Below are 57671 nucleotides of genomic sequence, written 5' to 3'. Positions count from 1 at the left end.
TGGTTATGTTGGGTGATGACTTGATGGCAGATGAGACGCCATTGACGAAGCAATTGATCGACCGTTACAACACAACGGGAGAGTCAACGTTGGCTGTTATGAAGGTGCCTCACGAGCAAGTTTCTGAATACGGTGTAATTGCACCTGAAAAGGAAGTTGAAGACGGTTTGCACCAAGTTAACTCATTCGTTGAGAAGCCAAAGCCAGAAGATGCACCTTCAGACTTGGCAATCATCGGACGTTACTTGTTGACGCCTGAGATCTTCGAAGAATTGGAGAACACGAAGCCTGGTAAGGGTAACGAAATCCAATTGACGGACGCCATCGATTCATTGAACAAGCGTCAACACGTATACGCCCACGAATTCAAGGGTAAGCGTTTTGACATTGGTTCAAAGATTGGTTTCTTGACGACTAACATCGAATATGGTTTGAACCACCCACAAACGGGTGAAGCTTTGAAGCAATACATCAAGGACTTGGCCGCAACGTTGGACTAAGCCAAAATAACGATTAAAAACAGGACTTTCTCCTTTTTGAGAAGGTCCTGTTTTTTTAGAATAAATTGGTTAATGGTATATACGTATTTCCATTGGAAAGGATAAATGAACCTTAAAATTTCCCGGTTTTGAGACACTGTTGTCGAGAATAGTTCACCAAAATATACACTGCGGGACTGAAAATTCCCGCTTAATAGTAAATTGCTCCGCTGACGAAAGTATAGTGTTATCATGCTCTTTGTTAATGTTAGGTATGGTTACTTCATTATTTAATGAAGACTTAACGCAAACGGTATGGTTATACAGAGGAAAGTGGGTAAAAAGAGGAATGGTTGATAAAGAAACCAATCGCCAAACAAAAGTACACTTCAAGATGTACAAGGATGGTAAGCAGTGGGTCACCCGTGGCCTGGCACTATTTGCAGTGTCATTGATGGTCGGCGGCCCCGTTGCAAACACATTAACTAATGTGAAGAATAACGTTGCATTTGCACAGACAACAGATAGTTCATCGAGCGATTCAGTTGCTTTGACAAGCACTAACAACGTTGTTTCAGCTAATCAGAAACTAAACGCTGATTATGCAGCTTGGCAGAAGCAAGAAGTTGAACTGCAAAAGGACGCAACATTCAATCAATTTATGTTTATGGATGATGTCGTTCGAAATGCGGTTTTGGATGGTCACAATGCAGCTGGTCGTGGGGATTATGCTGGTGTTGTCTCAGCCGACGCCCAGTTATTGCACTATGTATCAATTGTGCAAGAAGCATTACGTTTACTGAAAACGGTTGACCCAGCAACGAAGGGATACAATGATTTGTTCGAGGATTTGCACCTTGCAAATCAACACGATCCTAAGGCGGTTGAGGCACACGTCATTGCACTTGGTGGTGTCGTCAATGATTTGACTAATGCAAATGACTTTGATGATACAAAAGCACCTGATATGGCAGGTGATAAGACACCAGCACAAAGTAATGATTTGACGGACCTTGAAAACCGCATTCAAAATTACTATCAAAATCACGGCCGATTTGGTATTCCGGCTGCAGTGATTAAGGATGTATACAACGAGATTGTAGCAGAAGAGACGACGCCATCAAAGAGTGCTGATGCTGACGAAGTTAAGGTATTGCAAGATCTCTTTACCAAGATGCAGCAAGCAGACCTAGCTTACGTGGACAGCACTGTGCATGCAGTTGTTGCCCAGGCGGTTGATGATAATAATCAAGCAACACATGATGGTGTACCAGCTTCAGTAAAGAGTGCTGATTTTAAGGCAATTAATGATGCGGCAACGAAGATTTTGGCCGGTATGGATACCATTGAAAATGATGCACTTGATGACCATTACGATAACATCCATATTCAAGTTAACAACTTGCAACAACAAGTGGATGATTTCCAAAAGAAGATTAATGATTATAAGGCTGATCAAATTCATCAAGCTGCTCAAAAGATCGTGGATGCCAAAAGCGACGCTGCACGAATTGGTATTCATTCTTCGGATGTTGATGACTTGTTCAACCAGGGGATGGCTGAAGCAGGAAAGCCATCCTCAACTAATGTGCGCGATACAGTTAAGAAATTGAACGATATCGCTGAGCAAATGAAAACGGCAACGAAGCAGTCTTGGGACGATCAAATTGGGGCATTTATGTCTGACGTGCGATCAGTTTACGCCAAGGCAACACATGATGGTGTGCCAGCTAGTGTGAAGGAACCAGCCTACCAGGCGCTTGTTGCTGAGGCGACTAATCAAACTCACCCTGATAGCCTGGGGCTGGAGTTACAGACGTTAGGTAACTTGTTGCAAAAGATGATTGATGCAATTAACGCTTATAAGCCAATTGATTTACCAGCTGGTTCGACAGCAGCAAATCAAACGGCCGTTGTATCAGATGCTAATAGCTTCTTTGCAAGTAACTTAATGGATCAAGGACGTTCATCGTACGGATCAATGGCCCAATCTTTGGCGACGTCAGCAGCTAAGGATTCAGCGTTGAGTCAAATTAATGTCGATGCAGGTGCTAATTCGGGTAAGGTATCAGATAGCGACCTAGCAGCCGACGTGACAAATGCAACTTCAGGTATTGATAGTGCAGCTAACGTTTCTGATGTTAATAGCATTGTTAACTCGTATGAGAGCAATTTGGTAAGCCAATCTGTTGCCACGTCAAATTCAATTGCCACGTCAATTGCTAATTCAGTTGCGGCTTCAGAGTCAGCGTCGATTTCAGCATCAACATCAGCGTCAATTGCTAATTCGTTGGTTCAATCTCAAATTTCTAGTCAAGCTGAGAGTTCAGCAGCGCAATCAATGATCGATGCGGGTCGTTCAGCGGATGCGTCACAAGAGGCGTCGCTAGCATCATCAGCGGCAGCGCAATCAATGATTGATGCGGGCCGTTCAGCAGATGCATCACAAGAAGCATCATTGGCATCATCAGCGGCAGCGCAATCAATGATCGACGCCGGCCGTTCAGCAGATGCGTCACAAGAGGCATCGCTAGCATCATCAGCTGCAGCAGAATCGATGATTGAATCAGGACACTCAGCAGATGCATCACAAGAAGCATCACTGGCGACGTCAGCAGCAGAGAATTCAGCAGCGCAATCAATGATTGATGCGGGTCGTTCGGCGGATGCATCGCAAGAGGCATCGCTAGCATCATCAGCTGCAGCAGAATCGATGATTGAATCAGGACACTCAGCAGATGCATCGCAAGAGGCATCATTGGCGACGTCAGCAGCAGAGAATTCAGCAGCGCAATCAATGATTGACGCAGGACACTCAGCAGATGCATCACAGGAAGCATCATTGGCGTCATCAGCAGCAGAGAGTTCAGCAGCAGAATCGATGATTGAGTCAGGCCGTTCAGCGGATGCGTCGCAAGAGGTGTCACTAGCATCATCGGCCGCAGAGAGTTCAGCCGCACAATCAATGATTGAATCAGGCCACTCAGCAGATGCATCGCAAGAAGCATCATTGGCGTCGTCAGCAGCTGAGAGTTCAGCCGCAGAATCGATGATTGAGTCAGGCCGTTCAGCGGATGCGTCACAAGAGGTGTCACTAGCATCATCGGCCGCAGAGAGTTCAGCCGCACAATCAATGATTGAATCAGGACACTCAGCAGCTGCGTCACAGGAGTCAACGTTGGCATCATCAGCGGCCAACTCAGCGGCGCAATCGATGATTGAGTCAGGTCGTTCAGCAGATGCATCACAAGAAGCGTCACTAGCATCATCTGCTAGTGCAAAGTCAATGATCGAATCAGGACGCTCAGCGGACGCGTCACAGGAGTCAACGTTGGCATCATCAGCGGCCAACTCAGCCGCACAATCATTGATTGAAGCGGGCCGTTCAGTAGCGATGTCACAAGAAGCGTCATTAGCAGCATCTGCCTCAGCACAATCTTTGATTAACGCAGGACGTGATTCGTTGATTGCACGAGAATCACAATTGGCTTCAGAAGCAGCACACGAGAAGAGCGTGGCTGATTTCAATAAGGCAAAGAGTGATGCGGTAGCTTCAACTAAGGCTGAAGCTAAGTCAAAGGGTGTTGCGAACGACAAGGACGTCGTAAAGGCCATCGAACAAATTAGCAAGGCAACGGATCAAAAGTCATTACAAAATGCGGTTGATCAAGCAGCGATTGCGATTGCTAATGCGGTTGATCGTGCTAAGAACGCTAAGAGTGGTCAGCGCGATGGCCACACAACTAGTGGTAATAACAACACTAAGGGTGGTGCTACTAAGAACCAAAACCCAGAACAAGGTCAACAAGGCATTGTTAATGGCGGTTCAAACGGTCAGGCAAATCCAGGACAAGGTCACAACGGAACTAAGGGTGATACAAATGGTCACCAGAAGTCTGAACAAGGTCAAGGCATTGTTGCTGGTGGTTCAAATGGCGGTTCATCAAATGGTGGCGTCAATGGTAACCAAGTAGCTGGTCAAAATGGTGGCTACACAGACGGCTCAAACGTTGCTGGCGTAACGAATGGTCAAGTTGCAGGTAATAATGCAGGTGATGTTGTGTTGCCAAGTTTGAATGGGGTGTCAACGACTAACGTGGCAACGCCAACACAGTCAACAACTGGTAATGCGACGGCTGGTGCAGTGACGCCGTTGGTAAATGCGACAACAGGTACAAATACCACGGGAGCAGCAACTGCCGGTACAACGACTGGTAGTGTACCGGCACAAGCAACGGGTGCTACGTCAGGTACGACAACAACTCATAACGATAAGCCTACGAAGACTAAGACAGCAGCCAAGACAGATACTGGTACGGCCACAGTTCAAGGTGCGACGGGATCTGCAGCTGATCCGGCCACACGAGCATTGCGTGATTCGCAAATGAAGCACAATGACAATAGTGCATTGTTGACATCATTGCTATCATTGTTAATCGCTGCAGCTGCCGGATTCTGGTTCTTCCTATGGAAGCGTCGTAAGGATCAAGAAGAGAAGATGGACGCGAACTTTGCTGGCGATGATGAGGCATTGTCAAACGAAGTTAAGAACATTAAAGATTCTTGGAAGTAATTAAATAGGTAATTAAGGCCGGTAAATGGGACTTAATTGCCATGCAAAGCGACATTTTGACTGATATTTCGGTCAGAATGTCGCTTTTTCACTGAAATGATTAGAGTTATGTCATAAAACGTGCAACGACGGCGTTTTTGGCTTACTATAAGTAACGAAGAGTTTTAATCAACTTTCAATTAGGGAGCACGAATTATCGTCTCGAGAGAAAGGGGTGGATGCTTGTGTTGGAGAGAGCACAAGGTCACGGGGAAGGTACAACCCGTTTTAAGATGTACAAAGATGGCAAGCGTTGGGTAACACGAGGCTTGACTGTTGCTGGGGTAGCTCTAGTGGTAGGAGCGCCTGTGGCGACGGCAACAATGCAGTTAGCTAGTGTATCAACAACGTATGCTCAAACGGTGACGAGTCGGCAATTGACAGCAACTGAGACTGATCAAATTAGTCGATTGCAGTCGGTGATGGACTCATATAGTTTCGTGCGATCAATTGCATTGGATGGTTTGAATTGGCAAGATGATTTGACGGCAGCGTATAACAACGCAACGCAGATGATTCAAACCATTCAGTCTGGTGAATTCACGCACGCAAATGGTGTTCAAACTGAAGGCACAACTTTTTCTGATCAACAAGTGACAAACGCAGTTAACCGCGTTGAGGATTACGCGTTGGCCATTGAAGTTGCGGACATTCGCGCGCACCATGCCGGTTGGTATGCTGAAGTGGTAAATGGCCAAAAGTTTTCGGACATTCACTATGATGTTTTGACATCTTATGCACCGGGTGCACAAGATGGTTTTGTTTGGATGAAGCCATTGCTGTTGGAAATTATCAATGGTAATCGCGCTGAAACGAATAATCAGACTAATGTGGTGACGTCGTCAGCAGTTGATGCCCAACCAGCAAATGTAGCTGGTTCGGATTACTATGACAATACAGCTGCAAAGTCATCAGCAGTTGATTCAGCATTGTCAGTGCAAGAATCATCAGCAGTTGATTCAGCATTGTCAGTGCAAGAATCATCAGCGGTTGATTCAGCATTGTCAGTGCAAGAGTCATCAGCAGTTGATTCGGCGCTATCAGTGCAAGAGTCGTCAGCAGTTGATTCGGCGCTATCAGTGCAAGAGTCGTCAGCAGTTGATTCAGCGTTGTCAGTACAAGAATCGTCAGCAGTTGGTTCAGCGCTATCAGTACAAGAGTCATCAGCAGTTGGTTCAGCGTTATCAGTACAAGAGTCATCAGCAGTTGGTTCAGCGCTATCAGTACAAGAGTCATCAGCAGTTGGTTCAGCACTATCAGTACAAGAGTCATCAGCAGTTGGCGACCCTGTCGTTTCGGCCGGTGTTAGTGGTAAGTCATCGACGATTTCCAGCGCTAGCAACGCTAGTGCTGGATCGTCATCGTTAGTTGAAGGACCAACATCATCAGCAACCAGTAGCACAACTGCTACTGCCGATGTTGAGGGATCAGCGAATGCTTCACACCGTGTAACGACTAGCAACAACACATCATTCGCTAACCACGGTCAGGTAGGTGATGATGTGAGTGCGTCGACACATTTGATGACGTCTCAATCAGTTGCGCCTGTTTTAAGTGCTAAGGCGGTTACCTTGGATACATTGCCAACGGTTATGGCAAGTGATGCAGGTCAGACAACTCGTCAGGTTGCGACAGTACCAAGTTCAAGTGTTATGGTTTCTTCAGGTACGACGGATGTTGTATCAAGTGCCACAAGCTCGACAACAGTTAGTGCGACATCAAGTGCAACAAGTTCATCAGTTGTTAGTGCGACGTCAAGTTCAGCTACGACGCAAAACGTAGCAAGCAACAATGGTGGGACGCCAGCATCGACAACTGATTCGAATGTTGCCGGTAACAATGCACCTGCAGCTGCACCTGTAAAAAATGCGGCAGTAGATGATGGGGCAACAGTTCAAGCCGGTGTGAATACGGCTGGTAACGATGCCACAAGTCATTTGAATGACACGCAATTCTCGTTGAATGACAATACCCAAGTTTTGGGAACTATTTTGTCAACAATCATCGCGATTGCATCTGGAATTGCCTTTAAGATTGTTCGCAGTCGTAAGGGTGCCCATGCTTCTGAAAATGGCGAATTTGATGAAGAAGATGAGCAATTATTTGATATGGTTGCAAAATTGAAAAACTTCATAAAGTAGTAGAAGAATATTTGCTACGAACTAATAAATCTCCAGTGTTATCAGCTCTGTTTGGCTGACGAAACTGGAGATTTTTTATTAATTTGAAATTGCGAAACCAAAGCCGTGTTTTTATTTTTTGTAAGCAGTAAAATTGGAACATAAACGAGGAAATTTGGGATTTTGCCTCGTTTACGAAACTGCTGAGAGAAGTTTCGAAACAGGGAAAGGGGTGTTTTCTTATGATTAAGAAGACGCAATTAACATTAAAAAATTACGAACATAAAAACAATCGACACTGGGTAGCAAGTGGTATAACTGCGCTTGGAGTGACAGTCTTGACTATATCACCATTGGTCACAACGACAACTAGTATCTTGCAACCAACGACGGTGTTTGCGACAGATAATGCACGTAACTTAACGGTAACGGAGCAGTTACAAATCGCCCGTCTACAGGCTGCTATTACCAATTACCAAGCCGTCGCAAATGTGCAGTTGCAAAATGAAACCAGTTGGCCAGCACAATTGACGCAAGCAATTGTGGATGCCCAAAGTATGATTCAAACAATTCAAACTGCCAGTTATTTAACGGGCAATCGTGATCGTGGTGGTCAACCTTTTGGTGATGATCAGGTCACAAATGCGACCAATCGTATTATGAGTTATGCACTTGCCATTCAAGTCGCCCAAATTCGTCAAGATGATCCAACGTGGTACGCCAAGATGACCTCAGGCGTACTTGCTAGCAACGTTACGTATGATCCGCTAACGTCAATTGCTTTTGGCGCGCAGGATGGCTTCCCTTGGATGCAGGGAATGCTCCAACAAATTTTGGCAGTGTATGCAGATAATACGGCAAATGATTTAGTTAACTCAGAAGCGCCCGTTACCTCATCGGCAGCTGATGCATCAGACGCAACGTCGTCAAGTACTGTCGATGAGTCAAACGCAACGCCAGACGGGCCATCTTCAAGTGAAGTTTCAGATAGTACTGTGTCATCGAGTGTTGCTGACACGTCATCGAGCGTAGCAGCGCCATCAGTTAGCGCGACACCAGAATCATCATCTGACAGTGCTGTTGATTCGGCTTCAAGCGCGACTGCAGACAGCAGTGTTTCGTCGAGTGCGGTAGATACATCTGTCAGCGCAGTAACGCCATCGGCTAGTGTGGCGCCGGATATGTCAGATTCAGTGAGCGCTGGTATCTCATCAAATGTGACGTCAGATACAGCTGTGTCATCGAGTGTGACTGATACAGCTGTAAGTACAGCGACGTCATCGGTCAATGCGGCTTCTGAGACGTCAACAAAGACTAGCTCGGGTGTAGCCACATCAAATAAGACCGCTAGTGCCGATTCATCAAGTGCAGTTAATCCATCCGTAACAAACGTTAGTGATGTAACTGTTGCGAGTCCATCATCAGTTAGTTCGGTGTCAGAGGTGGTGGCATCAGCTAGTGTGACTGGCACAACGTCGGATGTAGCTAGTGCGACAGCAGATGGTGTAAACTCGCTAGTTGCTAATGCAGTACCTGTAACTGACCAAGTGACGACATTACAGCCAAATCAGGCGTTAGCTGCAACGATGCTACGCAATACGACTAATCTAGCTAATGGATTAACGACGGTGGTTGGGGGTGTCACGAATGTCCCTTCAGCGTCACAAACAAGTCAAGTAACACGTTTCCTAGCAGGGGCGGCATCAGCAGCGACGGCAAATAACGTGGCGCAGGCCCAAGCAGCGTATACGGCATCAGCAACGGCAAACGTGGCTGCAACAGCAGCTAACGGTAGCGTAGCTAATGGACTCGATACAGGGGCGACGGTACAAGCTGGTACGGTGAACGCCACCGATGAGGCAACAACACATTTGCGAGATACACAGTTTGATACGGCTGCAAATCAGTTACCAGTAGTGGCGTCAATCCTGTCAACGTTATTGGCAGGTTTGGGTGGCTTGTTCTTCATGCTTTGGCGACGTCGCAAGGAGTCCTCGGTTGAGGAATCAGAACGTTTGGCAGCTGAAGACGATCAATTCTTTGCCGAAATTGACAAGATGAAAGATAACTGGAAGTAATCGTAAGCGATAAAGCATGGCCCATAATAATGGGTTGTGCTTTATTTTTGTAAGTAGCCCCCCTTTTCATTTGACATCAGAACCGGTAGAATAGGTCTTGTAATCTTAAAGATTTATGAGAATCCGAACATAGCGATTCTGAACGAAGGGGGAAGTTAAAATGGCACAACATTATGACACAATTATTCTCGGGGCTGGCCCTGGTGGGATGACCGCAGCAACGTACGCATCACGGGCGAACATGTCAGTTTTGATGATTGATCGCGGCATTTACGGTGGACAAATGAATAACACCGCTGAAGTTGAAAACTATCCAGGGTTCGAGTCTATTCTTGGCCCCGAATTGGCGGAAAAAATGTACGCATCGTCAACAAAGTTTGGTGCTGAGTACGCCTTTGGATCAGTCTTGCATGTTGAGGCGCAACACGATGGGACGTGGCATGTTGTAACAGACATGGATGACTATACGGCCAACACAGTGATTGTTGCGACTGGGGCTGCCAACGTTAAGCTAGCAGTACCTGGCGAAGATCAGTACACTGGTCGTGGGGTTTCATACTGTGCCGTCTGCGATGGGGCCTTCTTCCGTGGCCAACACGTCATTGTTGTCGGTGGTGGTGATTCCGCTGTTGAAGAAGCAACATACTTAGCAGGATTGGCTGACAAGGTAACCATCGTTCACCGTCGTGACAAGTTGCGCGCTCAAAAGATTTTGCAAGACCGCGCCTTTGCAAATGAAAAAATCGACTTCATTTGGAACACGGAAGTTGAAGAAATCATTGGTGATGACAAGAAAGTCACTGGTGTCCGTGTTCGCAATAACCAAACGGATGAAGTTTCTGAAATTGCGGCTGCCGGCGTATTCATCTATGTTGGTTTGACGCCTGTTTCAGAACCGGTCCAAGCATTGGGTATCACGGATGCCAACGGCTGGATTCACACAAATGATCGTATGGAAACAGCAGCGCCTGGTATCTTTGCTATCGGTGATGTTCGTGACAAGGAATTGCGTCAAATTACCACTGCAGTTGGGGATGCCGCAATTGCCGGTCAGAATGCCTTTTCTTACAACGAAAACTTTAAGATGGCCGCATCTGAAGTAACAGAATAACAATTAAGGAACTTGTTTCTGCAAGTTCCTTTTTATTTACCTAATTCGTTACCAAAATTCAGTAACATAGCGTAAAATGAATAAGAGCATTTTTGCTGATACGAAAGAAAGGGGTCCACATATGACGCAAGGAACTAAGATTATTGCCTCAGCTCACTACGTTCCAAGTGATATTATTACGAACGATGACTTGGCGGCAATCATGGATACGAACGACGCGTGGATTCAAGCACACACTGGTATTAAGGAGCGACGCATCTCATTGCAAGGTGAGAATACGTCCGATTTGGCAACGCAAGCAGCTCGCATGGCGTTGTCACAAACCGACCTTAAGCCAGAAGATATTGAACTAATCATCGTGACGACGTTTACGCCGGACGGATTAGCACCTTCAACGGCTGCGCTCGTACAGCGTAACTTGAAAGCTGAAGGGGCGTGGGCATACGATATTTCTACTGCGTGCTCAGGATTTGTCTTTGGTATGAGTACTGCAGACAAGTTTATCCGTTCAGGTGTTTACAAGAACGCATTGGTTATTTCAGCAGAAGTTAATTCGAAGATGATGGACTTTACAGATCGTACATCAACTGTCTTCTTCGGTGATGGTGCCGCTGCAATGGTGCTGGTTGCTGATGAAGAAGGCGGTATTGTGAAGGGTGAGGAAATGCATACCATTGGGGATGCTGAAGTTGTTCACTCTGGTCGCATCCAACCTTTGACAGAAATTTCTGCAGAAAACTACCCTAAGACGGATGCCTTCCATCAAGAAGGTCGCCAAGTCTTTGAAGAAGTTGTGCGCTTGATTCCAGATCACATTGTAAAGTTCTTGGGTGATCGTGATTTGACGCCAAATGACGTTGATTACTTTATTACACACCAAGCCAACTTGCGCATTATTGAGGCGATTGCTGAGGCGATTGACCAACCAATGGACAAGTTTGCCACGAATATTACAAAGTATGGAAACACGTCATCAGCCGGAATCGGTATTGGCTTGGATGAGCTAAACAAGAAAACTGATTTGACGGGTAAGCGAGTTCTGTTAACGGGATTCGGTGCCGGATTTACATACGGAAGTCTGTTGCTTGAATTCTAAAGTCTTATGAAAAGTAATGAACGTGTGCGTTTTTGAAACAAACACGTTCTTTTTTTATTCTTTAAAAATGCACCGGTTTTCATGAAAGTTTGTTAAAATAGTAACAGTTAATTATGACAGGAGGGGTCAGCTATGGACTATGAAGAAATGCTTGAGCAATTACGATCTGGCGAATTAGAAGAGTTCGTTTTGGAAGCAAAGGACTTCAAGGAATTTTACGAAGTTTGGCGTAATTACCCTTATCAGAACGCGATTCGTGGCGTTGCCGCACGTGGCGGGGTTGTCACGTATACGGCGAAGAATAAGGCCGAGTAGAATCATCGCCGCTTCCACTTATTCACAAAAAGTTCACAAAAGCCTAATGAAAAGGTAATGTAAGCGCTTGCGCAAAAGCTTCATACCTGCTAGAATTAACGACATAGAGTTGGTTAGAAAGATTTCGAAAGCGTATCTCATTTAGCCAAGTCAAAAATTATACAAAGATAGATATTTTTTAATCTAGAGGAGATTATCACCATGGAATCACGCGAATTTCACATTGTAGCCGAAACTGGTATCCACGCACGTCCAGCAACTTTGTTGGTACAAGCAGCTTCAAAGTTCTCATCAAACGTAACGTTGTCATACCAAGGTAAGGACGTTAACTTGAAGTCAATCATGGGCGTTATGTCATTGGGTGTTGGTCAAAACGCCGATGTTAAGATTTCAGCAGAAGGTGATGACGAAGCTGAAGCATTGGCTGCAATTGCAGAGACGATGTCAGCAGAAGGCTTGACTGACTAATTTTTAGTTAAAAATTTATTTGAACATTTACTTTGAGGGATAAGACGGCGATGGCAAAAGAAATTAAGGGGATTGCAGCATCAAACGGTGTTGCAATCGCAAAAGCATATAAGCTCGTTGATCCTGATTTGTCTTTTGATACTCGTACAGTAGACGATGTTCAAGCTGAGAAGGACCGCGTAGCAGCGGCCTTTTTAGCATCTAAGACAGATTTGGAACAAATTCGAGACAAGGCAGCAACTTCAATGGGGGCTGAAGAAGCTGAAGTGTTTACAGCACACATTATGGTGCTTGAAGACCCTGAGCTTTTGGGGGGCATTTCTGCTAAAATCGACAGCGACTCAGTTAACGCTGAAGCCGCGTTGAAGGAAACGACAGACATGTACATTGGTATGTTTGAGGCAATGGCCGATGATAATCCATACATGGCTGAACGTGCCGCCGACATTCGAGATGTGACAAAGCGTGTGCTAAGTCACTTGTTGGGTAAGGAATTGCCAAACCCAGCCTTGATTAAGGAAGAAGTTGTGATTGTAGCGAAGGACATGACGCCTTCAGATACGGCTCAACTTGACCGTCAATACGTTAAGGGATTTATCACCAATGTTGGTGGACGCACAGCGCACGCAGCTATCATGGCACGTACGTTGGAAATTCCAGCGATTGTTGGTTCACAGGTTGCAACGGATGAAATTCAAGAAGGTGACATGGTCATTTTGGATGGACTTGACGGTGTTGCAATCGTTGACCCTTCAGATGAACAAGTCACAGAATACAGTGCCAAGGGTGAAAAGTACGCAGCGCAAAAGGCTGAATGGGCAACGTTGAAGAACGAAAAGTCTATTTCAGCTGATGGTAAGGAATTCTTGGTGGGTGCCAACATTGGTACGCCAAAGGACTTAACTGGTGTTGTGGATAACGGTTCAGAAGGAATTGGTTTGTACCGTACCGAGTTCTTGTACATGGATTCAAAGGAATTGCCAACTGAAGACGAGCAATTTGAAGCCTACAAGAAGGTTCTTGAGGGTATGGACGGTAAGCCTGTTACGGTCCGTACGATGGACATTGGTGGTGATAAGTATTTGCCTTACTTACCATTACCAGAAGAGGAAAACCCATTCTTGGGTTACCGTGCCATCCGTATTTCATTGGATCGTGATGACATTTTCCGTACTCAATTGCGTGCCTTGTTGCGTGCCTCTGTTTACGGTGACTTGTGGATTATGTTCCCAATGGTGGCAACGTTGCCAGAATACCGTGCAGCGCGTGATATCTTCAATGAAGAAAAGGCGAAGTTGCAAGAAGCTGGTGTACCAGTAGCCGATGATATCAAGTTGGGAATTATGATTGAAGTGCCAGCTGCAGCTGTTTTGGCTGATAAGTTTGCCCAAGAAGTTGATTTCTTCTCAATTGGAACCAACGACTTGATTGGTTACTCAATGGCGGCAGACCGTGGTAACGACAAGATTTCATACTTGTACCAACCATACAACCCATCAATTTTGCGTTTGATTAAGAACGTGATTGACTCAGCGCACAAGTACGGCAAGTTTGCTGCAATGTGCGGTGAGATGGCGGGTGATCCAATTGCCGTACCAGTGCTAGTTGGTATGGGCTTGGATGAATTCTCAATGTCAGCAACGTCTGTTTTGCAAACACGTTCATTGATGAAGCGTTTGGATACGACGAAGATGGCAGAATTGGCTGATAAGGCATTGGATGCTGAGACGAACGATGAAGTTATCGCGTTGGTTCAAGCTGCTGTACCAGCTGAATAAGAAGTAACGAGAAACCAGCTTTGTGGCGAGACTACTGATGTAGCGTCATGGAGCTGGTTTTGTGTTGTAGCTGATGTGAAGGGCTGTTTGCTATAATAAAAGCATATATGAAGGGCGGTGAAGCTGATGAGTCGACAACCAATCGTCGTTGCAAATTGGAAAATGAATAAGTTGCCAAGTGAGGCCGAGGGGTATATTCAGGAGGTTGCACCAAAGTTAGCCAAGTATCCGAACGTTGATACAGTATTGGCGGGGCAAGATGTATTATTGAACGCGATGGTATCGGCGGCCAAGGGGACATCGGTGTGCATCGGTGCTGAAAACGTGTATTGGGAAGATCGGGGTGCCTATACAGGAGAGACAAGTCCAGCTGCATTAGCTGATTTGGGGATCCAAGTGGTCATTATTGGCCACTCAGAGCGGCGGAATTATTTCCGTGAAACTGATGAAATGGTTAATCTGAAAACGTTGGCCGCGCTACGGAATGGCCTAATGCCGATTATTGCTATTGATGAGGCAGTCCAATTGGAGTCAGAAAACGATCACGCCCATTGGATTGTGAATCAAGTCGTTGAATCGCTAAAAGGGGTAGCGATAGCGGACCTAGGTCGCGTTATGCTGGCCTATGAGCCAACGGCAGCGATTGGATCTGGTCAGGCGATGGGGCCAGAAATTGCGCAAAAAAGTTTGCGGATTATTCGCCAGACAGTGGCTGATATGTTTGGTCAACCAGCCGCTGATCAGATGCGTATTTTGTACGGGGGTTCCGTTAAACCAACTAATGCCTATGAATTGTTAGCGCAACCGGACATTGACGGTGTCTTGGTGGGTGATGCGGCACTTGATGCCATGACGTTTATTGAGTTGGTTAGTCTAGCTGATCAAGCGAAGCGATCTTTGCAAAAAGAGGCGTGAAATATTCAGATTCCGTTACGGTTTGATTCACGAGTTAGCCGTACCTAAGCGATAAACTGATGTGTATAGATGAAATAATACACAATGAATCAGAAGCTTAGGGGGACATGAGTGATGTTTGAATTTATGACGAAGATTTTGTCAGATGGTAATTTTGTGAAAATCTATCTAACGTCAGGTGAGTCATTCATTTTGAATGAACTTGATGGTGAGGCAGAGGGTGTTATCTTTGGATCACGTGATGCTTCAGGGCGTAAGGTACGTTATGCAGTGACGGTTGCCGAAATTGCGGCAGTTCGCGAACACTGGTAAAAAGAAAAAAGACACCGCAGTTGCGGTGTCTTTTACTATTTAAGTGTATTTTGTTCAGGTTCAACCATCGTGACTGTGTCATCACTTGAGCTAGCCGGGTGGATACCAGCAGCAATTAACTTGTCATTAAAGTTATGTTGGTTGTCACGCGTGTTTGTCACGTGCGTATCAGCGCTTTGATAGGTGGTATGTTCAGTGGTTGGTGCTAGGCGCTCCATGGCATACGAGGCCCCAAATAGATAAAGTGGCACCGCAATTAATAATCCCATTAACCCCAAAATAGAAAATTTAATTTTTTTCATTTAAACGCAGCCTCCTTCTCGTTGGTATGCGTACTTACGTTTTAACTATGCATATAAAGTAACACGAGATTTCATGACATAGTGGACAGTAATGTAACAAATGCAACACGGAATAATTGCTACTATTTATCAGTAAGTGTTTCGTATACGGTTCGCACAATAATCGTAATAAAGGGCAATGAATTGCTACACAACGTGTGAATTATGTTACAATAAATGACAAGGGATATTCCCAGATAACTATACTTTTAAAACAAGTAAGGAGAAGACAACATGTCTGCAATTACTGATATTTACGCACGCGAAGTCTTGGACTCACGTGGTAACCCAACTGTTGAAGTTGAAGTTTACACTGAATTGGGTGGTTTCGGTCGCGGAATCGTTCCTTCAGGAGCTTCAACTGGTGTTAACGAAGCCGTTGAATTGCATGACGGTGACAAGGGTCGTTTCTTGGGTAAGGGAACATTGAAGGCCGTTGAAAACGTTAACAAGGTTATCAAGGACAAGTTGGTTGGTATGGATGTTACTGACCAAGTTTTGTTGGACCGTACGATGATCGAATTGGACGGAACTCCAAACAAGGGTAAGTTGGGTGCCAACGCTATCCTTGGTGTTTCAATTGCTGCTGCTCGTGCAGCTGCTGACGAATTGGGAACGCCTTTGTACAACTACCTTGGTGGTTTCAACTCAAAGGTTTTGCCTACGCCAATGATGAACGTTGTTAACGGTGGAGCCCACGCGGACAACTCTGTTGACTTCCAAGAGTTCATGATCATGCCAGTTGGTGCAAAGACTGTTGCTGAAGCTATCCGTATGGGTTCAGAAACTTTCCACGCATTGCAAGCATTGTTGAAGGAATCAGGTCACTCAACTGCTGTTGGTGACGAAGGTGGATTCGCTCCTAACTTCGCCTCAAACGCAGAGCCATTTGAGTTCTTGTTGAACGCTATCGAGCGTGCTGGTTACAAGCCTGGTAAGGACATCGCCATTGCCTTTGACGTTGCCTCATCAGAATTCTACGACCACGAGAAGAAGATCTACACGTTGGCAGGTGAGCCTGATAAGAAGGAATACACGACTGACGAGTTCATCGACTACTTGGAGAACTTGGTAAACAAGTACCCTGTTGTATCAATCGAAGACCCTCTAGCAGAAGCTGAGAACTTGGATGATGAAGAGCAATGGGATAACTGGGTAAAGTTGACTGACCGTTTGGGCAAGAAGGTTCAATTGGTCGGTGACGACTTCTTCGTTACGAACACGAAGTTCTTGGCTAAGGGTATCGAAAAGGGTGCCGGTAACGCCATCTTGATCAAGGTTAACCAAATTGGTACTTTGACTGAGACTATGGAAGCTATCGAAATGGCTAAGGAAGCTGGTTACACGGCTATCGTTTCACACCGTTCAGGTGAAACTGAAGACACGACGATTGCTGACTTGGTTGTTGCTACGAACGCGGGTCAAATCAAGACTGGTTCAATGTCACGTACTGACCGTATTGCTAAGTACAACCAATTGATGCGTATCGAAGACTTGTTGACTGACAAGGTTGCTGAATACAAGGGTATCAACAGCTTCTACAACATCGACAAGACTGCTCGCGAAGCTATCGTTAACTACGAGCGCTAATCACGAGTTCGATCGAATAGATTGATTTAATTAAAGACGACACTAACTCGAATGAGTCAGTGTCGTCTTTTTTACGCGCGTTTCCTTTTTTAATGTGTATAATATTAGAATACAATTAGAAAATGAAAAGAGGGGGACGAAATGGTCAAAGTGAGAGAACAGGATATTGCAACACTTTCATTGGGACTGCAACAGGGGAAGTTTAACAGTGTGGAACTAACGACGGCCTATCTTGAACGGATGGCATTTTTTAGTACGCCACCATTCAACGTTAACGCATTGGTCCTTGTTAATCCCGACGCCCTTGCTGAAGCAGAGACGCTTGATGGGGAACGGCAGCACGGTCATGTCCGTGGCCCGTTGCATGGGATACCAATTTTAGTGAAGGATAATATTGATGTTGCCGGGCTGCCGACAACCGCTGGTGCCTTGGCATTAACGAATAATGTTGCGACACAGGACGCCCAATTAGTACAAAAGTTACGCGAAGCAGGTGCCATCATTCTCGGTAAGACGAACTTATCAGAATTTGCGCATTTTAAGTCGGATATTGAACCTTCGGGCTTTTCAGTGGTGGGGGGTCAGACGATTAATGCCATCTTTCCAGACTTAACGCCAAGTGGCTCGAGCTCAGGATCTGGGGTCGCCGCTTCGCTGAGTTTGGCGGCTATTACAATTGGTACGGAAACAAATGGGTCTATTTTGGCACCTGCGCAAGCGAATAGTGTGGTAGGGCTGAAGCCAACCGTCGGGGCGTGGCCAGTAGTTGGCATTCTCCCATTGGCCCATTCACAAGATGCGCCTGGACCGATTGGTAGAACTGTGGCGGACGTTGCGACGGTCTGGCAAGCACTCGGTGGCGCAACGACTGCATCAGTCAGTGATGTGACAGTGTTACAGCCTGACGAAACCGATGTGTTGGCACAACATGTTGTCAATCAAATGATGGCCAACTTAACGAGCTTTACGTTTAAACGGTACGACGCGGTATTGCCACCGTCTGACGAGGCTGCCGAATATCAACGATTGTTATTTGAATTTAAGCACGACTTGGATGAATATTTGCGGGAACGGGGCCGTAACCAATCATTGACTGATATCATTGCATATAACAATGCTGATTTGGCGACACGTGCACCATTTGGTCAAAATTTGTTGCTGGCTGCCGAATCAACCACCGGCGACCTTAGTTCGCCCGTCTATCAAGACGTTGATCGACGGGCACGCAATTATGCCACAACGAGCCTTGAAAAATTGCTGACAGCAAGTGACGTTGTTGTCGGTGCTGACTTTAGGTTGGTTGATTTTGCTGCTGTGGCGGGGTATCCAAGTATTAGTATCCCATTCGGCCAATTTGGGGATGTTACATTTGGCGGGTTAGCAAGCATCATTGCAGTTGCCCGGCCACATGAAGAGGCTAAGCTACTGACGTTCGCTCGGGCGGCTGAAGAAATTGGTCAACGCGTTATCCCAAGTCTAGGTGAAGGATCCGAAACAATGGCTTGGCAAAGGGATTAGCTTTTGGTGAAAACAAGGATGTCATGAGTGAAATCATGACATCTTTTTTTGGTGCTTTTATTCAGACACCTATTACTTCAGGTGCTATACTAATTGGTGATAAAAAATAAGGAAGTAAGCATATCATGCAAGAGAGTCAAAGCGGTTTGAAGCTATGGTTGTCGATGACGGCGGTCGGGTTGTTCACCTTTATGAGCACCTTGGACGGCTCAATCGTCAACATTGCATTGCCAGTTATGTCTAAGGAAATGAATATTCCCATGAACCAGGCAACGTGGACAGTCTCAATTTATTTAATTGTTATTTCAGGATTGTTGGCGTTGTTTGGTAATTTGGGTGATCAACTGGGCAAGATTAAGATTTTTAGAATTGGAACGGTTGTCTTTACCCTTGGTTCTGTCTTGGCGGGAATTGATTTAGGTTTGCCATTTTTGTTATTTGCCCGTTTCGTACAAGCTGTCGGGGCTTCGATGACCATGAGTAATTCATTCGGTATTACGACAACGCTTGCGCCACAAAATTTGCGTGGCCGTGCGATGTCGTTTATCGCTGCGTGGGTGTCACTTGGTTCTATTTTGGGACCAGCCCTTGGTGGTATGTTGCTGCAAAATTTGAGTTGGTCATACATTTTCTGGATCAACGTCCTAATTGGCATTATCGCGATTGTTGCGGGTGCATTCTTGCTACCAAAGTCTTCTAAGCAAGGCGTGAAGCCAGAAATTGACTGGTGGGGTGCCATCTCACTCTTCTTGTTTGTCGCTATCTTGTTCCTAGGCTTCAATATTGCCCAAGTGCAAGGTTTCTTAGCTCCTGTACCGGTGGTGACAATTATTATCGCAATTATCTTCTTTGTTTTGTTCGTGCGTCACGAGCTACATGCAGAGAAGCCACTGCTTGATTTGACGATTTTTAAGTCAAAGTTGTTTACGATTAGTTTGATTACGGCCTTCTTGGTCTTTGTAACGAACTTCTTTATTAATGTGTTGATGCCGTTCTACCTTGAAAACTTGCGTGGGTTGAGCACGGGTACCTCGGGTATGTATATGCTCTTGTGGCCAGTTGCAATGTTGGTATTTTCAGCGGTTTCTGGTACTTTGGCTGATAAGATGGATCGTGAATATGTAACTTTATTTGGTTTGACGGTCTTAGCAGTTGTAATGTTTAGCTGGTTCTTTGCTGGTGCCAACACACCAATGCTAGTGGTTGGTCTGCTATTGGCTGGTTCAGGATTCGGAATGGCTTTCTTCCAGTCACCAAATAATGCCTTGATTATGTCAAATGCGCCACAAGATAAGCTGGGTGTGGCAGGTTCACTAAATGCCTTAGCACGTAACTTGGGAATGATTACAGGTACGACATTGGTAACTTCTGTCTTGTACGCAGTCATGAGCGCACAGCTTGGTACATCAGTTACAACGTATCCTGCTAAGCATCCGGAAGCGTTTGTAGCCGGTATGCACGTTGCATTTGCAGTCGCAGGTATTTTGCTCGTCATTGCGTTTATCATGACGTATTACCGCGTTTGGATGCGTCGCCGTGAGAAGCGCGCCTAGCTAATTATTACGATGATAAAAAGTCACGAGATGTTCGATAATCGAATGTCTCGTTTTTTGTTGAGAGACAGACGTTCGTATGTTATGCTAGACAAGTATAAAAACCCGACATGATCGGGAATGAAGAGGAGGCGCCCACAATGTACAACGTATTGTTGACAGCGATGATTGTCGTTGGCGTGTTAATTATTTTGGCAGTGTTGATGCAACCATCTAAGCAACAAGATGCTTTGTCTGCCTTGTCAGGTGGTGGCGGCGATTTGTTCGCAACGCAAAAGGCACGTGGGTTCGAGGCAGTGATGCAACGAATCACGGCTATTCTTGGAGCAATCTGGTTTATTTTGGGATTGGCACTAGTTTACCTATCTTCACACTAAACACAAACAGCGCTACTGACCTCTCGTGACTTGTTGCGAGGGGTCTTTGATTATATAGAAGAGTGAGATTTTAATGGACGCACAAAAATTACAGGACCAATTATTTGGTTTCCTAAAGGCGAATCCAACCCAAGCCTATCCAGCACAAACGTTGGTCGATGGTTTACGCTTGGATGACGCAAATGCCTTTACAAAGGTTGTTCAAGCTTTAGCAGCTTTGGAACGTGCCGGCAAAGTGAAGGTTAATGATGAAGGCGCATTCCAATATGACGCCGATAAGGAAGGTGTTATCGGAACGTTCAAGTCTAATGATAAGGGCTTTGGTTTCGTGCACTATGATGATAAGGCTGAAGATGTCTTCGTTAACCCTGACAACACAATGTTCGCCGTACAAGGTGATGAGGTTCGTGTGAAGTTGTTGAGTAAGGGTGACACTACGAGCGGTCGCGGGCCAGAAGGTAAGGTTGCCGAGATTATTACGCACGCCCGTGAGCACGTGGTTGGTGAGTTTAAGCTGGGCTCAGAATACAAGGGTTACGTTGGTAGCATCCGCTTGACGGACAAGAAGTTTGCGTCATTTGAATTCCTAGTTAAGGAAGGTGGCGTGGCAGCGACTGACGGCGAAATTGTGATGGCGACGATTGATCAATATCCATCAGCAGTTGCCCCAAAGCGTTTCACGGGTGCGATTACTGAGAAGATTGGTTACAAGGATGAGCCTGGGGTTGATATTCTACAAATCGTGTACAACCACGATGTGCCACACGTTTTCCCAGAAGCTGTCCTAGAACAAGCGAACAAGATTCCAGAAGACGTACAAGATGCTGAACGTGAAGGCCGTGAAGATATTACGGACCAACCATTGGTTACGATTGATGCGATTGAATCAAAGGACTTGGACGACGCGGTTGTTGTCTGGAAATTGCCAAATGGTAACTTCCACCTTGGTGTTCACATTGCGGACGTTTCTCACTATGTTGTTGAAGGCACACCGTTGGATGAAGAGGCCTATAACCGTGGTACGTCAGTTTACTTGACGGACCGAGTTATCCCAATGTTGCCACGCAATATCTCAAATGGTATTGCGTCATTGAACCCTGGTGTGGATCGTTTGGCGATGTCAGCTGAAATGGAATTCACCCCAGCTGGTGACTTGGTTAACCACCGTTTGCACACATCAGTGATGCGTTCGCATGCCCGTATGACTTACAAGGCAGTTAACGCTATCTTGGCTGGTGATGAGGAAACTCGTTCAGAATACAGCGACTTAGTGCCAATGTTCGAAGAAATGGAACAATTGCACAACGCCTTGGCTGCAAAGCGTACAGAACGTGGGGCAATTGAATTTGATGCGCCAGAAGCTAAGATTATTGTCGATGAGACGGGTAAGCCAACGGACATTGAATTGCGTGAACGTGGTTTGTCTGAACGTATGATTGAGTCATTCATGTTGGCAGCGAATGAAACTGTTGCCATGCACTTTGACCAAGCCAACGTGCCATTCTTGTACCGTATTCACGAAACGCCGGATGCTGATCGCGTCCAAAATTTTGTGGACTTCGTGAAGGCCCTCGGTGCACCGGTTAAGATCGATCCCGAAAACATCAAGTCAACTGATTTGCAAGCCATCCATAACTTCTTCTTGGATCGTCCAGAAGAACAAATGGTTTCAACGATGATGTTGCGTACGATGAAGCAAGCCAAGTATTCAGACCAACCATTGGGTCACTTTGGTATCGGCGCTGAGTACTACACGCACTTTACGTCACCAATTCGTCGTTACCCTGATTTGACGGTTCATCGTTTGATTAAGTGGTATGAGAAGAATGGTTTGGGTGAAGAAGCGCAAGCTAAGTACCGTGATCAGTTGGCTCAAATTGGTGAAGACACTTCTGTTCGTGAACGTCGTGCGGTTGACACAGAACGTGATACGGATGCCATGAAGAAGGCCGAATTTATGGCTGACAAGGTTGGCGATGAATTCGAGGCAGTCGTTAATGGTGTCTTGAAGTTCGGTATGTTTGTGTCATTGGAGAACACGGTTGAAGGGTTGATTCACACATCAAACTTCACGGATGATCAATATGTTTACGACGAGGCCCACATGGCCTTGATTGGTCGTCGTTTCCACCACATCTATCAAATTGGACAACCTGTTAAGGTACGTTTGGTTCGTGTGGATAAGGAACAATCAGCGTTGGACTTTGTGTTAGTTGATCCTGATGCTGCGCCAATCACGGATATTAAGGTACCTGAGGACCGTCGTGGTGCCTTTGGTGGTCGTAACCGTGGTGAACGTCGTAGCAACGACAAGAATAACCGCTCAAGCAAGGGTGGTAAGACGCACAACGGTGGAAAGCCATTTGGTGCGAACACCGACCGCAAGCCAGAATCAAAGCACCAAAACACAAACCGTAAGGGCCGACACTAAGAAGATCATAGAGTGGTGGTTTTCTCGTGAAACAAGAAAACCATCTAAACGGAGAAAAGCTTTAGGAGGTCATTATGGCCAAGAAGAAGTCAAATAACGATGGTGCACTTGCAACCAACAACAAGGCGAAGTACAACTACTTTATTGGTGAGACGTACGAAGCGGGTATTGAACTAACCGGAACGGAAATTAAGTCGGTCCGGGCAAGTAAGATTACGATTGCTGATGGGTTTATACAGGTGCGTGATGGGCAAGCTTGGCTAGATAATGTGCATATCAGTCCGTTTGAACAGGGAAACCGGTTTAACCATGAGCCATTACGTAGCCGACGTTTGTTACTCCACAAAAATGAAATTAAAGCGCTTGGTGAAGCTACGGCGCAACAAGGTAAGACAATCGTGCCGCTGCGAGTTTATTTAAAACATGGTTTCGCAAAGGTATTGATTGGGGTTGCAACGGGTAAGCATAATTACGATAAGCGTGAGACAATTAAAAAGCGTGATCAGGAACGCGATTTGCGTCGTAATCTGAAAGTTCGCTAAAAAAATGAGCCGATATTACTAATATCGGCTCATTTTTTGCATAGTTTTGATAAGTAAAGCGCTATAATGGGGGTGTTTTAGAACAATTATTTTTGGGGGAAAAGAAAATGAAGATTAATAAAGATTTAGCATATGGGGCAGATGCGTTACAAAAATTAGATATTTACGAGCCGGAAAGTGACGCAATTGCCGATATCGTCCTTGTTCATGGTGGCGGCTGGTGGCAAGGTGATAAGCGTAAGGAGGATGAACTGGCCAGTGCGCTTGTCGCGGCAAACTTTCGCGTTGCAGCGATTAATTATCGTTTAGCGAATGGTGCGACGGGCGAGAATATCTTTCCCACTCAACGGACTGATGCGGTTACAGCGGTAAAGTGGCTTGTTGCAAATGAAAATTTCCGGTTAGATAAGCTAGTTATGTGGGGTGCCTCATCTGGTGGTAATATCGCCTTAGAGGCCGCGCAATTATTAGCAACGCCAACGGTCTCATGGTCAGGATTAAATGATTTAGCCGGATTCATGGCAACGCATCCTGACGTCGTGGGTAAGCAACTAATTATTGGGGCTGATGTGAAGTCAAAAGATATCGATCAAGATGGTGAAAACCAAGCCTACTATAAGTGGTTAGTTGATAATCTAACAGCAAATGGACAAGTACCATATGAAACGGCAACCATTTATGATCGGTTAACACCCGCAACGAAACCGGTCTTTATTGCAAATTCGATGACTGAGTTAGTGCCAGTTGGCGAAGTTGCGACCTTAATGAATCGCTTAATCACATTAGGGGTCGGGGTTGAAACCTTGGTTTTGCCAGGTGGACGTCATGGTGAAGGGTATATGGTTGATGCTTTGCCGGCTTCAATCGCCTTTGTGATCCGTGTGTTGGACTTGAGGGCAGCGTCATGAGTGAGACACAAAATTCACAGTCGATTACGGTCTCATTAGGTGCTTTTTCATTTGTCACGGCTTTATCTGGGGCGAGTGTGACACTGGCTTTGCCACGCATGGCACGTGCATTTGACGTTAGTGCATCCTTAAGTACTCAGGTTGTACAAGTTGGCCTCATTACGACGGTTGTCTTCTTGGTCATGTTTGGTCACGCGGGTGACGTTTTTTCGAAAAACGCGGTCTACCGAGCTGGTGGCTGGGTGTTTATTATGGGCTCGCTCTTAACTGGTATCGCACCTAATTTTATTGGTGTGTTAGTTGGTCGCTTTGTGCAAGCGGTGGGTTCAGCGATGGTCATGGCGAATGCGATGGGTATCATTAACGAACACTTTGCTGACAAGGAACGCGCCAAGGCACTGGCTTATAATTCCATGTTTATCTCGGTTGGGTCAATTTCAGGTCCTGCCGTTGGTGGCTTAATTACATCGATTTTGTCATGGCGATGGATCTTTTTACTAAACGTACCGGTCGCCGTCGCGATTATGTTCTGGGCGAAGGGGGCCTTTCCTCGGCCGCGACTAACCTGGGCTGATATTCGTGAACAAGCGCGACGTGTTAACTGGTTAGGACAATTAATTTTTTCAGTCGGTGTCGTTTTAATGTTCAGTAGTGGTTGGATTACATTGCCAGGACTGAACCAATTCACAAATATGATGGTCTTTCTGGTCGGTGGTGGAATCGTCACGGCGTTATCATTCTTGCAGGATGATTTTGCACCGTCACCTTGGATTGACCCACAAGTCTTACGGAATATCACCTTCTTAACGTCAACCAGCGTGTTATTCTTGGCCATGTTCGTTAATTCCTTTTCTAACATCTTGTTGCCGTTCTATCTACAGGATTACTTACCGTTTTCCCCGGGCGTGAGTGGTTTGATTGTTGCCGCCCAATCTGTCGTGATGTTATTGCTATCACCGTTTGTTGGTCGATTAGCATCAACGCCTGAACGACGGCCGCAACTGGTGACAATTGGCCTAGCCATGTTGTTAGTGTCGCAAATTGGTTATGCTTTCTATGGTGGCCAGAGTGGCTTAGGCTACGTACTGTGGCCAATTATTCTAAACGGGGTGGGAATGGCATTTACCTTAACGCCTAACAATTCGATTACGATGGGGTTGGTATCACCGAACCTGGCTGGTGTTGCCGGTTCGATGAATTCATTATTCCGGACAATTGGCATGGCGGTCGGTATTAGTTTTGCGACAAACTTCCTGTATGCACAACTACCAGGCGTTAAGCACATCACGCGTGGCCTAGGCACAACCTACCTGCACGCAAGTCGGATTGTCTTTTATGTCGCAGTCGGTGCGTCGCTGATCGCACTTATCATAAATGTTTGGCGGACAGCGACCAGTAAATCGGAAATGTGAGCAAATCTGACATCACACAACATCTTTTTTCTGAATGAGAGTAAGATACTAGCATATAGAATAATATGGGTGATTTAGGAGGATTTCGTCATGCGCAAATGGCTGACCGGCCTGGTAGTGCTAGTTGCGACCGTCATGGGGATGACAGTCGGCGGGCAAACGATGCATGCAGCATCGCATTACACGATTACAACGGATACGACGTTCCCACCATTTGAGTTTCAAACCCAAGGTGGGGATTATCGTGGTATCGACATGGATATGCTGAAGGAAATTTCGAAGCGCGAACACTTTACGTATACGTTGAAGCCAATGAGTTTTAACGCGGGTGTACAAGCGGTTCAGGCAGGCCAAGTTGACGGTATCTTGGCGGGTATGTCGATTACGGATGAACGTAAGCAAACGTTTGATTTTGGTACACCATACTACAAGAGTGGTATCGTTATGGCAGTTGCTAACAAGTCTAAGGTGGATTCACTGAAAGACTTGAAGGGTAAGACCGTGGCAGCCAAGACGGGTAGTTCTGGCGCGATGTATGCGCAACGAATGGCCAAAAAGTACGATTTCAAGATTACCTACTTTAATGATTCAAACACGATGTACAATGATGTCATCATCGGTAACACCGTGGCGGCTTTTGAGGATCAGCCAGTAATGGCCTATGCGATTCAACAAGGCACAAAGATGAAAATTGTGACGGACCCAGCTGATGGTAATTGGTACGGCTTTGGGGTTAAGAAGGGCACTAATGCAGCGTTGCTAAAGGATTTCAATGCTGGTTATGCCAAGTTGGTCAAGGATGGCACTTACGATAAAATCGTTAACCGTTACCTTGGTGAAGGTGGGTACAACTACAAGGAAAATGCAGCTGCTAAGTCGGCTGCTGACCAATCTATTTGGTCGTTGATTAAAGAAAACAAGGCGGCTTTGCTTGATGGATTGATTAAGACGTTGCAATTAACAATTGTTGGTATCATCTTGGCAGCTCTTTGGGGTGTGCTACTTGGTGTGATGGGTGTTGCGCCAAGTAAGCTTATCCGAGGCTTATCATCAGTTATTATCTACATCTTCCGTGGTTTGCCAATGCTAGTTTTGGCCTTCTTTATTTATATTGGAATTCCTAATTTGACCGGCCAGAAGATTCCAGCCTTTACAGCTGGTGTCATTACGCTGATTTTGAATGAAGGTGCCTATATCGGGGCGTTCGTGCGTGGTGGCTTTAAGTCAGTTGATCCGGGTCAGCTAGAAGCTGCTCGGTCACTTGGTATGCCATATGGTAAGGCAATGCGTAAGGTTGTGATGCCACAAGGAATTCGTTTGACGATTCCTAGTTTCATTAACCAATTTATTATCACGTTGAAGGATACATCAATTTTGTCAGCAATCGGAATTATTGAACTGACACAAACGGGTACGTTGATCATTGCACGTAACCTCCAAGGGTTCAAGGTCTGGTTAATGATTGCTGTTTTGTACTTGATTGTCATCACGTTGTTGACGTGGTTATCTAACTGGGTAGAAAAGAGGATTAACTAATGGCAGCGATTGTTGAAGTGAAGGATGTTCACAAAAGCTACGGTAAAAACGAGGTCTTGAAGGGCATTAGTTTGGACGTTGCAGAAGGCGAAGTGGTTGTTATGATTGGACCATCTGGTTCAGGAAAGTCAACTTTCTTGCGTTCGCTTAATAAGTTGGAAGAAATTAATTCTGGTCAAATTAAGATTAATGGTTGGGATTTGGTTGACCCAAAGAACAACATTGATAAAACACGCGAAACGATTGGCATGGTGTTCCAACACTTTAACTTGTTTCCACATTTGACGGTGTTGGAAAACATGATGTTGGCCCCAGTTGAAGTAGGTAAGCAAAGCAAGGCTGAAGCTGAACAGACGGCCCGTAAGTTGCTTGATCGGGTTGGCCTAGCTGATAAGGCGGATGTTAAGCCGAACACTTTGTCGGGGGGACAAAAGCAACGTGTAGCGATTGCACGTGCGTTGGCCATGAATCCAAAGATTATGCTGTTTGATGAGCCAACGTCAGCCCTTGATCCCGAAATGGTTGGGGATGTATTGGCTGTTATGAAAGAACTTGCGGAAGAGGGGATGACGATGATTGTCGTGACCCACGAAATGGGCTTTGCCAAGCAAGTTGCTGATCGGGTTGTTTTCTTCGCTGATGGTTATATTCGTGAAGAAGGCACGCCTGAGGAAGTCTTTAATAACCCTCAAGATGAGCGCACACGCGACTTCTTGAATAAAGTTTTGAATGTCTAATGAAAAATCCCGCTGGTCATTGTTGTGACCGCGGGATTTTATTATTCCGTAAATTTCAAACCGACAGCGGCGGCTAAGATGATGGCGATAAATAGAATACGTTTCCAATCGCGTGATTCGCCGTAAAAAAGCATACCAACCAGGGTACCACCGACTGTACCAATGCCAGTCCAGACAGCATAGGCCGTACCCAATGGAATATCACGAATCCCCAGTGAGAGTAGTGATAGACTAAACCCGAAGCTAATGAGTAGCCCAACGATGGCCGACCAGTGCCGGCGACGGTGCCATTCATTCATCATGACGACACCACTGGTTTCGCCAAGTCCAGCTAAAATAATAAATAACCAAGCCATTATGCGTCCTCCATTAATTTCAAACCAATAACCCCGAAGAGTAGGGCCGCAATTAAGCCCAATTGCACGACACCGAGTGATTCACCATAGAACGCCCAGTTGGCAATGATGGTCGCGACGGTACCAAGACCAACAAAAATGGCGTAGACTGTGCCGACAGGTAATTCATCACTTGCCTTAAGTAGCATGAAGAAAGAGGCAATCAGGGCGAAAATGGTTAACCCAGTCATCCAAATATTGTCGGCGTGTTTCATCCCCAACACCCACATGGGTTCAAAAACCACTGCAGCGGCCACCTTTAGCCACGGATTTCGTAATAAAGTCATCATATTTCCTCCTTTGGCCGCATCAATAGAAAAGCCTGGGAGTTAGCGGCATATGTCGTTAACTCCCAGGCTTTTGTCCTTCCGTGTACGTGCGAGCACGCGGTCGCTCTTGGACCAGACCACAGTAACTGTGCGGAACCCTAGCGACGCTTTTGATGCGATTTAATTGATGTACCAAGTGTAACAAATTGGGAATGGCTTGGCAAACCGGGCTTTAATTCGCGATATGACGATCCAAGTAGCGGTTCACGACCAGTCATGAAAGTGAACCAAGGCGCCGTTCGACCACTCGCAATGAATTGCCAGCGGTCCAGAAATGCCGTGATTAAGACGAGGGCAACTTCATTATCAACATCAGCGATTTGAATGGTTAGTCGGCCATCGCCTTTTGGAAAAGAGGCTGCCAGTTGGTGGCGCATTTTGCTGATTTGAAAACGTTGTTTATCCAAATTGCCGAGGATTAACCAATTCACGCCACTCACGAAGAGAACTTCTCGAAGCTGCAATGATAAGCCAATTGACCCAACCTGGGTGTTAGCGACCCGTAATATAAAACGGGGCAAAAAGCCAAGGGAAGCTTGCTCTAATTCGGCTAAGACGTGAGCACTTTTATCAAGAATTTTTAAACGATTACCAGTTTGTCCCATTTCTCCGGTAATATAGTATGCAATAGTCCCCAATTCGTTGGTGACCAGACTCATGCCTGTTGCGGCATGGGTGACTTGTGTTAGATATAATTCACGCATGTGGGCACCCCCTTAGCCCTATTATATAGTTAAACCAAATAAAATGTGAGGCATAACCATGGCAGATTTAACCGACACCGACTGGCTGCAACCTTTGACTGAGCGATTAGGGCAGTCGTATTTTGATGCAGTCCAGCAATTTTTAAAAACAGTTTATGCGAGTGGGGCAGTTTATCCAGCTCGTGAGAATGTTTTCGCCGCTTATCGGGCAACACCACTCAGCCAAGTGAAGGTCGTTATTCTTGGGCAAGACCCATATCCGAATCCAGATCAGGCACAAGGCCTTAGCTTCTCGGTGCCTGCCGGCATGGCATTACCAAAGTCACTTGTGAATATCTACAAAGAATATGTCACCGATTTGAATCAGCCAGCACCACGGACGGGTGATTTGCACGCCTGGGCTGAGCAGGGCGTGCTTTTACTGAATACAGTCCTAACAGTGCCCGCTCATCAGGCAAATGGGCATGCTGGTAAAATTTGGGAACCATTGACCGACGCCACCATTAGTTTGGTTGCCCAGCAATCGCAACCAACCGTTTTTATTCTGTGGGGAAAACCAGCGCAAAAGAAGGTCCCGCTAATCACGGGTCCAAATAACTTGATTTTGCAGGCACCACATCCAAGCCCGTTGTCAGCCTATCGTGGGTTCTTTGGGTCACGCCCGTTCTCACAAGCGAATGCCTTTTTAGAGGCCAATCAGCAACAACCAATTCGGTGGTAATGATTTCTGTGTGAAAAAAATCACAAAAATTGTCACTTTTGACTAGTAAACAAAAGCGATATTTGTCATAATAAGGTTGTAATAAAAAACGCTATCAAGCTATAAAAAAACGGAGGTTTTCCATCATGGAACTCTTTGAGCAATTGTCATCACAAATTAAGGGCCAAGGTAAGACTTTGGTATTCCCAGAAGGTGAAGATGTACGTATTCAAGGCGCAGCAGTTCGTTTGGCTGCGGAAGAATTGGTAAAGCCAATCTTGTTGGGAAGCAAGGCAGCTATCGAAGCGACTGCGGCAGCAAACAACTTTGATTTGTCAGGTTTGCAAATCATTGATCCTGCAGAATACCCAGCAGATGCACGTGAGAAGATGGTTGATGCTTTGGTTGAACGTCGTAACGGTAAGACGGATGCGGCAACTGCTTCAAAGTGGTTGGAAGATGTTAACTACTTCGGTACGATGTTGGTTTACCTTGAAGTCGCTGATGGTATGGTTTCTGGTGCAACGCACCCAACTGGGGACACAGTTCGTCCAGCTTTGCAAATTATCAAGACGGCCCCAGGTTCATCACGTATTTCAGGTGCCTTCGTGATGCAACGTGACGACGAACGTTACATCTTTGCAGATGCAGCGATTAACATCGATATCGATGCCCAAACAATGGCTGAAATTGCTGTGCAATCAGCTAACACGGCCAAGGTCTTTGGAATTGATCCAAAGGTTGCAATGTTGAGCTTCTCAACGAAGGGATCAGCTAAGGCCCCACAAGTTGATAAGGTTGCTGAAGCAACGCAATTGGCTAAGACGGCTGCACCTGAATTGGCTATCGATGGTGAGTTGCAATTTGATGCAGCGTTTGTTGAATCAGTTGCAGCTGCTAAGGCCCCTGAATCAGAGGTTGCTGGTCACGCGAATGTCTTTGTCTTCCCAGATTTGCAATCAGGTAACATTGGTTACAAGATTGCGCAACGTTTGGGTGGCTTTGAAGCAATCGGACCTGTCTTGCAAGGTTTGGCAAAGCCAATTTCAGACTTGTCACGTGGTGCAAATGAAGAAGATGTCTACAAGGTAGCCATCATCACGGCTGCACAAGCTTTGGCATAATGATTAAATAATAACTAGAAACGCAAATTTGCCACGTGCAAGTTTGCGTTTTTTGTTGCCCTGAAACGGTCAGTTGACTCCCTTTTTCACCTGTAATATGCCTGTTAAAAATGGTATACTTGACATTATGAGATTAACAGTAAACACAGTTGAAGAAACACAAACGCTAGCGGCCCGACTAGCAAAACTGGTTCAACCGGGTGATACAATTTTGTTGAATGGTGATCTGGGTGCTGGTAAGACAACCTTTACACAAGGTTTGGCGCGGGCGCTTGGTATCCGTCGTCCTTTGAAAAGCCCAACTTTTACACTAGTACGCGAGTATCAAACTGAAAACTTTCCCCTCTATCATTTAGACGTCTATCGTTTAGGTGAAGAGGGTGGCGGTGATGAATTAGGTTTGGCAGAATACTTCGGTGGTGAAGGAGTCGCATTAATCGAGTGGTCAGAGTTTATTCAATCAGAATTGCCTCAAGATGTGCTCATCATTGATTTGGCACGCCTTGACCAGGATGAGACGGGACTATTACGGACGATATCAGTGCGAGCTACCGGGCCTCGTTCAGAAGCTATTTTAGCTGCTTTGGAGAAATAACATGGAATTAATGATTCGACCAGCTGAAGGTCGTGATGCCGAAAAGTTGCTGGCGTTGCTACATCAATTACAGACAGAATCGACAACTTTTATGGTTGCGCAAGATTTAGAAACGATTGATGGGGTTACTGAGGCGGATAATATCAGTTTTCTGCAAGCAACCACGAATAATATTATTTTAGTGGTTGCTAGTGATGAAGACGATTTGTTTGGTTTGATTTCGGCGGCTGCGATTCCAGGCAAGCCACGCGAAGTTGAAGTCGGCGTCGCCGTATTGGCAGCATACCAAGGATTTGGCCTTGCACAAGCACTGATTGATGAAATGCTGACTTGGGCTCGCGAGTACAGTACGGTTGATGTCATTCGTTTAACCGTTCAAAGTCATAATGCGCCAGCAATTCATATTTACGAAAAGGTGGGCTTTACCCGCGTACCTAATTCGGAAACGTTGGTAGAAAATAGTGTGGGCGAACAGGTGCCAGCGTTTGATATGCTGTTAAACTTGAAGTAAATAATGGGGTGCACGATTTATGAATTTTGTCGCAATGGACTTTGAAACCGCGAGTGCCCAACGCCATAGTGCTGTTTCAATGGCACTTGTTGTTGTACGTGACAACATACTCGTGGATGAATTTTATACACTAATTAAGCCGGAATCGTATTTTGATGCCCGAAATACTAAAATTCACGGCATTACGGAAGCTGATGTTGTTGATGCGCCAAAGTTTCCAGAAGTATGGGAACAGATTAAGCAGTTTTATACCGCTAATCAACTTGTCATCGCGCACAATGCACCGTTTGACAACGGGGTACTACGTGAGACATTAGGCCACTATGGCATTTCAGCCCCACATTACCTGTCATTAGACACGGTGCGGACGTCACGCAAGTTGTATCCACAGCTACCAAATCACAAGCTGAACACGGTAGCCGATGCCTTGCAAATTGATTTGAAGCACCACCACAATGCCTTAGATGATACCGTTGCAGCGGCTCGAATTTTGGTAACGCAAGCCGAACAGTTTGGGGTCGATCCTTTGAAGCAACTGGTTAAGGTAATTTAACGAGGAAAATAAGAGAGATGAACACAAATGAACTTATAACAGCCTTTCCAGGGCTAGACATTCGTCAACATGTGGCTTTATCTGCGTACACGAATACGCGTGTGGGCGGTGAAGCTGATTTGGTATTTTGGCCCCGGACGGTCGCTGAGTTACGTGAAGTGGTTGCTTATGCAACTGCACATGACGTACCGATGACGGTGTTGGGCAATGCCTCAAACTTGATTATTACAGACGATGGGTTGCGCGGCCTCACGATTTTCGTGACGAAGCTGAATGAGGTGGCCGTGTCAGGCAACCGCATTAAGGCAACCGCTGGGGCAACCATTATTGATGTTACGCAAATTGCCCGTGAGCACAGCCTGGCTGGGATTGAATGGGCCGCTGGTATTCCTGGTTCAGTCGGTGGTGCGGTCTTCATGAATGCGGGCGCATATGGTGGCCAAGTTGATGGGTGGCTTGAATCAGCTGAAGTCATCACACCAGCTGGTGAAATCAAAAGCTATAGCAATGCCGACTTGCAGTTCAGCTACCGTCATAGTTTGGTCCAAGATACAGGCGATGTTATCATTTCGGCAACGTTTAAGCTCCAACCAGATGATGGGGCAGCAATTGAAGCACGTATGGAAGACTTTAATCAAAAGCGAGCTAGCAAGCAACCATTGGAGTTTCCATCGTGCGGGTCTGTCTTCAAGCGTCCAGAAGGCTACTTCGCGGGTAAGTTAATTATGGATGCTGGCCTACAAGGCTTCCAAATTGGGGGTGCCCAAGTTTCAACTAAGCACGCTGGGTTCATTGTTAACCGCGGTAACGCAACGGGTTCAGATTACGTCAATGTGATTAAGCACGTACAAGCGGTGGTTAAAGAGAAGTTTGGGGTTGATTTGGAAACTGAAGTTCGTATTTTGGGTAACTAATGAATTGAATTAAGGGAGGAATTATGGAACTATTACAAACCATTGTGGGGCTAACCTCATTGGTGGTCATCGGTAATATTTTGTCGCATTTCCTCAAACGTGTGCCGGTCAGTTTGATCCAAATCAGTTTGGGTCTGCTGGCCGCTTTGTTTTTAAATGTACACATTGAATTAGATACAGAATGGTTTTTGCTATTATTTATTGCACCATTGCTGTATTCAGACGCCTGGCGATTTCCGAAACGAGAACTTTGGGAGTTGCGCGGTGCGATCTTTGGAAATGCTATTTTACTAGTCTTTTTAACGACCATTCTGGGGGGCTTTATTATTTATGGCCTCGTCCCAGAGTTACCGTTGCCGGTCGCATTTGCGATTGCCGCGATTTTGTCACCAACTGACCCAGTCGCTGTGGCTGCGATTGCCAAGCAAGCCAAATTGCCACCGTCAATCATGCACTTGGTGGCCGGTGAAAGTTTGATTAATGATGCCAGCGGTTTGGTCGGCTTTAACTTTGCTGTCAAGGCAGCATCCGCTGGAACCTTTTCATTATTAGCCGCCACCGGTAATTTTTTCTACATCTCATTGATGGGAACGTTGATTGGATTGGTGCTCGGGTTCTTACTGAATATTCTGGGTGATTTCTTATCATCAAAGGGTGCGACTGATGTTGTCTTGCGCGTGGTGTTGCAATTATTTAGCCCATTCTTGCTGTACTTATTGGCTGAAGAAGTGCATGCGTCAGGGGTTATTGCGGTAGTCGTTTCGGCGATTGTGCAAAACCTCCACACGAAGAATGACGCTGACTATTCAGGTGAGTTACACGTCGTCGGTATCAACACATGGAATGTGTTTGGTTATTTGTTGAATGGTTATATTTTCGTGATTTTGGGAATTGAACTACCATTGGCAACTGAATTGGGCAATGTGATTTCTGTACCAATGGCCATCTGGTATGCCTTTATTACCTGGGTTGTTATCTTTGGGATGCGTGTCATTTGGACATACATTAACCAATGGGTTCGATTAAAAAATCACCATAACGAAACAGCGTCATGGCGGGTTGCCTTGCTATCTGGTTTGTCAGGTGTGCGTGGGGCCGTGACAATGGCCGGTGTGCTATCGGTACCGTTGGTGACTGATGCGGGGATGCCATTCCCACAACGTGCCTTAATGCTCTTTATTGCAGCGGTGGTCATTATCATTTCATTGTTGGCCGCGATTATTTTCTTGCCGTTGCTGGCTGAAAAGCCAAAGACGCAGGTTCCGCCAGGTGAAAAGAGTCCGCAGGCGGTGGTCGCACAGCACATGTCCGAGCCACGTGCCCGTGTGTATGTCTTGCAGTCAGCCGTCCGTGAAATTGAGACGCGCCGTCGAGAATCAAATCAAGCCATTGCTTATGAAATTATTCTGCGTTATCAAATGCAGATTCGCCAATTGCAGATGCGATTTATGAAAATCGATAAACTTAGTCCGATTTTGAAAGCCGAAATGAACCTCCGTGAAATTGCATTGGACGCGGAACGAAGTGCATTGCGAGGGCTTTTGGTTGATGAAAAAATTACACCATTGGTATTTGCAAGTGAGAATCGCCGGATTGATCGTGTGGAAGCGGACTTGGATGATTTGATTACGCATGATAAAACCAAGCGGACATGGCGTCAATTGAAGCGTTTTGTGATTTCAACCCGTCGATCAATTCGCATTTGGTTGAGTGACGATTCATCTGATCGCTTAATTGCGGAATACAAGCTTGCACGTCATGAATCATCGAAGGCTGCGATTGCGGCAATTTCAACGTATTTGGCAAGTGAAGATGGTCAAGCGTCAAAGACTGACCAAACGGCAGCCTACAACTTAATCATTATGTATCGTTCACGCTTAGAGCATCAGAAACATAATGGTGGGCAATCGGAGGCATTGGTGCGCATGGACCTTGAAGTGGCTGGACTAAACGCACAGCGTGAAGCCACCCAGCATTTGTATGACGCGCACTTTATTTCCGCCGAGACGGGCTTACGGATTCGTCAAATGATTAATTTTGCTGAAGCTGGTCTATTAACGGATGAAGAAGAGTAGGGGGCAGTACAATGAATTTTAATATTGAAGCACTGGTGAAGAGTGTCAGTATTGTCCGCATTATTGACGTGGTCATTGTTTGGTGGCTCCTTTATCGGTTGATGATGCTGATTCGCGGTACTAAGGCGGTTACGCTGCTGCGCGGTGTTGGTATTGTGATTGTGGTGAAGGTTGTTAGTTGGTACATTGGGTTGACCACGATTTCATGGTTAACCGACCAAATTATTAATTGGGGTGTGATTGCACTAGTTGTCGTCTTCCAACCAGAAATTCGACGCGGTTTGGAACACCTGGGTCGGTCGGCCTTGTTTAAGCAACGACAGGCTTATCAAGATGAAACCAAGCTGATTAATGAATTGGATGATGCCATTCAATATATGTCAAAGCGGCATATTGGGGCGTTGATTTCAATTGAAATGGAAACCGGGCTAGAAGAATATATCGAAACCGGAATTAAGATTGATGCGGAAGTGACCAGTCAATTGTTGATTAATACTTTTATTCCAAATACGCCTTTGCACGACGGCGCGGTAATTATCAAAGATGCCCGGTTGGCAGCGGCAGCGGCTTATCTGCCATTATCAGATAATCCGACGATCCCGAAGGAACTGGGGACGCGGCACCGTGCCTCGGTTGGGATTTCAGAAGTAACGGATGCCTTGACGATTGTTGTCTCAGAGGAAACCGGGGCAGTGTCAATTACGCGTAATGCAGAATTGATGCAGTCATTGTCGCGTGAGGACTATCGCAAATATTTGACACGCCAATTAGTGCCTGAAAATGGGGCGGTCAAGCAAAACTGGTGGTCACGCTTTGTACCGACATTTAAGCGGGGTGAGAAGTAATGAAAAAAAGTTACGACAAACTGATTTATCTAGGGGCAACATTATTAGTTGCCATCTTAATGTCGGTCTATGCGGATGGCCAGTCAACGAAGACCACACGCAATTCAACAGAAAGTGGCGCAACAACCACGGGTATCTTAAAAGGGTTGGTGTCATCAAAGTCAGAAAAGGTGTCGGTTCCGTTGCAATTGAACGGCATCGATACGGATGAATACTACATTTCGGGTGCGCCTGATACAGTTGATATCACCTTGACTGGTTCGTCGGCTTTGGTAACCGCAGCTAAGAACACCAAAAACTTTCAAGTCTATGCAGACCTAACAAAACTGACTGATGGTACACACACGGTGGCGCTAAAGGTGTCAGGTTTGAACCGCGATTTGACGTATAAGCTAGCCAAGTCGAAGGTAACTGTGACGATCTATAAGCGGACGTCAGCTTATTACACCGTTCACACGGATTACAATAAGGATGCGATTGCGGACGGGTATACCGTTGGTACCGTGACGTCATCAGTTAACAACGTTCAGTTGATGGGACGTGAATCAGCAGTTAACGAAGTAGAGACTGTGGTTGCGGTGGCACAATTGAAACGCGACACGAGTAAGTCAGTCACACAGACAGTGACGTTGCAGGCCCTTGATGCTAAGGGACACCCAGTTGACGTTGGCATTTCACCACAGGTAACGACGGTGAAAATCCCAGTGACAGCTGGGACAGGTACCAAGCAGGTACCGCTAAAAATTAAGACAAAAAACGGGTCGGCTTCAAACTTTAATCTTACGGGCTCTGTAAATGAGATCACAGTTCGTGGTAAGATTGATGTATTGAATAAGTTAAAAGAGATTCCTGTGACGGTCGATTTGAACGGGGTGACGGCAGCGTCATCTCAAGATGTCACGGTGAATACGCCAGACGGAACGGATAGTGTAAATCCGACAACGGTCACGGTAACGATTACGCCCAAGGAGCAATAAAAAACATTATGGTTGAATTACATTATTTTGGAACAGATGGTGTGCGCGGGATTGCCAATAAGGAATTAACGCCAGAGTTGGCTTTCCGTCTCGGTCGCATGGGTGGTGCAGTTTTGACGCGCCACGCTGAAGGACGCCGACCACGCGTGCTAGTTGGTCGTGACACACGTATGTCAGGACAAATGTTGGAGCATGCTTTGATTGCTGGTTTGCTATCAGTTGGTATTGAAATTTTGCGTTTGAACGTCATTTCAACGCCGGGGGTTGCCTACTTAGTGCGTGCCCAACAAGCAGATGCTGGTGCGCAAATCACGGCATCACACAATCCAGCTGAAGATAACGGGATTAAGTTCTTTGGTGCGGATGGCTTCAAGCTATCAGATGAGTTGGAAGCTGAAATTGAAGCGTTGCTTGATGCACCGGAAGATACATTGCCGCGTCCAGCCGCTGAAGGCTTGGGTACAGTGTCAGACTTCCCTGAAGGGGCTGCTAAGTACCTAGAGTACTTGCAGACAACCATCCCTGATGATTTGTCAGGCATGAACATTGCCATTGATGCAGCCAACGGTGCAACGTCTGGTTTAGTCGCAAACTTGTTTGCTGACATGGGCGCTGACTTTGTCACGATGGCCACATCACCTGACGGATTGAACATTAACAAGGGCGTTGGGTCAACACACCCTGAAGCGATTGCGAAGTTTACGGTTGAAAATGGTGCCCAAGTTGGGTTGGCATTTGATGGTGACGGTGATCGCTTGATTGCTGTTGATGAAAACGGTGACGTTGTCGATGGTGATAAGGTCATGTTCATTACCGGTAAGTACTTGTCAGAACACGGTCGTTTGAAGCAAGACACGATTGTCACAACGGTCATGTCAAACATCGGTATGTACAAGGCCATGGCTGAAAACAACATGTCATCAGTTAAGACAGCTGTTGGTGATCGCTATGTGGTCGAAGAGATGTTGAAGTCTGGGTATAACTTGGGCGGTGAGCAATCAGGTCACGTGGTGTTCTTGGACTGGTCAACAACTGGTGATGGTATGTTGACAGCTTTGCAATTGCTGCATGTTATGAAGGCAACAGGCAAGAAGCTGTCAGAACTAGCTGGTGAGATGACAGTCTTCCCACAAAAGTTGGTTAATGTGAAGGTCCAAGACAAGAAGGCCGCGCTAGAGAATGAAGCGATTAAGCAAGTGATTGCTGAAGTTGAAGCCGAAATGGGTGACAATGGTCGCGTTTTGGTGCGTCCTTCAGGTACGCAAGATTTGTTACGTGTGATGGCAGAAGCTCAAACCGAAGAATTAGTTGGGGCTTATGTTGATCGCATCGTTGATGTTGTTCGTGCAGAAGTAGGAGTGGATTAAGAACATGGCTGCGGATTATCAAACGCTTGATATTATTGAGGAGATTACCCGTAACGACGGATCGACTTATAAGGAAATTGGCAATCTTTTGCACAATGGTCAAGCCGAATACGCCGCTGAACAGGGGATGATTCAATCGGTTCGTATTTTAAAAATTAACATTCCTCACTCAGGAAACGTTGAAAAATACGAAAAGTACGTTAATGAACATTTTGAAATACCTGAGATGGTTGCCATCAAAGAATACACAGAATGGACTAAGACGCCCGAAATGGATGATGTTATCCAAAAAATTCTAACTGAGAATCAAGTTAGTTAAACAATTAAACCCGGTCTGGCAGATGCGCCAGACCGGGTTTTTTGTTACTTTTGATTAGCCTTATTTGTGTGGCTCAGTGATAAGTGGGCTTGTTGAAAGGCGTTAGTAATTGTTGTTGTTTCATTAAATAACCAGTTTGATTGATTCATGATAAACTCGCTTTCTCAAGATATTGTCCTTATTATAGGATTAAAACGATGGTTATAAATAAATGGTGCTAAAAGTGAAACAAAATATACCGTTTTTTCAAAAATGTCCCGTATCCTAGTAATTAAGGAAGTTCACGATTGGGGGAAACGCGGATGACACAGACATTAGCTGAAAGAATTAATGAAATAAGGCGCAACAAACAGGTGTCGGTTCAAACAATTGTGGCGAATGGTATTTCAAAGAGTAAATATTTTGCGTACATGCGTGGTGAACGAGATTTGTCGATTCGCGATTTGCAAATTTTGATGGATTTGTTGACGGTCTCCTTTGCGGAGTTGGTGATTGATACAGATGTCATTCCAGAACCCTATAATTTAAATTTATTACGTGCTCGTAATTTGACCGTTGACCAGTTAGAAACGTTTCGGGATATGTTACAAGCTAAATATGCCCAGTCTAATTTAGTGGCACACCGACAGTATGGTCTGGCTTTTAATTACTTGGTGGCCTACAAGAGCGATGCTGATTGTAAACCGGATGTAACGGCATTATATGATGAACTTAAAAATTATCGGGTATTCACGTTCTTTGAGATGCAACTATTTTCGTTGATTGCTGAATCATTAACCCCTAAGCGTTTTTATCGGCTCTATGAAATTTTTGTGCAAAGCATCGGGTTGTTTAGCGGCTACATGCCAATGCCGATTTATCTCACTATTTTACGGATTCATTATTATGCCTTGGTTCATCTAACACGTCCTTCACTTAAGTCTTGGCCGACAATGTTATTTGTTTTAGAGGCAATTGAAAATCAACCTGCGCGCCCGTCAAATATTGAATTGTTTATGCTACGCGAATTTGCCAAGATGTTGAAAGCATACTACACAGTTGATAGTCCGGCAGCGGAACAACAATTCCGAAGTTGGCTAAATGTTGCGATTGCGCGTGGGGTGGTTGAAATTAAATTAACCTACGATACCTTATCGTTTCCTGGTTTATGGCAAGCCTTAACGATGAAGCGTTCACACATGGCTGTTAATGGTAAGTCAATGTTTACGACAGATTATGCCCATATTCAGTCGGCGGAGTTAGCAGATAACTTTGGCGATGCGCTCCAAATTTTGTTGAAAGGGAAACGAATTACCGGGAGCGAGTTAGAAGAATACGGCATCACGCGGTCAAAGTTATATCGTATTATGCATCAGGACGTGGTCATCCGCTTAAATGATTTGTTCGAAATGATGACCTACTTACGGTTGTTGCCTGCTGATTTAACGGTGTTCTTCTTTAAAAATCCAACGTCCCGAGCGCGGGAACGTTTCGCAGCATTCTTGGTGGATCCAACCGATTATCAAACAGTGGTCACAGAGGCTTTGGATCATTATGAAATCTCGCATAGTAATGCTGATTATGAAACGGCACTTGAATTTCAAGTCTATGTCAACCAACAACTATCTGATTTTGATCCGACGAGCATTGTGCAATTAGACTTAGCACGGACAATTACGGACTACTTATTAAAACTGGATGAATGGCATGAAGCGGAGCATCGGCTAGTGATGTATTCATTTATCGACATTGATGATGTTGAGATGGTGATAAAACGCCTGAGGATTGCAGATGAGTACATGCATCATCGCAATGTATTTCGAGCACCGATTAGTTCAGTTCTGAATAATGCCGAGTATTCTTTACTGAAGGCCGTCATTTTAAACCAACGAGCAGATTTTGATAAAATCATGACCGTGGTTGCTGGCGAACGGGAGCGTGATCCGCAAATTTTCCACTTTGCCACTTGGCGCTGGCGAGTCGACGTCTTTGACTACTACGAGATGATGTTTACCAATCCGGCCGCGGGGTTGGCGGCGTTCGAAACGTTTGTGACCGATTATCAAGTTTTAACGGGCAAACCGCTGTTTCCAAAAAACAGAAATTTCATTGCTGATACATTGAAGCATCACTTTGCGACAGTTTTAAAAGAGGGAGATACCTCAACAAAATGACAATTCATAAAACCATTAGCTTGACAGCCTGAACAAAACGGTGAAATTTGTATCGTTTTTGGAACTTTTTGGCTGAAATGGCAGGGGATACCTTACTCTAGGTACATAGCAAAACGAGAAACAGGATGTGCTTAGAAAAGAGAGGTAAGGGACATGAATTGGATTCCAGAGATGATGAAGCGCGCAGCCAAGTATGGTGGTGATTTAGACCATCCAGAAGTGGTTGCTTGGGCACACGAGCAATGGCAAAATGCAGCAAATGAATGGCGTTATGAAGTCGATGGTGAACACCGATTCAGGACCCAAGCTGAACTGGCCACTTACTTGCACGTTGGTAAGATGCAACTAACAAAGTTTATCTCACAAGGCGTGGAAGAATTCCAATTGCGGGGCCACCGCATCCGAGTTAATGATGATGTTTATATGGCTCGTGAACCACAAATTAGCTAATTGATAACCACTTGATAATTGATCAGGTGGTTTTTTATTTTGTAATGAAAATGTAAAGTAAAACGTAAACCGTGATAGAGCAACACGTAAAACGTTTAAATTTGTTAACTAGTAAAATTAGCCGTGTTTACCATTTTACTTGCGAGTGCTATATTAAATGCAACAACAAATAACCTTTTAAAAAGTAGTCCAGTGAGGCTATGAAGGGTTGCCGTTGGTTGGGGGAATTTAAGGGGATAACTGTATTAGTCCGCCTAAAAACTAACCAGAAGCAAAACCTCGTGAATCACTGATTCACGAGGTTTTTTTGTGCACAGAAAGGGAGTCACCATGCAAAACTTTGTTAACTTGAACGAGTTGCCGCTCACGACAATTCAAGACATGATTGCTGAAGCACTAGCCTACAAACAAGGCAAGCGTCAACCGATGCAGACGCCTAAATTAGTGGCCAACCTCTTCTTCGAAAATTCAACCCGGACGCACACCAGCTTTCAGGTTGCAGAGACAAAACTAGGCTGGCAACGGATTGCAATTGATCCACAAACGAGTTCCACGCAAAAGGGCGAAACCTTGTCGGATACGTTAAAGACATTAGGGGCTGTTGGTGTTGACGTGGTTGTTCTACGTCATCATATCAATGACTGGTATCAACCGCTGGTCGCTGAGCAATCAGAGTTGATGCCACAACTGGTCAATGCTGGTGATGGTAGTGGCCAGCATCCGTCACAAAGTTTGTTGGACTTGGTGACAATCTATGAGAATTTTGGTCACTTTGAAGGATTAAATATCCGTATTGTTGGTGACTTAGCACATTCACGCGTTGCTCGGTCAAATGCAGCGGTTCTGCAACGCCTTGGGGCAACGGTGACATTTGGTGGACCCAAGGCATGGTACCCACGTGAATTTGAAACCTATGGCACGTACACGGGGCTTGATACAGAACTAGAGAAGGTCGATGTATTGATGCTCTTACGTGTTCAGCATGAACGCTTAGATACAGATGAAAACACGAATTTTTCAGCCGCTAGCTACCATGCTTTGCATGGACTAACACGTGAACGATATGGACGGTTGAAGGAACAGGCAATTATCATGCACCCTGCGCCAGTTAACCGCGGTGTTGAAATTGCTGATGAGTTGGTTGAAGCACCGAAATCACGGATTTTTGAACAAATGACCAACGGTGTATATGCACGCATGGCAATTTTGGCGGCGATCGCACGAGGGGGAGAATAATGACAACACTTTTGTTTAAGCAGGTTCAAATTGTAGAGGCTGACCAAGTGGTCACACGAGATGTCCTGGTGACTGACGATACGATTACGGCAGTGGCCCCACAACTTGATGTAACGGCTGACCGCGTTATTCAAGCGACGGGCCAATTATTAACGCCTGGTTTGGTTGATATTCACGTCCATTTTCGCGAACCAGGTTTTGAATACAAAGAGACGATTGCAACGGGGTCCCGCGCAGCGGCCCGCGGTGGCTTTACGACCGTGGCAGCGATGCCTAATTTGAACCCTGTACCAGCTACTTTATCAGCGTTTGAAACTGTCCAAGCACGTAATCAAGCAGCAGGTGTTGTCCACGTTGCGCAGTATGGTGCGATTTCTGAAGGACTAACCGCTGACGAAATCGGGGATTTGCCAGCATTGGCTGCTGAAGGCGCAATCGCCTTTACTAATGATGGTAAAGGGGTGCAAACTGCAGCCACCATGCTTGATGCGATGACGGCCGCAGCCAAGGTGAATCGACCACTAGTCGCGCACGTTGAAGATGAATCGTTAGTCAAAGGTGGGGTGATGAATTTGGGGGCACGGTCAGCTGAACTGGGCTTGCCAGGTATTAATCCGCTTGCTGAATCCGCCCAACTTGCGCGTGACCTCATGTTGGCCCAAGCAACTGGCGTCCATTATCACGTTGCACATTTATCAACGAAAGAATCTGTCGCCTTGGTGCGCTTAGCGAAACAAAACGGGATTCATGTCACGGCCGAAGTCTCACCACACCACTTATTGTTGGATGAAACTGATATTACTGGGGATGATGCCTTGTTTAAGATGAATCCACCACTTCGTGCGCCGGCAGATCGGGCAGCAGTCATTGCTGGTTTGTTGGACGGCACCATTGATATGGTGGCGACTGATCACGCGCCGCACAGTGTGGCTGAGAAGGAACGGTCATTTATCGGGGCGGCATTTGGCATTACCGGGATTGAAACCAGTTTTCAGTTGTTGTACACGCACTTAGTTAAACCTGGTATTGCGACGTTAGCCCAATTATTAACTTGGATGAACGCAGCACCAATTGATGCATTCCAGTTAGAGGCACCAAAACAAGTTGCTGTCGGTGAACGCGCGGACTTGGCATTGTTCGATTTAGAAACACCATATCAAATTAATGCGCAAGATTTCTTGTCTAAGGGTGTGAATACGCCGTTTATTGGGGAAGTTGTCTATGGGCAAACGCGACTAACATTAGTTGCCGGTAAGATTGCTTATCAAGCAGAGGGGGAGTTATGAAGCGCTACTTAGTTTTAGCAAACGGATCAGTTTATGCGGGTGAAGGGTTTGGATCAACCAAGCCAGTTACTGGTGAAGTTGTTTTTAATACGGGTATGTCAGGGTATCAAGAGTCACTGACGGATTTGTCATACCATGGCCAAATCTTGACTTTCACGTACCCTTTAATTGGAAACTACGGCATTAACCGGGATGATTTTGAATCACTCCGTCCGGCTGCAAGCGCAATTGTTGCTCATGAAATTGCTCGACGCCCGTCAAATTGGCGTTCTCAAATGTCATTGGCGGAGTGGGCAGAGAAAATGGATTTACCAGGGATTACGGGAATTGATACGCGCGCGTTAACCAAAGAAATTCGGGAGCGCGGTGTCATGAAGGCCACGATTGTTGATGAAGTGACCCCAGACGTACTGACAACCTTGGCGGATACGACTTTGTCAGATCGACAAGTTGCTGAGGTAACGACGCAAACGACGTACGTTAACCCAACGGATGGCGTGTCAATTGCGATGATTGATTTTGGGTTGAAAAACTCAATTTTACGCGCGTTAGCCAAGCGCGGCGTCAATGTGACGGTTTTCCCAGCGACAGTAGATGCCCAAACAATTTTGGATACTAACCCAGACGGGGTGTTACTTTCAAACGGACCGGGTGACCCTGAATCAGTCGAGGGGGTATTGCCGGTTATCCGCACGTTGCAGGATCGCTTGCCATTGATGGGCATTTGCTTGGGTCACCAATTGTTTGCTTTAGCCAATGGCGCAGAAACTTACAAATTAAAGTTTGGTCACCGTGGCTTTAACCACGCGGTTCGCAATTTGAACACTGGCCGAATTGATTTTACGTCGCAGAATCATGGTTATGCGGTTGATGCATCATCAATTGTTGATACGAAGTTAGAGATCACCCACGAAGAAATTAATGACCACACAGTTGAAGGATTACAGTTGACGAACCGACCAGCCTTCTCGGTACAATTCCACCCAGATGCAGCACCAGGTCCTCACGATGCTGAGTATTTATTTGATGATTTTTTGCAGATGATTGCCAACGAAAAGCAAGGAGTGCAACATGCCTAAGCGTACAGACATTCGAAAGATTTTAGTGATTGGTTCAGGACCCATTGTGATTGGTCAAGCGGCCGAGTTTGATTATTCTGGTACGCAGGCAACGATGTCTTTGAAAGAGGAAGGCTATGAGGTTGTCTTGGTAAACTCGAACCCTGCCACCATTATGACGGATGCGGAAATGGCTGACCGCGTTTATATTGAACCGCTAACGTTGGAGTTTTTGGAGCGCATCATTCGGAAAGAACGGCCAGATGCTATTTTGCCAACCTTGGGTGGGCAAACAGGACTGAACTTAGCCAAGGATCTGTCTGAAACAGGTATCTTGGCCGAAATGGGCATCGAGTTACTCGGTACAAAATTAACGGCGATTGAAGAGGCGGAAGACCGGGAAGCGTTTAAAGATTTAATGGATCGGCTTCATGAACCAGTCCCTGAGTCAACGATTGCTACGACGGTTGATGATGCGTTAACATTTGCGACAACGCATGGGTACCCAGTGATTGTGCGCCCAGCGTACACCCTTGGTGGAACTGGTGGTGGGATTGCGGCCACACCAACTGAATTGGCTGAGATTGCGGCAAATGGTTTGGAATTGTCACCAGTGACGCAAGTATTGATTGAAAAATCAATTGCTGGTTTTAAGGAGATTGAATTCGAAGTGATGCGTGATGCGGCTGATAACGCCTTAATTGTGGCATCGATGGAAAATTTTGACCCAGTCGGTATCCACACGGGTGATTCGATTGTGGTCGCGCCGGTGCAAACCTTGTCTGATCGTGAACTGCAAATGATGCGTGATGCAGCTTTGAAAATTATTCGAGCACTCAAGATTGAGGGCGGCGTTAATATTCAAATGGCACTGAACCCAGAGTCGTTCCAGTACTACATCATCGAAGTGAACCCACGTGTGTCGCGCTCATCAGCCTTGGCTTCAAAGGCAACCGGGTATCCAATTGCGAAGATGGCCGCCAAGATTGCGGTTGGGCTCACCTTGGATGAAATTATTAACCCAGTTACTGGTACGACCATGGCACAGTTTGAACCAGCCCTCGACTACGTGATCGTTAAAATTCCGCGTTGGCCGTTCGACAAATTTGCCAACGCTGACCGCCGTTTGGGGACGCAGATGAAGGCAACTGGTGAAGTCATGGCGATTGGCCGTAACATCGAAGAGGCCATGAATAAGGCAATTCGATCATTGGAAATTGGGGCGCTCAGTTTGCGTGACAATCGTTTTGAGAACCTGGCAACTGCTGAGTTAGTGGATATGTTAATGCCAGCCCGTGATGATCGGCTGTTTATGATTGGCGAGTTATTCCGTCGGGGTGTCACGCTGGCCGAATTACATGCAGCGACGCAAATTGATGAATTTTTCTTAGACAAAGTGCTGCATTTGATTGAGATTGAAACACAACTTACGCATGAAGTCGGCGATGCTGACACGTTAGCATTGGCTAAGCGGAATGGGTTTGCAGATCAAACGATTGCGGACATTTGGGGGATGACGATGGACGATATTCGCCAGCGCCGGCAACAGTTACAGTTGCAGTCAGTCTACAAGATGGTTGATACGGTGGCGGCTGAATTTGCCTCACAAACGCCATATTATTATGCAACTTTTGAACAGGAAGATGAATCAGTTGTGAGTGAGAAGCCAAGCGTGTTGGTATTGGGTTCCGGTCCAATTCGCATTGGTCAAGGTGTTGAGTTTGACTATGCCACGGTACATGCGGTGAAGGCAATTCAAGCAGCAGGGTATGAGGCAATTATCATGAACTCAAACCCTGAAACGGTGTCAACAGACTTCTCAGTCTCGGATAAGTTGTACTTTGAACCGCTCACGTTGGAAGATGTTCTGAATGTCATCGACCATGAGCAACCGCTTGGGGTGGTCGTTCAGTTCGGTGGTCAAACGGCGATTAATCTAGCAGCGCCATTAGCAGCACGTGGTGTCAACATTTTGGGGACGACGGTTGAAAATCTGGATCGTGCGGAAGATCGTGAAGCCTTTGATCAAGTGATTAAAGCGCTGCAACTGCCACAACCGGTTGGTAAGACGGCAACGACAGTACCAGGCGCGTTGGCAGCAGCTGAAGAAGTTGGCTATCCTGTCTTGGTTCGACCTTCATACGTGTTAGGTGGTCGTGCAATGGAAATTGTGACCAATGCGGCTGAATTGACCGACTATATGGGGCGTGCGGTGAAGGTTTCTAATGATCACCCAGTCTTAATCGATTCTTACTTAGTGGGGGCTGAAGCCGAAGTGGATGTGCTATCCGATGGTGAGACGGTTGTGATTCCAGGTATTATGGAACACATCGAACGTGCCGGGGTGCACTCTGGTGACTCGATGTCGGTTTACCCAAGTCAGACACTTAGCCAAAAGGTCAAGGATGAAATGGTGGCAGCGTCAATTGCATTAGCCAAGTCACTGCAGACCGTTGGTTTGATGAATGTCCAATTTGTCATTCATGATAATACGGCGTATGTCATTGAAGTGAACCCACGCGCATCACGAACAGTGCCATTTATTTCGAAGGTCACGCATTTACAGTTGGCCCAATTGGCGACGCAAGTGATGCTAGGTCAACGCTTAGCAGACCTTGGCTTAACAACCGGCTTGGTACCCGAACCAACAACGGTTCACGTTAAGGCACCAATTTTCTCATTCACCAAGTTACCTGAAGTTGACTCATTGCTGGGACCAGAAATGAAGTCAACTGGGGAAGTGATGGGATCCGACACGACGTTTGAAAAGGCGCTATACAAGGCGTTTGAAGCGTCAAACATCAAGGTGCCAACGTTTGGTAACGTGCTATTGACAGTCGCTGATGAAGATAAGGAAGAAGCGCTGGTGTTGGCCAAGCGTTTTGCTGACTTAGGGTTCCAATTGGTTGCGACGGCGGGGACAGGTGCTTACCTACGTGATAATCAGTTAGCCGTTGAGATTCTTGATAAAATCAGTGAATCTGACAATAATGCGGTATCAGCATTGCGAAACGGTCACCTACAAATTGCGATTAATACAACGCGTCAAGATGGCGCAACGATTAGTGATGGCCAACGGATTCGACATGCGGCCATCGAAAATGCAGTCCCACTCTTTACGGCCTTCGACACGGTGGGGGCTTTGCTTCGCGTCTTGGAATCACAAGGGTTTGCGGTTACAGCAATGGCCTAGACAGTTATTTGGGGAGAACTAACATGGAAGAAACACGTTATTCAGTATCATTGCCAGGATTGGAGTTAAAGAATCCCTTTATGCCTTCTTCAGGGGCATTTATGTACGGCTTGGATCACTTGCAAGATTTTGACTTAAATGAAATGGGCGCGTTGGTCTTAAAAACAACGACGGTTGAAGCGCGGCGCGGGAATCCAAAACCTTGGGTGATTGGCACTGATAGTGGCATTATGAATTCAGTTGGTTTGGCTAATCCAGGGATGGCGTCGGTCGCTAATGAGGTGCTGCCAGAACTGGCGACGGCCTTACCAGACCTGCCAGTGATGATTTCAGTAGCCGGGGAAACGGTCTTAGAATATCAAACGTTAGCCAAGGTGTTTGATCGGATTGACTATATCAAGGCATTGGAACTCAATCTGTCATGCCCAAACGTCGACAAAGGTGGGATGGAATTTGGTGTTGATCCGGAAACGGCGGCCGAAGTAGTTGCCGCCGTGCGTGAGGTGACGGATAAGCCATTGTACGCCAAATTATCACCAAATGTGACGGATATAAAGCCGATTGCTAAAGCGGTTGCTGATGCAGGGGCGGATGGCTTAGTGCTGATTAATACGGTGGTTGGGATGAGCCTTGATTTGGCCACGCGCCAACCACGCTTGTACCGGGGTACTGGTGGTATGTCAGGAGCAGCCATTCACCCAATCGCTGTGCGTATGATCTGGGAAGCAGCTTCGGTGGTTGATATTCCAATTATTGGGGTCGGCGGTGTTGATTCAATTGATGCGGCCCTTGAATTAATGCTTGCCGGTGCGTCCGCTGTGCAGATTGGCACGAAAACAGCCGAAGATAAGCAATTTATTCCCAAGCTAATTGCGGCTTTGCCAGCTGCCCTTGATAAATATGGTTTTGACACGGTGCGTGATGTTACTGGGGCGGTGGCAAAGTTCCCACTACCCGTTACGGCTTGGGAAGCGACGCATTAGGAGAGATGATGACAAAACCAGTATTTATTGCGTTGGATTTTTCCGACGCGCAGGAAACAATGGCCTTTCTAGAGCAGTTTCCGGCTGATGTCCGGCCAGCGGTAAAAGTGGGGATGGCCTTGTTTTATCGTGAAGGGCCAGCGATTGTTCGCCAACTAAAAGCGGCTGGCTTCACTGTGTTTTTGGATTTGAAGTTATACGATATTCCAAATACCGTGGCCCAAGCGACGAATCATTTGGCCCAGCTGGGCGTTGACTATTTGACGATTCACGCAGCCGGTGGTGTTCGTATGATGACAGCTGCTCGGGAGGGTGCCGTAGCCGGTGCCACATTGGTTAATGGTCAGGTGCCTAAATTATTAGCGATCACGCAGTTAACGTCTTTTTCAGAACAAGAGATGCAAGAGACACAACTTGTGACAGTACCATTATTAACGAGTGTGGTTCATTTAGCACAACTGGCTGCGACAGCTGGTTTTGCTGGCACAATCTCGTCAGCGTTCGAATCACGCGCAATCCATGAAGCGACACCAACGAACTTTTTATCGATTACACCAGGTATTCGCTTAGCAGGTGATGCAGTCGGCGATCAAAATCGCGTTGTGACACCGGCGCGTGCGCGTGAAATGGGGGCGAATGGTATTGTTGTCGGACGGTCGATTACACAAGCGCCAGATCCAGTTGCAGCATATCAGCGCGTGGTCGCTGAATTTCAGGGGGAATAATGATGACAGATTATCAAACAGAAGTTGCCGCGGCATTGCTTAAAATCGAAGCAGTCAAGCTTCAACCGACGGCACCGTTTACCTGGGCTTCGGGCATTTTGAGCCCAATTTATACTGACAATCGCAAGACGATCAGCTTTCCGGCTGTTCGTCGGTTGATTGCACAAGGATTGGCAGCGTTGATTAAGCGTGAATATCCAGATGTCCAGGTGATTGGCGGTGTGGCAACCGCCGGTATTCCACATGCAGCCTGGGTGGCAGAAGTGCTAGATTTGCCAATGGTGTATGTCCGGTCAAAGCCCAAGGATCATGGGGCTGGTCAACAAATTGAGGGGGTTGTACTACCTGGACAAAAGGTCGTCCTGATTGATGATTTGATTTCAACAGGTGGCTCGGTACTGGGTGCAGTTAAAGCGACCCGAGCGGCTGGCGCGGAAGTATTAGGCGTTAGCGCCATCTTCAGTTATGAACTGCCAGCAGCAACGCAAAACTTTGGCGAAGCGCAAACCCCATTTAATGCGTTAACGAACTACACGACATTGTTAACGGTGGCACAGCAAACGGGGGCTATTCAAGCGTCGGATTTGGCAACACTTCAAGAGTGGCGTCAAGATCCACAAGCTTGGCAACCAAACAATTAATCATAAAAAACCAGTTCCAGTGTGGACTGGTTTTTTATGTTGTTCGGACGCTTATTTTTTCACCAGTTAATATTTAGCTAAGGCTAGCGGTGAAATGTCCCCAAAATTGGCCTTTGTTGATAAAATGGAACATAAGACTATTTGTGAAAGGTGACCAACTATGAATATCGGATTATTCACGGACACTTATTTCCCACAGGTTTCTGGTGTTGCAACGTCGATTCAAACGTTGCGCCGTCAATTAGAAGCCAACGGACATAAAGTGTATATTTTTACGTCTACCGATCCGAAGGTAAAAAAAGGCACCCTGGAACCTAACGTATATCGGTTTGCGAGTCTGCCTTTTGTAGGCTTTAAGGATCGTCGGATTACGTATCGTGGGGCCATTCAAGCGGTGCAATTAGCGAAAAAATTGGAATTGGACTTAGTGCACACGCAAACTGAATTTTCGTTGGGCGTCATTGGTAAGTTTGTTGCCCGCCAACTGAAGATTCCGGTCGTACATACATTTCATACAAATTACGAGGACTATTTGCACTATATTGCGAATGGTAAAATTATTCGGCCAGGTAGTGTTGCTGTGATTGCCCGCAATTTTATGGCGGGAATGACAGGAATTATCTCACCATCACGCCAAACTTACGACACATTAACCAAGTATAAGGTTAAAGCACCAATCGAAATCATTCCGACTGGCGTTAATGTGCTACATGGTGCTAATGAAGACACAAGTGCTAAGCTACGGGGTGAGTTAGGTTTGGCGCCAGATACACCGGTTGTCTTGTCACTTGGGCGCGTAGCGTTTGAAAAGAACTTGGATGACGCCTTATCGGTTTTTGCGGAAGCGTTAGAAACAGTGCCTGAAGCAAAGTTCGTGATTGTCGGTGGCGGTCCAGCAATGGAAGCCCTCCAGGAACACGTTTCGGCCTTGGAAATTACGGATCATGTCATTTTTACTGGTGAAGTTAATCATAATGACGTTTATGGCTACTATAAGATGGGGGACGTGTTCGTCTCAGCTTCAGTATCAGAAACGCAAGGGCTGACTTTTATCGAAGCCATGACGGCTGATACGCCGGTTGTTGCCATTCACAGTCCGTACTTAGACACGATTGTGACTGATAAAAATATTGGGCAACTGGTTGACGATAGCTTTCAATTATTAGAACCGATGGTCTCGTACTTGCAAGCAAAAGAGATGGGGACAGTCATTGGTAATCCAGACGCCCGTCAACAAGTACTGCATGAAATTGATGAACGGACCTTTGGTAAGCGGGTGATTGATTTTTACGCAGAAGCATTGGCAGTCTACCATGAAGAGGAGGATACGGAAGCAGCTGAAGCAAATGACGTTGAGTACTCAAAGACATTCTTGCTTCGCAATCCCTTCCGACGTGATAACTCATGATTAAAATAACGATGTTTTCATCAGCTGAAACCGTGCCAGGACAAGGGGTGGGTTCAGCGTACCGCGAGTTGGTTAATTTACTAACGACCCGTTTTAAAGACAGCTTTAAATTACGCTTTAATTCATTGGCACCAGCTGATGTAAGTCACTATCATACAATTGATTTTTGGTTCTACCTGAATACCTTCCTGCCAGGACGTGGTCAAAAGGTTGGGTACGTCCACTTCTTACCTGAAACATTGGACGGGTCAATCTTATTGCACTGGCCGGTTAAAAATATTTTCTACTGGTATGTGATGGCGTTTTACAAGCGTATGGATCACATTGTGGTGGTTAATCCAACGTTCATTGAGAAGTTGGTGGCTTTAGGCGTTAAGCGGGACAAAATTACCTATATTCCGAATTTTGTTACCAAGACGCAATTCCATCCGTTGCCACTAGAGCAAAAGCAGACTTTACGTCAGCAGTTTGGCATCGACCAAGAGGCATTTGTGGTGTTGGGTGTTGGCCAAATTCAAGAACGCAAAGGGATTTGGGACTTCATTGCACTGGCACGAGAAAATCCACAGTGGACCTTTGTTTGGGTAGGGGGCTTTTCATTTGGCTCAATTACAGCCGGTTATGATGAATTGAAAAAGGTTCTCGCTGATCCACCAGCTAATCTAAAATTCCCAGGGATTGTAGATCGCGCAGTCATTAACGGGTATTACAACGTTGCTGACGTTTTCTTATTACCAAGTTATTCGGAATTGTTCCCAATGTCAGCGTTGGAAGCATTTAGCACAGGGACACCGACAGTCTTGCGTGACTTAGATTTGTACCGAGCGATTATTGACGGCTACTATTTGCCGGCTAAAGATAAAGCGGATATGCAACAAGAGCTTGCAACCTTAGCGATTGATTCAGATTTGCGGCAACGTTTGTCAGAACAGGCACTCGCGGCTTCAGAACGTTATTCGGCCGATTATGTCGCGGGCATCTGGCAAAAGTTCTACACGGAACAGGCTGCACTAGGAAAGAGGTAGCTAGATGACAAAACGTAATGGGATTGTCTTTGTTATTATGCTGTTAATCGGCCTAGGCATCTTTTACTGGTCATTTCGTACGGTGAATTTGCATGAGTTTACTCAAGATTTACGGCAGACTAACTGGTGGTGGCTTCTGGTCGCCGTTGGCGTCATGGTGATCTATTTGTTGCTTGAGGCAGTCGTTGTTAAGGTCTTTGTTAACGATGCACATGAGAAATTAAGCTGGAAGGATGCCATTCGGGTACCGTTGGTTGAACAGTTTGGTAACGGTATTACGCCGTTTGCCACCGGTGGTCAGCCAATGCAGATGATTACAATGGCACAGGCTGGAATTGACCCCGGCCGTGCCGGTTCAATTCTATTGATGAAATTTGTCGTATATCAAGGCATGATTGTCGTGAACTTTATCCTGGCGTTGGTGATTGGCTACCAGTATATTGCGGATAAGCTCCATGCTTGGGCATTATTTGTAATTTTAGGGTTTTTGGTGCATTTGGCAGTCATTGTTGGTTTGTTGTTAGTCATGTATTGGCCAGCACTAACTAATACGTTGGTGCAGTGGCTGTTTAAGCCGATTCAGCGGTTTAAACCTGATAAAGCGACTGCTTGGCGGGAAACGGTTGATGCTAAGATTGTGAATTTCCATCAAGAGAGTGTTCGGATGAGTCATGATTGGCCGGCTTTGTGGCGGGCCATCGTGGTGACGTTCTTCCAAATGATGGTTTATTACCTAATTCCGTACTTCATAATGCTAGGGTTGGGTGTGTCACATGTTAACGTTATCTTGGTAACGGCCTTTCACATTTTGATTGTCATGGTCATTTCGCTGTTTCCGATTCCAGGTGGAACGGGTGGGGCCGAGGCTGGTTTTGCGATGTTATTCGCACAGTTCTTGCCTAATGCAGCGTTACTTGTATTTGCCATGGCGATTTGGCGCCTGATTACCTACTATATGGGGATGTTTGCAGGCATCCTAGCCTTCAGCTTAAGTGCCGATAAGATAGAAAGAGGAAAAGAGTGAGTCGAGAAAGTGATTTGGTACAAATCGCTCAACGTATTCGTGCCATGATGGTCGATGACCGTGATGATGTGCAAACACGACATTTTGATGCATTCGGGGTCACAGTTGTTACAGTCATGTATGATCGGCCATCACAAACATTTGCAGTTGAGGGACTACGTGATAATAACCGACGTTTTGCGTTTGATGACGCAGATTTGGTTGCAATCGACATTTATGAAGCGTTGCAGGACTTTAAGGAGACCTTTTAAAACTGTGACGAAAAGTTGGTATCATTAAGTCTCTTTTATGTTTCGTTAATGGAACAGCTGTATACTGAAAGAATATAATTTAAGAACGGATTGTCGTTCGAGATAAAATGGAGCGTAATAAAATGCAACGAGTAATTTCAGCTATCAAAAAATGGTGGCCGGACTTTAACTCAACGGTTGGCTTCTTCTTGTTGTCCGTGTTCTTGGTTTGGTTAAAAACCTACTGGGCATATAAGACGAAATTTTCACTGGGAGTTAGCGGATCTTTGCAAGAGTTCTTGCTATTTTTGAATCCAATTCCAACAGCAATTATTTTGCTTGGAATTGCGCTTTACTTCCGTGGACGAATTGCCTACTGGTTGATGTTGTTGATCAATTTAGTACAGACGATTTGGCTGTTTGCTAATATCTTGTACTATCGTGAGTTCTCCGACTTTTTGTCGTTGAATATTATGAATTCTGGTGGCTCAGTCGAAAATAACTTGAGCAAGTCAATTGCAGGTATTATTCAAGGATCGGATTTCCTGGTCTTTTTGGATATTATTGTGTTGATTGTTTTGTTGTTAACGAAGGTCATTAAGGTCGACAAGACGGCCGTCCAAAAGCGATTTGCCGCATTAACGACCGTGTTTGGTATCTTGTTGATGCTGGTTGGCTACGGTATTTCGTCAAAGGATCGCTCAGGCTTACTGACGCGAACATTTGATAACAACTACATTGTTAAGTATTTGGGTTTGAATGAATACGCGGCCTATAACGTCTTTAAGACAAAACAAACGGCAGATGTTAAGAAGGAAGCGAAAGCCTCTGACTTGGATAAGATTAAGCAATTCGTGAAGAACAATAGTACGTTGCAGAATTCTGTTTACTTCGGTAAGGAGAAGGGCAAGAACGTGATCATGTTCCACTTGGAATCATTCCAACAATTCTTGATTGATTACAAGGTTAATGGGGTAGAGGTGACACCTAACCTCAATAAGTTCTACCATGATCAAAACACATTAGCATTTGATAATTTCTACAATGAAGTTGGTCAAGGAAAGACAGCTGATGCTGAAATGATGTTGGAAACCGGATTGTTTGGGACCGCTTCGGGCTCAGCGATGGTTAACTATGGTACGTCAAATACGTACCAAGCAGTACCAGCATGGCTTGACCAGCAAGGTTATACAACGGCTGCCTTCCACGGGGACGTCGCGTCGTTCTGGAATCGTGATAATACCTATAAGTCATGGGGATATGATTACTTCTTTAGTAAGCCATATTACAAGGATGCTGATAATGCCAGCTACAACATCGGCTACGGTATGAAGGATAAGATTTTCTTGCAAGATGCAGCTAAGTATGTTGAACAGTTGCCACAACCATTCTATGCAAAGCTGATTACGGTTACTAACCACTATCCATATGACTTGGATAAGCAGAACATTTCAATTGAAAAGACAACGACAGGTGATAAGACGGTTGATGGGTATGTGCAAACGGCCCGTTACCTAGATCAGTCATTTGCTGAGTTCTTAAATTGGATGAAGAAATCTGGCTTGTATGATAAGTCAATGATTGTTTTGTATGGTGATCACTATGGTATTTCTGAAAACCATCCAGCTGCAATTGCTAAGTTGATGGGTAAGAGTTCAGTTAACAAGTACGACCTTGCGAACTGGCAAAAGGTGCCATTTATTGTGCACGCACCTGGTTTGCAGGGTGGCGTGAACCACACGTATGGTGGAGAAATTGACGTTATGCCAACGTTGTTGCATCTACTAGGTGTCTCAACAGCGAATGATGTGCAATTTGGCCAGGACTTGTTGGCAACAAACCGTAAGCAAGTTGTGCCATTCCGTAATGGTGATTGGGTATCAGCAGAGTACATGAAGTATGGTGGCAATTACTATGTCACAACGACTGGTACGAAGATAAATCCAAAGGAAGATCCACGCGCAAAGGAAATCATTGACCAGACGCAGGCGTACGTTAATAAGATGTTAACGTACTCAGATAACGTTCAAACGGGAGATTTGTTACGTTTCTACACACCAGAAGGCTTTAAGAAGGTTAAAAAGTCTGATTATTCATATAAGAAGTCAGATGGATTGAAGTTGTTGAAGCAGATGGACAAGGAGCAAGACACAACGTTGAAGGATCAACATGATCAGAAGTCGACCATGGCTGACTATGTCACGGATGCACCAGAACTTGGTGGTCAACCGCAGACGATTCAACAAGCATCAAGTAGCAGCAGTACATCTACTGACGGGGCAGCGACTGATAGCGCCACTGTTGACGATAGCGGTGCTGCAACGGATAGTACAGCAGTTGGACAGTAATAACATCACAAAAAGCACGCAGATTTAGGTCTGACGTGCTTTTTTATTGTTCGGAATTAATTGATGAATTAAAGTAGTTGACGAACGTTCGCGAATGCGATATATTATTTAAGCACTCGAAAACGGAAACGTTTCTTGTGAAACTTGAATAAAACAAAGTGTTGACATTGTGTTGATTGCTTGGTAAGATATTTAAGTTGTCTCAGGGAGATATATAAATCGAATGAGATTGATATTGAAGTTGTTGAAATAAGTTGTTGACAATTTACTTTCA

Annotated in this window: 50 protein-coding genes and 1 riboswitch (1 of these 51 running past the window's edge); of the genes, 46 read left to right on the top strand and 4 right to left on the bottom strand. The window is 45.7% G+C overall.

The annotated features are described in order from the left end of the window. The 11 genes from galU to ESE_RS0101325 form a co-directional block, all read left to right on the top strand. Positions 1 to 500: the 3' portion of a UTP--glucose-1-phosphate uridylyltransferase GalU gene (gene galU / locus ESE_RS0101380; protein ID WP_003608080.1), read on the top strand. It extends 376 nt beyond the left edge of the window; the window shows 500 of its 876 coding nt (coding positions 377-876); its start codon lies off the left edge, out of view; it ends in the stop codon at positions 498 to 500. Between the two features lie 328 nt (positions 501 to 828). After that, positions 829 to 5052: a KxYKxGKxW signal peptide domain-containing protein gene (locus tag ESE_RS0101370; protein ID WP_010370033.1), complete on the top strand. Its 4224-nt coding sequence runs from the start codon at positions 829 to 831 to the stop codon at positions 5050 to 5052. A 227-nt stretch (positions 5053 to 5279) separates the two neighbouring features. After that, positions 5280 to 7232 carry a KxYKxGKxW signal peptide domain-containing protein gene (locus ESE_RS0101365; RefSeq protein WP_158004765.1) on the top strand — a complete coding sequence of 651 codons (1953 nt, stop codon included), beginning with the start codon at positions 5280 to 5282 and terminating at the stop codon, positions 7230 to 7232. A gap of 221 nt (positions 7233 to 7453) precedes the next feature. Beyond that, the gene (locus ESE_RS0101360; protein ID WP_010370027.1) at positions 7454 to 9289 is read left to right on the top strand and encodes a hypothetical protein; all 1836 of its coding nucleotides are present in this window, start codon (positions 7454 to 7456) and stop codon (positions 9287 to 9289) included. A 160-nt stretch (positions 9290 to 9449) separates the two neighbouring features. Further along, positions 9450 to 10400 (top strand): thioredoxin-disulfide reductase, encoded by a 951-nt coding sequence (gene trxB / locus ESE_RS0101355; protein WP_010370024.1) that lies wholly within the window; start codon positions 9450 to 9452, stop codon positions 10398 to 10400. Between the two features lie 121 nt (positions 10401 to 10521). Continuing rightward, entirely contained in the window at positions 10522 to 11496 is a 975-nt protein-coding gene (locus ESE_RS0101350; protein ID WP_010370022.1) for a beta-ketoacyl-ACP synthase III, read from the top strand. 132 nt (positions 11497 to 11628) lie between these two features. Next, positions 11629 to 11811: a hypothetical protein gene (locus ESE_RS0101345; protein ID WP_010370019.1), complete on the top strand. Its 183-nt coding sequence runs from the start codon at positions 11629 to 11631 to the stop codon at positions 11809 to 11811. Between the two features lie 201 nt (positions 11812 to 12012). Then, a complete protein-coding gene (locus ESE_RS0101340) occupies positions 12013 to 12279 on the top strand; it encodes a phosphocarrier protein HPr (RefSeq protein ID WP_010370017.1) in 267 nt (88 codons plus the stop codon). Positions 12280 to 12329: 50 nt separating this feature from the next. Beyond that, positions 12330 to 14057: a phosphoenolpyruvate--protein phosphotransferase gene (ptsP, locus tag ESE_RS0101335; protein WP_010370014.1), complete on the top strand. Its 1728-nt coding sequence runs from the start codon at positions 12330 to 12332 to the stop codon at positions 14055 to 14057. Positions 14058 to 14183: 126 nt separating this feature from the next. Then, complete coding sequence (gene tpiA, locus ESE_RS0101330) at positions 14184 to 14972, top strand: triose-phosphate isomerase (protein ID WP_010370009.1); 789 nt, start codon at positions 14184 to 14186, stop codon at positions 14970 to 14972. Positions 14973 to 15086: 114 nt separating this feature from the next. Then, positions 15087 to 15284 (top strand): hypothetical protein, encoded by a 198-nt coding sequence (locus ESE_RS0101325; RefSeq protein WP_010370006.1) that lies wholly within the window; start codon positions 15087 to 15089, stop codon positions 15282 to 15284. A 35-nt stretch (positions 15285 to 15319) separates the two neighbouring features. Here ESE_RS0101325 and ESE_RS0101320 read toward each other — a convergent pair whose 3' ends face one another. Beyond that, positions 15320 to 15586 (bottom strand): hypothetical protein, encoded by a 267-nt coding sequence (locus tag ESE_RS0101320; RefSeq protein ID WP_010370004.1) that lies wholly within the window; start codon positions 15584 to 15586, stop codon positions 15320 to 15322. A 273-nt stretch (positions 15587 to 15859) separates the two neighbouring features. Here ESE_RS0101320 and eno point away from each other — a divergent pair, with 273 nt between their 5' ends. From eno to ESE_RS0101270, 10 genes are all read left to right on the top strand, one after another. Then, on the top strand, positions 15860 to 17215 hold the full coding sequence (gene eno / locus ESE_RS0101315; RefSeq protein ID WP_010370001.1) for a phosphopyruvate hydratase: 1356 nt from the start codon (positions 15860 to 15862) through the stop codon (positions 17213 to 17215). Between the two features lie 141 nt (positions 17216 to 17356). Continuing rightward, positions 17357 to 18733 carry an amidase family protein gene (locus ESE_RS11250; protein WP_010369998.1) on the top strand — a complete coding sequence of 459 codons (1377 nt, stop codon included), beginning with the start codon at positions 17357 to 17359 and terminating at the stop codon, positions 18731 to 18733. 125 nt (positions 18734 to 18858) lie between these two features. Further along, positions 18859 to 20286 carry an MFS transporter gene (locus tag ESE_RS0101305; RefSeq protein ID WP_010369996.1) on the top strand — a complete coding sequence of 476 codons (1428 nt, stop codon included), beginning with the start codon at positions 18859 to 18861 and terminating at the stop codon, positions 20284 to 20286. A gap of 140 nt (positions 20287 to 20426) precedes the next feature. Then, entirely contained in the window at positions 20427 to 20663 is a 237-nt protein-coding gene (gene secG / locus ESE_RS0101300) for a preprotein translocase subunit SecG (protein WP_003608067.1), read from the top strand. A gap of 73 nt (positions 20664 to 20736) precedes the next feature. Beyond that, entirely contained in the window at positions 20737 to 23094 is a 2358-nt protein-coding gene (gene rnr / locus ESE_RS0101295) for a ribonuclease R (RefSeq protein WP_010369983.1), read from the top strand. A 74-nt stretch (positions 23095 to 23168) separates the two neighbouring features. Next, on the top strand, positions 23169 to 23636 hold the full coding sequence (smpB, locus tag ESE_RS0101290) for an SsrA-binding protein SmpB (RefSeq protein ID WP_010369980.1): 468 nt from the start codon (positions 23169 to 23171) through the stop codon (positions 23634 to 23636). Between the two features lie 107 nt (positions 23637 to 23743). Further along, the gene (locus tag ESE_RS0101285) at positions 23744 to 24544 is read left to right on the top strand and encodes an alpha/beta hydrolase (protein ID WP_010369977.1); all 801 of its coding nucleotides are present in this window, start codon (positions 23744 to 23746) and stop codon (positions 24542 to 24544) included. After that, positions 24541 to 25956, top strand: coding sequence for an MFS transporter (locus tag ESE_RS0101280; protein ID WP_010369974.1), 1416 nt, complete (start codon positions 24541 to 24543; stop codon positions 25954 to 25956). Before ESE_RS0101285 ends, ESE_RS0101280 begins: the two co-directional genes overlap by 4 nt. A 90-nt stretch (positions 25957 to 26046) precedes the next feature. Continuing rightward, on the top strand, positions 26047 to 27492 hold the full coding sequence (locus ESE_RS0101275; protein ID WP_010369971.1) for an ABC transporter substrate-binding protein/permease: 1446 nt from the start codon (positions 26047 to 26049) through the stop codon (positions 27490 to 27492). Further along, on the top strand, positions 27492 to 28229 hold the full coding sequence (locus ESE_RS0101270; protein ID WP_010369968.1) for an amino acid ABC transporter ATP-binding protein: 738 nt from the start codon (positions 27492 to 27494) through the stop codon (positions 28227 to 28229). Before ESE_RS0101275 ends, ESE_RS0101270 begins: the two co-directional genes overlap by 1 nt. Positions 28230 to 28270: 41 nt before the next feature. On the opposite strand, the gene ESE_RS0101265 is transcribed toward ESE_RS0101270, so the two are convergent. From ESE_RS0101265 to ESE_RS0101255, 3 genes are all read right to left on the bottom strand, one after another. Next, complete coding sequence (locus ESE_RS0101265; protein ID WP_010369965.1) at positions 28271 to 28585, bottom strand: DMT family transporter; 315 nt, start codon at positions 28583 to 28585, stop codon at positions 28271 to 28273. Further along, positions 28585 to 28914: a DMT family transporter gene (locus ESE_RS0101260; RefSeq protein WP_224228719.1), complete on the bottom strand. Its 330-nt coding sequence runs from the start codon at positions 28912 to 28914 to the stop codon at positions 28585 to 28587. The genes ESE_RS0101265 and ESE_RS0101260 overlap by 1 nt, the downstream gene beginning before the upstream one ends. A 57-nt stretch (positions 28915 to 28971) precedes the next feature. Then, positions 28972 to 29066, bottom strand: a riboswitch (guanidine-I (ykkC/yxkD leader). Then, entirely contained in the window at positions 29052 to 29657 is a 606-nt protein-coding gene (locus ESE_RS0101255) for an LURP-one-related/scramblase family protein (protein WP_010369961.1), read from the bottom strand. Its footprint overlaps the riboswitch before it by 15 nt. A 58-nt stretch (positions 29658 to 29715) precedes the next feature. On the opposite strand from ESE_RS0101255, the gene ESE_RS0101250 reads away from it, so the two are divergent. From ESE_RS0101250 to ESE_RS0101125, 25 genes are all read left to right on the top strand, one after another. Further along, a complete protein-coding gene (locus tag ESE_RS0101250) occupies positions 29716 to 30378 on the top strand; it encodes a uracil-DNA glycosylase (RefSeq protein ID WP_010369957.1) in 663 nt (220 codons plus the stop codon). 125 nt (positions 30379 to 30503) lie between these two features. Then, a complete protein-coding gene (pta, locus tag ESE_RS0101245; protein ID WP_010369953.1) occupies positions 30504 to 31481 on the top strand; it encodes a phosphate acetyltransferase in 978 nt (325 codons plus the stop codon). 127 nt (positions 31482 to 31608) lie between these two features. Continuing rightward, a complete protein-coding gene (gene tsaE / locus ESE_RS0101240) occupies positions 31609 to 32076 on the top strand; it encodes a tRNA (adenosine(37)-N6)-threonylcarbamoyltransferase complex ATPase subunit type 1 TsaE (protein WP_010369951.1) in 468 nt (155 codons plus the stop codon). Between the two features lies 1 nt (position 32077). After that, on the top strand, positions 32078 to 32587 hold the full coding sequence (locus ESE_RS0101235) for a GNAT family N-acetyltransferase (protein WP_010369949.1): 510 nt from the start codon (positions 32078 to 32080) through the stop codon (positions 32585 to 32587). A 19-nt stretch (positions 32588 to 32606) separates the two neighbouring features. Then, on the top strand, positions 32607 to 33140 hold the full coding sequence (locus ESE_RS0101230; RefSeq protein WP_010369947.1) for a 3'-5' exonuclease: 534 nt from the start codon (positions 32607 to 32609) through the stop codon (positions 33138 to 33140). Between the two features lie 17 nt (positions 33141 to 33157). Beyond that, a complete protein-coding gene (gene murB, locus ESE_RS0101225) occupies positions 33158 to 34054 on the top strand; it encodes a UDP-N-acetylmuramate dehydrogenase (RefSeq protein WP_010369945.1) in 897 nt (298 codons plus the stop codon). A 23-nt stretch (positions 34055 to 34077) separates the two neighbouring features. Then, positions 34078 to 36129: a Na+/H+ antiporter gene (locus ESE_RS0101220; RefSeq protein ID WP_010369943.1), complete on the top strand. Its 2052-nt coding sequence runs from the start codon at positions 34078 to 34080 to the stop codon at positions 36127 to 36129. 11 nt (positions 36130 to 36140) lie between these two features. Then, positions 36141 to 36974, top strand: a complete 834-nt coding sequence (cdaA, locus tag ESE_RS0101215; protein ID WP_010369941.1) for a diadenylate cyclase CdaA — start codon at positions 36141 to 36143, stop codon at positions 36972 to 36974. Next, on the top strand, positions 36974 to 37951 hold the full coding sequence (locus ESE_RS0101210) for a CdaR family protein (RefSeq protein WP_010369939.1): 978 nt from the start codon (positions 36974 to 36976) through the stop codon (positions 37949 to 37951). Before cdaA ends, ESE_RS0101210 begins: the two co-directional genes overlap by 1 nt. Before the next feature lie 8 nt (positions 37952 to 37959). Then, a complete protein-coding gene (gene glmM / locus ESE_RS0101205) occupies positions 37960 to 39318 on the top strand; it encodes a phosphoglucosamine mutase (protein ID WP_010369937.1) in 1359 nt (452 codons plus the stop codon). Between the two features lie 4 nt (positions 39319 to 39322). After that, positions 39323 to 39637: a hypothetical protein gene (locus ESE_RS0101200; protein WP_010369936.1), complete on the top strand. Its 315-nt coding sequence runs from the start codon at positions 39323 to 39325 to the stop codon at positions 39635 to 39637. Positions 39638 to 39939: 302 nt separating this feature from the next. Further along, the gene (locus tag ESE_RS0101190) at positions 39940 to 41790 is read left to right on the top strand and encodes a helix-turn-helix domain-containing protein (protein WP_010369928.1); all 1851 of its coding nucleotides are present in this window, start codon (positions 39940 to 39942) and stop codon (positions 41788 to 41790) included. A 153-nt stretch (positions 41791 to 41943) separates the two neighbouring features. Further along, on the top strand, positions 41944 to 42240 hold the full coding sequence (locus ESE_RS0101185; protein ID WP_010369924.1) for a hypothetical protein: 297 nt from the start codon (positions 41944 to 41946) through the stop codon (positions 42238 to 42240). Between the two features lie 330 nt (positions 42241 to 42570). After that, positions 42571 to 43476: an aspartate carbamoyltransferase catalytic subunit gene (locus ESE_RS0101180; protein WP_010369921.1), complete on the top strand. Its 906-nt coding sequence runs from the start codon at positions 42571 to 42573 to the stop codon at positions 43474 to 43476. Then, positions 43476 to 44762 carry a dihydroorotase gene (locus tag ESE_RS0101175; RefSeq protein WP_010369918.1) on the top strand — a complete coding sequence of 429 codons (1287 nt, stop codon included), beginning with the start codon at positions 43476 to 43478 and terminating at the stop codon, positions 44760 to 44762. The genes ESE_RS0101180 and ESE_RS0101175 overlap by 1 nt, the downstream gene beginning before the upstream one ends. After that, the gene (locus tag ESE_RS0101170; RefSeq protein WP_010369917.1) at positions 44759 to 45841 is read left to right on the top strand and encodes a carbamoyl phosphate synthase small subunit; all 1083 of its coding nucleotides are present in this window, start codon (positions 44759 to 44761) and stop codon (positions 45839 to 45841) included. The genes ESE_RS0101175 and ESE_RS0101170 overlap by 4 nt, the downstream gene beginning before the upstream one ends. Beyond that, a complete protein-coding gene (gene carB, locus ESE_RS0101165) occupies positions 45834 to 49013 on the top strand; it encodes a carbamoyl-phosphate synthase large subunit (protein ID WP_010369915.1) in 3180 nt (1059 codons plus the stop codon). The genes ESE_RS0101170 and carB overlap by 8 nt, the downstream gene beginning before the upstream one ends. 23 nt (positions 49014 to 49036) lie before the next feature. Next, positions 49037 to 49996: a dihydroorotate dehydrogenase gene (locus ESE_RS0101160; RefSeq protein WP_010369913.1), complete on the top strand. Its 960-nt coding sequence runs from the start codon at positions 49037 to 49039 to the stop codon at positions 49994 to 49996. Between the two features lie 5 nt (positions 49997 to 50001). Further along, a complete protein-coding gene (gene pyrF, locus ESE_RS0101155; RefSeq protein WP_010369910.1) occupies positions 50002 to 50721 on the top strand; it encodes an orotidine-5'-phosphate decarboxylase in 720 nt (239 codons plus the stop codon). A 2-nt stretch (positions 50722 to 50723) separates the two neighbouring features. Further along, positions 50724 to 51362, top strand: coding sequence for an orotate phosphoribosyltransferase (pyrE, locus tag ESE_RS0101150; protein ID WP_010369907.1), 639 nt, complete (start codon positions 50724 to 50726; stop codon positions 51360 to 51362). Positions 51363 to 51522: 160 nt separating this feature from the next. After that, positions 51523 to 52770, top strand: a complete 1248-nt coding sequence (locus ESE_RS0101145; protein ID WP_010369904.1) for a glycosyltransferase family 4 protein — start codon at positions 51523 to 51525, stop codon at positions 52768 to 52770. After that, entirely contained in the window at positions 52767 to 53795 is a 1029-nt protein-coding gene (locus ESE_RS0101140; RefSeq protein ID WP_010369902.1) for a glycosyltransferase family 4 protein, read from the top strand. Before ESE_RS0101145 ends, ESE_RS0101140 begins: the two co-directional genes overlap by 4 nt. A gap of 4 nt (positions 53796 to 53799) precedes the next feature. After that, a complete protein-coding gene (locus tag ESE_RS0101135; protein ID WP_010369899.1) occupies positions 53800 to 54819 on the top strand; it encodes a lysylphosphatidylglycerol synthase transmembrane domain-containing protein in 1020 nt (339 codons plus the stop codon). Continuing rightward, the gene (locus ESE_RS0101130; RefSeq protein ID WP_010369896.1) at positions 54816 to 55070 is read left to right on the top strand and encodes a DUF1797 family protein; all 255 of its coding nucleotides are present in this window, start codon (positions 54816 to 54818) and stop codon (positions 55068 to 55070) included. The genes ESE_RS0101135 and ESE_RS0101130 overlap by 4 nt, the downstream gene beginning before the upstream one ends. Positions 55071 to 55192: 122 nt before the next feature. Beyond that, positions 55193 to 57397, top strand: a complete 2205-nt coding sequence (locus ESE_RS0101125; protein ID WP_010369894.1) for an LTA synthase family protein — start codon at positions 55193 to 55195, stop codon at positions 57395 to 57397. Positions 57398 to 57671: the final 274 nt, after the last annotated feature.

The sequence above is a fragment of the Weissella cibaria KACC 11862 genome (assembly GCF_000193635.1).
Lineage (GTDB): Bacteria > Bacillota > Bacilli > Lactobacillales > Lactobacillaceae > Weissella > Weissella cibaria.
Note: the sequence above shows the minus strand (reverse complement) of the source record. Positions and strands in the feature narration are given on the sequence as shown.

Coding starts and splice junctions, on each gene's coding strand:
- ESE_RS0101370 (WP_010370033.1), top strand. CDS start 829: ATGGTTGATAAAGAAACCAATCGCCAAACAAAAGTACACTTCAAGATG.
- ESE_RS0101360 (WP_010370027.1), top strand. CDS start 7,454: ATGATTAAGAAGACGCAATTAACATTAAAAAATTACGAACATAAAAAC.
- trxB (WP_010370024.1), top strand. CDS start 9,450: ATGGCACAACATTATGACACAATTATTCTCGGGGCTGGCCCTGGTGGG.
- ESE_RS0101350 (WP_010370022.1), top strand. CDS start 10,522: ATGACGCAAGGAACTAAGATTATTGCCTCAGCTCACTACGTTCCAAGT.
- ESE_RS0101345 (WP_010370019.1), top strand. CDS start 11,629: ATGGACTATGAAGAAATGCTTGAGCAATTACGATCTGGCGAATTAGAA.
- ESE_RS0101340 (WP_010370017.1), top strand. CDS start 12,013: ATGGAATCACGCGAATTTCACATTGTAGCCGAAACTGGTATCCACGCA.
- ptsP (WP_010370014.1), top strand. CDS start 12,330: ATGGCAAAAGAAATTAAGGGGATTGCAGCATCAAACGGTGTTGCAATC.
- tpiA (WP_010370009.1), top strand. CDS start 14,184: ATGAGTCGACAACCAATCGTCGTTGCAAATTGGAAAATGAATAAGTTG.
- ESE_RS0101325 (WP_010370006.1), top strand. CDS start 15,087: ATGTTTGAATTTATGACGAAGATTTTGTCAGATGGTAATTTTGTGAAA.
- ESE_RS0101320 (WP_010370004.1), bottom strand. CDS start 15,586: ATGAAAAAAATTAAATTTTCTATTTTGGGGTTAATGGGATTATTAATT.
- eno (WP_010370001.1), top strand. CDS start 15,860: ATGTCTGCAATTACTGATATTTACGCACGCGAAGTCTTGGACTCACGT.
- ESE_RS11250 (WP_010369998.1), top strand. CDS start 17,357: ATGGTCAAAGTGAGAGAACAGGATATTGCAACACTTTCATTGGGACTG.
- ESE_RS0101305 (WP_010369996.1), top strand. CDS start 18,859: ATGCAAGAGAGTCAAAGCGGTTTGAAGCTATGGTTGTCGATGACGGCG.
- secG (WP_003608067.1), top strand. CDS start 20,427: ATGTACAACGTATTGTTGACAGCGATGATTGTCGTTGGCGTGTTAATT.
- rnr (WP_010369983.1), top strand. CDS start 20,737: ATGGACGCACAAAAATTACAGGACCAATTATTTGGTTTCCTAAAGGCG.
- smpB (WP_010369980.1), top strand. CDS start 23,169: ATGGCCAAGAAGAAGTCAAATAACGATGGTGCACTTGCAACCAACAAC.
- ESE_RS0101285 (WP_010369977.1), top strand. CDS start 23,744: ATGAAGATTAATAAAGATTTAGCATATGGGGCAGATGCGTTACAAAAA.
- ESE_RS0101280 (WP_010369974.1), top strand. CDS start 24,541: ATGAGTGAGACACAAAATTCACAGTCGATTACGGTCTCATTAGGTGCT.
- ESE_RS0101275 (WP_010369971.1), top strand. CDS start 26,047: ATGCGCAAATGGCTGACCGGCCTGGTAGTGCTAGTTGCGACCGTCATG.
- ESE_RS0101270 (WP_010369968.1), top strand. CDS start 27,492: ATGGCAGCGATTGTTGAAGTGAAGGATGTTCACAAAAGCTACGGTAAA.
- ESE_RS0101265 (WP_010369965.1), bottom strand. CDS start 28,585: ATGGCTTGGTTATTTATTATTTTAGCTGGACTTGGCGAAACCAGTGGT.
- ESE_RS0101260 (WP_224228719.1), bottom strand. CDS start 28,914: ATGATGACTTTATTACGAAATCCGTGGCTAAAGGTGGCCGCTGCAGTG.
- ESE_RS0101255 (WP_010369961.1), bottom strand. CDS start 29,657: ATGCGTGAATTATATCTAACACAAGTCACCCATGCCGCAACAGGCATG.
- ESE_RS0101250 (WP_010369957.1), top strand. CDS start 29,716: ATGGCAGATTTAACCGACACCGACTGGCTGCAACCTTTGACTGAGCGA.
- pta (WP_010369953.1), top strand. CDS start 30,504: ATGGAACTCTTTGAGCAATTGTCATCACAAATTAAGGGCCAAGGTAAG.
- tsaE (WP_010369951.1), top strand. CDS start 31,609: ATGAGATTAACAGTAAACACAGTTGAAGAAACACAAACGCTAGCGGCC.
- ESE_RS0101235 (WP_010369949.1), top strand. CDS start 32,078: ATGGAATTAATGATTCGACCAGCTGAAGGTCGTGATGCCGAAAAGTTG.
- ESE_RS0101230 (WP_010369947.1), top strand. CDS start 32,607: ATGAATTTTGTCGCAATGGACTTTGAAACCGCGAGTGCCCAACGCCAT.
- murB (WP_010369945.1), top strand. CDS start 33,158: ATGAACACAAATGAACTTATAACAGCCTTTCCAGGGCTAGACATTCGT.
- ESE_RS0101220 (WP_010369943.1), top strand. CDS start 34,078: ATGGAACTATTACAAACCATTGTGGGGCTAACCTCATTGGTGGTCATC.
- cdaA (WP_010369941.1), top strand. CDS start 36,141: ATGAATTTTAATATTGAAGCACTGGTGAAGAGTGTCAGTATTGTCCGC.
- ESE_RS0101210 (WP_010369939.1), top strand. CDS start 36,974: ATGAAAAAAAGTTACGACAAACTGATTTATCTAGGGGCAACATTATTA.
- glmM (WP_010369937.1), top strand. CDS start 37,960: ATGGTTGAATTACATTATTTTGGAACAGATGGTGTGCGCGGGATTGCC.
- ESE_RS0101200 (WP_010369936.1), top strand. CDS start 39,323: ATGGCTGCGGATTATCAAACGCTTGATATTATTGAGGAGATTACCCGT.
- ESE_RS0101190 (WP_010369928.1), top strand. CDS start 39,940: ATGACACAGACATTAGCTGAAAGAATTAATGAAATAAGGCGCAACAAA.
- ESE_RS0101185 (WP_010369924.1), top strand. CDS start 41,944: ATGAATTGGATTCCAGAGATGATGAAGCGCGCAGCCAAGTATGGTGGT.
- ESE_RS0101180 (WP_010369921.1), top strand. CDS start 42,571: ATGCAAAACTTTGTTAACTTGAACGAGTTGCCGCTCACGACAATTCAA.
- ESE_RS0101175 (WP_010369918.1), top strand. CDS start 43,476: ATGACAACACTTTTGTTTAAGCAGGTTCAAATTGTAGAGGCTGACCAA.
- ESE_RS0101170 (WP_010369917.1), top strand. CDS start 44,759: ATGAAGCGCTACTTAGTTTTAGCAAACGGATCAGTTTATGCGGGTGAA.
- carB (WP_010369915.1), top strand. CDS start 45,834: ATGCCTAAGCGTACAGACATTCGAAAGATTTTAGTGATTGGTTCAGGA.
- ESE_RS0101160 (WP_010369913.1), top strand. CDS start 49,037: ATGGAAGAAACACGTTATTCAGTATCATTGCCAGGATTGGAGTTAAAG.
- pyrF (WP_010369910.1), top strand. CDS start 50,002: ATGATGACAAAACCAGTATTTATTGCGTTGGATTTTTCCGACGCGCAG.
- pyrE (WP_010369907.1), top strand. CDS start 50,724: ATGACAGATTATCAAACAGAAGTTGCCGCGGCATTGCTTAAAATCGAA.
- ESE_RS0101145 (WP_010369904.1), top strand. CDS start 51,523: ATGAATATCGGATTATTCACGGACACTTATTTCCCACAGGTTTCTGGT.
- ESE_RS0101140 (WP_010369902.1), top strand. CDS start 52,767: ATGATTAAAATAACGATGTTTTCATCAGCTGAAACCGTGCCAGGACAA.
- ESE_RS0101135 (WP_010369899.1), top strand. CDS start 53,800: ATGACAAAACGTAATGGGATTGTCTTTGTTATTATGCTGTTAATCGGC.
- ESE_RS0101125 (WP_010369894.1), top strand. CDS start 55,193: ATGCAACGAGTAATTTCAGCTATCAAAAAATGGTGGCCGGACTTTAAC.